Raw genomic sequence first — 57,205 nt, forward strand, 5'->3', positions numbered from 1 at the left:
CGCGTCGGCACGGATTCTCCGACATGTCGAGTTTCAGCCGCGCCTTCCGCGCCGCATACGGACTGTCCCCGCGGGACTGGCGCGGTCACCGCCTGCGTGCCGGCGCTGAGACGGAGTTTTCTTCTGCCACACCGCAGTAAAGGTCCCGCGGGGCACAGCTGCACCACGCCAGCTGCGACGTCGGTCTGCGCGGCAACGGCCTCGCCCCTCCGGGCGGCGTGACTTGGAGCGCTCTACGCGGTGCACCACTGCTGCCCCGGGTTCGGCGCCATCACCCTTCGGCAACGTCCGCCCCGGCCGCCTGCAGCAGAGGCACAACGTCGTGCAGCCCCGGCACACACGGACACGCTTTCGCGCGCAAACATAAGCCATCAGAACCTCTGCGCTGCCGGGCCGCGATGACATGACCGGTGGGCCTGGGGAGGAACCACGGGGACCAGGGTGAGACGTAACTCGAAAGGGCTGGGCACACGCCGGAAATCGCGTGCTGCTCGACGGGCAAAGGCAAAGTTGTTGGCGACTATTCGAGGACGGGAAGCTCTCGCGCGATCGACCTGCCGCCCCCGGATCGGCGCACCCACCGACCGCGTCGAGATCGGCACCTGGGCACCCGCGCTCCCCGGCGCCGGCTCCCGGCGCTGCGCCGCCCCGGCTGAGCATCGGGATATGCCACCACTCACCACTTGCTGGCGGACCGATCGAATCGATCACACTCAAACACATTGCGGCACAGCCAAAGTGACCGGAATCACCTCATGGATCTCACTCTAGACCGAATCGAGCGGAGTTCCCCGCCCTCGGGCCCGCCGCGGCCGGGCGATCGCAGTCGACATCCGGCTGCGCTGACCTCTGCGCATCCGAAGTCACCGCCACTATTCGCGACGCCGGCAACGCATCAACTCCCGAGTCGGCGTGAGGACAGCGTCGCGATCGCGCGCGATGGGAGCGGCATTCAGTGCACCGGTGCTCACCGCTTGGGCAGAGGCCGAAGCCTGCGCACCGTCGCGGTGCTGATGTTCAACGGGGCGTCGATGTTCGAGACATCGGTGCCGATGAGCGTGTTCGGCATGAACCCTGCCGGGGCTCCCACATTCACCGTGCTGCCGGTTGCCGGCGAAACCGGCCGGATGCGCACCAGCGACGGAGTTGGATTCGATCCACCGCATGGGCTCGAGGCCCTAGACCGCGCCGGGATTGTGGTCTTACCCGGCTGGCGCAGTCCTCATGACGCCCCACCTTCTGCGTCACTGGAAGCAGTCCGCACAGCGCACGCCGATGGAGCCTTGATCGTGAGCCTGTGTATGGGCGCGTTCGTCCTCGCAGCCACCGGTCTGCTCGACGGCCGGCGGGCCGCCGCGCACTGGTTCCACGCACCCACGCTGGCAGCGCGGTATCCATCGGTTCACGTTGACCCCTCGGTCCTCTTCATCGACGACGGCGACATTGTCACCAGCGCCGGGACGGCAGCTGGTCTGGACGCCTGCCTTCATGTCGTGCGACGCCACTGGGGCGCCGCCGCGGCCACGGCGATAGCCCGTCATCTCGTCCTGTCGCCCGCACGATGCGGCAGCCAAGCACAGTTTGTCGATCACCACGTCCCCGTCCGGTCCGAAGACGTCGAACTGGGAAGGGTGATGGAGTACGCCATCGCTCATCTGCAGCACGTGGACATTGACGCGCTCGCCGTACGAGCCGGCCTGAGCCGCCGGACCTTCGACCGCCGCTTCCGGGTCCAAACAGGGGTCTCGCCGCTGCAATGGCTACTGCACCAACGGATCCTGCGCGCCCAGAATCTTTTGGAGCGCACCGAGCTGACCGTCGACGCCATTGCGCGACAGGTAGGTCTGGCCACCGCGGTGTCGCTCCGTCCCGCATTCCGGCGCATCGTCGGCGTCAGCCCCCAGGCGTACCGGCAAGCTTTCCGGACCGTCGACGCACATGCCGGTACTGACCGGCAATGCGGGCTGACCAACTAGGTGGCGTCTCGCTGCGACTGCGAGCAGGCACCGCGGACCGCGTTCCTTCCGGCGGCTGACGAGCGTCCCGCCGGGCAAAATGAGTCAGAAGGCGATCGATTCCAGCCAGCCGGCGATCTGACCTCGGGCCAGCTTTTACGATCACTACGGAGAGCCCCGAACCGGCTCCGGGTAAACCCTTTTCGGAGCAGCACCGTCGCGGATCGCGAGGCGCTGGTGCGCCGACAGGAAGGATTGGTTCCGTGCCCTACTCGAGCGAACACGACGGTTTCAAGCTCTACTACGAGCGCTCCGGGCAAGGTGTCCCGGTCGTCCTGATTCACGGCAACCCCGGCGACCACCGGGAGTACTCCAGGGTCATGCCGCAACTGGTGGAGCACGCCGATGTCACCGTGATCGACTTGCGCGGTTACGGCAAGTCGGACAAACACCTGAGTGATCCAACGGCCTACGCACTCAGTCGCCAGGTGGGCAGCGTCATTGCCCTGCTCGAAGAATTGGGTATCAGCAATGCCGTGCTGGGCGGATACGACATCGGCAGCTTCACCGCCCAGACGGTCGCATCGACCCGGCCCGATCTGGTGCGATCGCTGGTAGTCGCACCGCCCACCCTGGGCGTCGGGCGGCGGATTCTCGAAGAGGACGCGGTGAACGCGTTCGTGCACGCCATCTTCTACAAGTCGGAACTCGTCGAAGAAATCATTGACGGCAAGCCCGACGCCGTCCGCGCTGCACTCAAGGAAAACCTGGTGAACTGGTCGGCGCCCGGATCGACCGTCGTCGACGACCTCCTTGACCACCTAACCGAGAACCACTGCGCACCAGGGGCATTCCTGGCCGGCGTCCTGTGGTTCCGCAACCCTGAGGGCAATCCGATCACCTTCTACGCAAACGAGACGACGCCGGCACGGGAAGACAGGTTCGCCAAGCCCATCACCATCTTGTGGCCGGACCAGGACCCCCTGTTCCCACAGGCGTGGAGCGACACCCTGGATGACTTCTACGCAGACTTCACCCTCGAGTACCTTGACAACTGCGGCCATTTCAGCCCACTGGAGTCACCTGACATCTGGTCCAAGCACCTCCTGGAACACATCAGCCGGTGACCATCGGCCACACCGGAGTTCCGGTTTCGCACCTCGCATCACTCACGAAAGGGCCATTGTCATGAGATCGTCGGGTGCACCCGCCGAGCCGCACTGAACATGATCGGCAACGCCCAACCCGGCGACCGCCCAAACCCAAAACAGGCTGTCGCACAGGCGGACTCGCGCTGGTTCCCCGGGTTCGACGCCGGTACCTTCGATATCGACGGAACGGCCATCTACGCCCGGTGGGGCGGCAACCCTGGCGGGCCCGCACTACTGCTCGTGCACGGCTACCCCGAGACCCACCTGATGTGGCGCCACATCGCCGGCCGGCTGCGGGACCGCTACTTCCTGGTCATACCCGACCTCCGCGGCTACGGGGCCTCCGCCAAACCGGCCGGGTTACCCGATCACAGCAATTACAGCAAGCGGACCATGGCCAACGACCTCGTCGCGGTCGTGGATCAGCTCGGCCGAGACTCGTTCTACCTCTGTGGGCACGACCGCGGGGCGCGCGTTGCGGCCCGCCTGGCGCTGGATCACCCACACCGAGTCAGGAAGCTGTCTCTGATCGACATAGCCCCCACCCTCGACATGTATATGGCCACCAACCAAGAGTTCGCGACCGCCTACTTTCACTGGTTCCTGCTCATTCAGGCCGCCCCACTGCCCGAACTTCTCATCGGAGGCAACCCGGCCGCTTACCTGGCCATCGTGCTACGACAACTATCAGGCGGGAACGACGACTACCTTGAACGCGAGGTGATTGCCGAGTACGAACGCGCTTTCTGCACTCCCGAGACGCTGCACAGCACCGCCGAGGACTACCGGGCCAGCGCCGGCATCGACCTCGAACACGATCAACACAGTCGCGATCGCGGACATCGGATCGCCTGCGACACACAGGTTCTGACCGCCGAGAACGGAGCAGTGCATCGCCTGTTCGACGCTCACGCCCTCTGGCAAGCCCAATGTGCTGCAACTGTCACCACGACGACGCTGCCATCGGGGCACTTCATCCCCGAAACGCTGCCCGACGAGACCGCCGCCGCGCTATCGAGCTTCTTTCCCACCTGACGCGGTTCTGCCGCTCCGAATCGGTTGAATCAAAGAAAAGCGAGGTCGTAGTGAGTGCGGTCGCCTTCATCGGTCTCGGAATCATGGGCAGTCCCATGGCGGTCAACCTCGTCCGCGCGGGTCATCAGGTGACCGGATACAACCGATCGCGTCACCGAGTTTCCGACCTCGTCGCCGCGGGCGGTGTTGGCGCCGACTCCATCGCCGGCGCGGTCCAGCACGCCGACATCGTCGCCCTCATGCTGCCCGACTCCCCCGACGTCGAAGCCGTGCTGACCGCCGACGGTGGAGTTTTCGAGACGGCCCAACCGGGTGCGCTGATCATCGACTTCTCCAGCATCCGGCCCGACGTCACACGCACGCTGTCCAGCCGGGCGCGCCAGCGCGGCCTCCGGATGATCGACGCCCCCGTTTCGGGCGGCCAGGTTGGCGCCATCAACGCCGAACTCTCGGTCATGGTGGGCGGCAGCCCTGAGGACTTCGCGGCGGCGCAACCAGTGCTGCAAGCGGTCAGCGCCCACGCCGCATTCGTTGGACCCTGCGGCTCAGGGCAGACGTTGAAAGCCGCCAACCAGCTCATCGTCGCGGGCAACATCCAACTTCTCGCCGAGGCGCTCGTCTTCCTCGAAGCGCATGAAGTGGACACTTACGCGGCGATCAGCGTCCTCAGCGCGGGCCTCGCCGGATCAGCGGTACTTGATCAGAAAGCCCACAACATGCTGAGCCGGTCTTTCACGCCCGGCTTCCGCCTCGACCTGCACCACAAAGACCTCGGCATCTTCGCCGAAGCAGCCCGCAGCGTCGGCGCCATCAGCCCTGTCGGTTCCCTCGTTGCGCAACTCGTGGCCGCCGCCCGGGCCAACGGCGACGGAAGCCTCGACCACTCCGCACTCCTGCGGGGAGTTGAGCGGCTCTCCGGTCGCGAGGTAAGGGATAGCGCCTGAGTTCGCAATCCCCGGGCATCTCGGCAGTCGCCGCCACTCGCCCGGGCCACACCGGGCCTTGCCCATATTGTCTACTGTAAGAATTACAGTACGATCTTACGCAATGGCGTGCCCCGTTCCTGCTGGAGATGCTGGAGTACTACGTGACGACCGACGTTCGCAGCGCTGACGAGACGGTCAGCCTGCGTGACCCCTACCCGTTCTTCGCGCGAAAGCGCCGCGAATCCGGGGTGTTCCGCGGGACCGTGATGGACTATGCCAAGACGCCCGAGTCGCTCATGCCCAAGCGCGAGTACTCCGCGGTGTCCTTCGATGCGGTGAACACGGTGTTCCGGGACGGCCGGGTGTTCAGCTCCGCACCCTACGACAAGACGATCGGCCTCTTCATGGGGCCGACCATCCTGGCGATGGAGGGAAAGAAGCATCGCGACCATCGCAACCTGGTGTCCGCGGCTTTCAAGTCCAAGGCGCTGGCCCGCTGGGAGGACACCATTGTGCGGCCGATCTGCAACGCGCTGATCGACGAGTTCATCGCCAGCGGTGAAGCGGACCTGGTCCGGAACTTCACCTTCGAATTCCCCACCCGCGTCATCGCCCAACTGCTGGGGCTGCCGGCCGACGACTTGCCGATGTTCCGCAAGCGCGCCGTGCAATTGATCAGCTACCACGTCGACTACGAGCGCGCGTTCGAGGCGTCGGCGGCGCTCAAGGATTACTTCGTCGAGCAGATCGAACAGCGCAAATCCCAGCCCACCGAGGACATCATCGGCGACCTGGTCACCGCGGAGATCGACGGCGAAAAGCTAAGCGACGAAGCCATTTACTCCTTCCTGCGGCTGCTGCTGCCGGCCGGGTTGGAGACCACGTACCGGTCATCGGGCAACCTGCTGTACCTGTTGCTCACCCATCCGGACCAGTTCGCCGCGGTGCAGGACAATTTGGAGCTGCTGCCGCGGGCGATCGAGGAAGGGCTGCGTTACGAGACACCGCTCACCACCGTGCAGCGGTTCACCACCGAGGACACCGAGCTGGAAGGTGTCGAGATTCCGGCACGTGCGGTGGTGGGCGTGTGCGTCGGGTCAGCGAACCGCGACGAACGGCGCTGGGATCGTTCGGAAGAGTTCGACATTTTTCGCGAGCACCACCCGCACATCTCCTTCGCCGCCGGTGAACACACGTGCCTGGGGCTGCACCTGGCGCGGCTGGAGACCCGCGTCGCGGTCGAATGCCTGCTGGACCGGCTGACCAACCTCAGGCTGCTCACCGACGACGACCCACACATCCACGGCCAGCCCTTCCGTTCGCCGACGGCGCTTCCCGTGGCGTTCAAGGCGAAGTAGGGTCCGAAAATGGTAAAAGTCATGTCGGGCTTCCGGGTCCTCGAACTTGCGCAATTCACCTTCGTCCCCGCCGCGGGCGCCATCCTGGCGGATTGGGGCGCAGACGTTATCAAGGTCGAACACCCTCTGCGCGGCGATACCCAGCGCGGCTTCATCAACATGGGTGGCATCCAACTCGACCCGGAGCGGCACCCGCTGATGGAGCACCCCAACCGGGGCAAGCGCAGCGTAGGGATCGACGTCTCGAAGCCGGGCGGTCAGGAAGTGATCTACGAACTGGCCAAGACCGCCGATGTGTTCCTCACCAATTACATGCCGGCGCAGCGCCAGCGGCACAAGTTCGACGTGGAGCACATCCGCGCGGTGAACCCGGACATCGTCTATGCGCGCGGTTCGGCGTATGGGGACAAGGGCGCCGAGCGTGACACGGGCGGTTACGACGGGACGGCGTTCTGGACGCGCAGCGGCATCGGGTACGCGCTGACGCCCGAGGAGCTGGGTGGCGCGCTTGGGCAAGGCATTCCAGCGTTCGGCGACTCCATCGGTGGCATGTTCATCGCCGGCGGCATCTCGGCCGCGTTGCTGCATCGCGAGCGCACCGGCGAGGCCCTCGAGCTCGACGTGTCGTTGTTGAGCACGGCCTGGTGGGCGGCGGGAGCGAGCGTGACGCAGGGGATGGAGACCGGACAGGTGATGCGCACTCCCATGCCGGGCTCCGCCACCGCGATGTCGGTGAACCCGTTCATGGGCAACTACGAAACTTCCGACGGCGGCACCATCAACCTGTGCATCATCAGCCCGACCGGTCTGATCCGCGACACGTTCGAGCATCTCGGCATCCCCGAGACTGCGGACGATCCCCGCTTTTCGGATGTGCTTCCGCTGATACAGAATGCCAACGCGGCCGCCGAGCTGATCGCAAAGGCCTTCGCCGCCAAGCCTTTCGACTACTGGCGGCAGCACCTGAAGACGATGAAGGGCCAATGGGCGCCGTTCCAGAGCCTCCTCGACCTGGTCGATGACGAGCAGGCCCGTGCCAACGACATGATCAGCGAGGTCGAGCTCGCCAGCGGCGGGAAGCCTTTCCGCGTCGTGCGCGGCCCCGTGCAGTTCAACCACGAGCCGCTGGTCACCACGCGGGCCCCTCAGGCTTCCGAACACACCGAGATCGTGCTGATGGAACTGGGCATGGATTGGGACCGCATCGAGGAGCTGAAGGAGTCGGGAGCCATTGCGTGATCGCGCCGGCGACGATGCTTTGGGTGACGACCTGAGACTTCGCCGAACGTGCACTCAGGGCGAAGAATTGGCTGATTTCTCGCCCTGAGTGCACGTTCGGCGCGTTATCAACCCACCTTCTTGACCGGGGGTGCGTAAGCCGGCTTGCCCAGACCGAGCATGTACTGGGCGATCATGTTGCGGAACACCTCTAGCGTGCCGCCATAGATTCCCACCAGCGGGGCGAATCGGTAGGCGTATTCGGCGCTGCCGTCGTCGGCGGCCGCTTCGGTTCCGTATGGCAGCGCGGAGGCGGTCCCGAGGATGTCCATCAGTTCCGGGGAGATGTCACGCATTGTTTGCGCGATGGCGACCCGGCCGAAGATGCTCGGCGTGGCCAACGCCGTCTCCAGTCGGGCGACGCAGCGGCCCAGCCGGTATGCCACCGATTTGTCGTCGATGAGCCGGTGCCCGTCGCCGTCGGGCCGCGTCACACTCGCCGCGGCCTTGTCCACCGCCTGCGACAGGAAACCGGCCTGGTGCATCATGATTGAGGTGTCCTGCAGTCCGTCGGGGGCGGCGGCGACGGCGCCGTGCTCGACGTTGAGCGGCTCGCGCAGAACGGTCCAGCCACCGTTCACCTCGCCCAGCCGATACTTGTCGTCTACCCGCACATCGCTGTAGTAGACGATGTTGGTCCGATCACCGTCCACCGTGCGGATGCCCTGGATTTCGATGCCCGGCGAATCCAGCGGCACCAGGAACATGGTCAGGCTCTTGTGCTTCGGCTCGTCCGGGGCGGTGTTGGTGATCAGGAAGACGTACTGACAGTTATGGGCGCCGGTGGTGAACATCTTGGAGCCGTTGATGATCCACCCGTCGCCGTCGCGCACGGCGCGGGTCTTACAAGTGGCGATGTCGGAGCCACCTTCGGGCTCGGTGTAGCCCAGGCACAACCGGACCTCGCCGCTGAAGACTTTCGGTAATACCTCGTCGCGTACTTGCGGTGACCCGAACTTGGCCACCGAACGGGCCACCATCGCCGTCGTCCCCCAGGTCACCCAGGGCACGTGTGCACGCCGCTTCTCCAGCTCCCATATGCGCCGCCGCACCCGGGTGAAACCACCTTCGGATTCCGGTTTCCACTCGGCCTCCAAATAGCCTGCCGCGCCGAACTTCAGGTGCAGACCCTCGTCGAAATTGTCGCCCGTCTCGCGGTCCCGTCGCCTGATCTCCTCGGTCATATGGGTATCCAGGAAACTGCGTGCTTCGTCGCGGAATGCCTTGTCGTCGTCCGACAGTTCGACGCGGGAGAAATCCATGATGTCGCCCCTTCCTAGGCCGGCTGCGCCGCGCCCTCGCGGGCGGTCACTATCTCGGCGACCCGTTGCGCCGTGACACCAGGATCACCACCGGCCAGTGGCCATCCCCGGGCGCGCACCAGATACGCCGTCGCCGCGGCTTCGGACGAAACCCCGAGTCCGCCCTGGATGTGAACCGCCATGGTCGCCGCCTTGGCGGCCTCCTCGGCCATGAAAACGAAAGCAGAGGGCGCCAATTCGGGCCGCTCGTCGGGTTCATTGTCCAGAAACCAGGCGGCGCGTCGAGCCAGGTTCCGCCCACCCTGGACGGTGATAGCCATGTTCGCGAGGGGATGGGAGATCGCTTGCAGGGTGGAGATGGGCACGCCCAGCGTGTAGCGGGTCTTGGCGAACTCGGCCGCGATCGTCATGGTCTCCTCCACCAGCCCGACGAGCGCCGCAGCGACCAGCAACCGCCATTCGTCCAGCGCCAGCCGGTACGCCGCCACCGCTTCGCGTCCTTCGGCGACGACCGTACGGGTGTCGGCCGCGGTTGGGTCTACCCACGCCATCGGCAGCCGGCCGATGTTGTCGACCTTCTCGGGGCGGGTCGAGAAGGTCAGCCGCACGACTTCGTCGCCGTCGCGGACGATGATGTGGTCGGCGATCGACCCAGAGGGAATCAACCGCGGACCGCGTCCGGCGTCAAGGCGCGGGTCAAGCGCGGCCAGCTGTTCCCCCTCGGCCACTCCGGCGACCCCCTCACCCAGCGCGCCGAGGCGCCCCAGCAGGCGAGCGGTGCACACATGGTCGATCCATGGAACGGGTGCCAGGGACCGGCCAAGTTCTTCGGCCACCAACGTGAGATCGACCAAGGTGGCGCCGTCGCCGCCGCACGACTCCGGCAGTGCCATCGTGGTCGCGCCCATCCCGCACAACCTTTCCCAGAGGCTTTTGTCGAAGCCGGATGGCTCTGCGGCCCGTACGGTTTCGATCGAGCAGTGGGTCTTGAAGAACTGCTTGTAGGCCTCTTGCAGGGCCACATGGTCGTCGGACAGGCTGTAGTCCAGTCGGCGGAGTTCGAAGCGGTCCATCGTTACTCGTCCTTCCCGAAGAAGAAGTCTCGCGCGTTGTTGTATAGGTAGTTGTCCAGCACCTCGGCGGGCAGGTCAAGGGCACGGGCCTCGGGTATGACCCGGCGCATAGGCAACACCGGCCAGTCCGAGGCGTAGATCACTTTGTTGGGCCCACGGGTGCGCATGTAGTGCAGCAGGCTCTCTGGCAGCCGCTTGGGCGACCACGCCGACGTCATGAGGCGCAGGTTGGCGTACTTCAACAGCAACCGGACGGCCACGTCCCACCACGGGTCGGCGCCGTGAATCATGCACAGCCGCAGTTCGGGGAATCGCACGCACACGCGGTCCAGGTGCATCGGGTGCTGAACCTCCCCGGGTATCGGCGGTCCCGGGATACCGGTGTTGATGCAGAGCGGAAGGTCCAGTTCCGCGCACTTGGCGTAGAGCGGGTAATAGACGGCGTCGCTGGGCGGGTACTGGCCGTCGCCCCAAAAGCTCGGCCCGACTACGGCATAGGCCACCGGCAACTCGCCCGAGATGGCGGTCAGTTCGCGCAGCGACCGCACCGGCCGCAGCAAGTTGGCCCCGCCCATGGCCAGCGCGAACCGGTCCGGCCTGGCTTCGACGAATTTGCGCGCAGTCGTGGACGGGTTGGCAAGCGAGTCCATCAGGATCGCCTTCTGCACGCCCTGTTCGTCCATCTCGGAAAGTAATTCGGAGAGGTCGACCGGGGCAAACATCGACTCGGGGCCCTTGAAGTAATCGTCCCTGACCTTGAGCATCCACGTCGGCTGAGATTCGGCTTCCCCGAAGTGGACGTTCACCAGGCAGTCAATCGCTTTGGTGTTCATGACTTCTTTCGGGGTCGGACGGGACCAGCGCGATCGCCGGAACATGTTGAGTGGCTTGCTCTCTGGCCCAGCGGTAATTGGGCTTGCCGTTCCCGAGGCGTTCGATCTGCTCGACGAAGATGTAGGCCTTGGGCGCCTTGAAATGCGCCAGCTGCGTCGTGCATGCGCCGTAGAGCGCGTCCTGAGTGAGGCAGGCGTCGGCGTGCGTTGCGACGAGCGCGACGACCTCTTCTCCCCACCGCTCGCTCGGGCGCCCTACGACCAGGGCATCGACGACGCCCGGCTGTGCTCGCAGCACTTCCTCGACTTCTTCGACGAAGACCTTTTCGCCGCCGGTGTTCACGACCAGCGAATCGCGGCCGAGTAGGCGAATGGTGCCATCGGGTTCGAGAGATGCCCGGTCGCCGGGGATCACCACCCGCTGTCCCTCGATCTCCGGAAAGGTCCGCTGCGTGGCCCCGGCATCGCCGAAATACCCGAGCGGAATCCGGCCCGTTCGGGCGGCCCAGCCGACCTCCTGCTCACCGGGCCGTAGGAACCGACTCCGGTCGGCCGACACCACGGTCGCCCCCTCCCTGGGCTGGAAGGTCTCGCTGGCGTTCCCTTCACGGCTGTGTCCGAATGCCATGTTGCCGCTCTCGGAGGATCCGTAGCCCTCGATGATGGTGATGTGCGGCAGGCATTCCATCAGTGCGCGTTTGTGTTTCGCGTTGGTCGCGGCCCCTCCGGTGCCGATCGCGTTCAGCGAGGACAGGTCGTAAGAGCGCGCGCGCAGCTCGGCGATCAGCGGCCCGGCGTAGGCGTCGCCCACCATGGTCATCATGCCCACCTTCTCGCGTTCGGCGGTTTCCCACACCGACCGTACGTCCAGCTTGTTGCGGTCGTCGTAGAGCACCACCGGCAGGCCGGCACAGAGCGCGGCGAAGGCGGTCCACATTCCGGCGGCGTGCATGAGCGGAGAGACGGCGAACCAGGGTTGCCCGCCCCCGGCGACTTTGTCGTGAATCTCGGTGACGCTGGCATGGTCGGCGCCCACCATCGACGACACGTACATGTCGCTCTGTCGCCACAACACACCCTTGGGGCGTCCCGTCGTTCCGCCGGTACACATCATGATGAGGTCATCCGGTGAGCCCGCGTCCTCGCGATCGGGGCCGGCGGCCGCCAGCACATCGTCGAACGAGATCGCCTTCGGCAGTTGGGGAACGGTACTGCCGTCGTCGATGGATATCAGCAACTCCGTGCCGGTCGGGGGCAGGACGTCGGCGAACCGCGCGCCGAGCGAGCGGTGGTAGATGATGCCTCGAGGGCGCACATAGTCGAGCAGGTCGCGGATTTCCCGCGGCGAGTAGTGGTGATTGACGTTGACCGGGACGGTGCGCGCCTTGAGGCATCCGATCACCATGTCGGGGTAGAGGTCGTTGTACATGATGAGCGCGATCCGATCCTGGCCGCACTCCCAGCGCTGCAACTCATCGCGCGGGGCGTAGACACCGAATCCCTTGCCCTCGAGGTAGTTCGCCAACCGGTTGGTGCGGCGCGCGGATTCGGCAAAGGTGCTTTTGCGGTCTCCGCACACCGTCATCAGGCGGTCGGGCACCACGTCGGCAATGGCGTCGAGAACGGCGCCCACGGTCCATTCACTCATCGTGCGGGCGGCTAGACGGCCGACGCGACGGGGACGCCGAGCAAGTCGAGGGCGTTGTCGCGCATCACTTTACGGACATCATCTTCGCTGAAGCCGTTGAGCTCCTCGGCGAACGACACCGGCGTCTCGAGACCCTCGCCGTGCGGCCAGTCGGAACCGAACAAGATCTTGTCGATGCCGATGACATCGGCAAGCTCCACCAGGTCGTCCTCGTAGTAGGGGGCGATCCACACGTTGTTGCGCAACTGCTCCACCGGATCCTCGGGAAACTCGCGGGGCTGGGTGTTGGCCGCCTTCTTCAGCCGCTTGATCAGCCGATGGACGAAGTATGAGCCGTTCTCGATGCTGACCGCTTTCAATTTGGGATGACGGGTGAACACGCCGTGCACGATCATCGATGCCATCGTGTCGTGGATGGCGCGGTCGTCGAGGAGCACGTTATCCAGCGGGTCCTTCGCGCCAAACCCCTCGAACGTCGCCTTACCGCCCCACGCCGCCGCGATGTGCAGATAGCCGCTGTCGCTGAGGTGGAATCCGACCGGGACTCCGGCCTCGGCCAGCCGGGCCCAGACTGGGTCATGGCTGGGATGACCCAACGAGCGCGGTTTGACCAAACCGGGCACCGGCGCAGGGCGCACCAGCACCAGCTTGGCGCCGCGTCCCAGCACGAACTCCACCTCTTCGAGCGCCTTTGCCGGGTCGGCCAGCGAGACGATCGGCGCGGCAATGATGCGGTGGTCGGGCCGGTCGAAGCCCCAGTCCTCGTCGAGCCATAGGTTGAACGCGTGCACCGACGCCATCGTCGCCTCGATGTCGTGTTTGAGCGCCTCCTCGACCCCGCATGCGAAAGTCGGCAGCATGAACACCGTTTCGACGTCCTGTGTGTCCATCACCGCCACCCGCGCGTCGCGGTTCTGGTACTCCGGGTGGTCGGCGAGGCGCTCGACCTTCATCAGTGACGCCGGATCGACGCCTTCGGGAATCTCCCCGCGGAACAAGAGATCCAGGCAGCCGGGCACGATGATCGGGTCGAAGGTGGGATTGGGAACGAAATGGTTGACCCGACCCCCGATCACGGCCAAGGTGCGCTTGCCCTGACTGACCATCTGGACGCCGCGGCTCTTGAACGCCCTGTCGAGGTGCCGGGTGAAGGCGTCCAGGGGCTCGTAGTAGTGGTTGTCGACGTCAATCGCCTTGTAACCCAAATTGGCCATGATCTTCCTTTCCGGCGGTACCGGCGAGCGCTAAGCGTCGGTCGAGTCGAGCGAGGGGAACTGCGGGGGCCGCTTCTCGAGGAAGCTGGTGATGCCTTCGATGACGTCCGGCCGCGGCATCGCTTCGCGCAACAGGATTTCGGCGCGTGAGGTGGCGTCCACGACATCGCGCGTGGCGTCACCGTAGACCTGCCTCTTGATCACTTCCATGGACGCCGGCGAACAATTGCGGGCAATGTCCTCGGCGTATTCCAACGCGCGCTTCATCAGATCTTCGGGCGCGACCACCTCCTTGACGAGGCCGAGCTCGGCGGCCTCTTCGGCGAGGAAGGTGCGCCCGCTCAAAAGCAGATCCAGGGCGACGCCCCACGTGGTGAGGCGCGGCAGGATCCAGGAGATGCCGAACTCCGCGATGAGCCCGCGCCGCGCGAAGACCGCGGCGAACTTGGCGCCGGCGGCCGCGAACCGGACGTCACACATGAGCGCGTGGGTCAGGCCGATGCCGACGCAGGCGCCGTTGATGGCCGCAATGACGGGCTTGCGCAGCGTGGTCACGAAATGCGGTGGGCGTTCGCCGACCAAGTCGGCGAGGCTGGTTTGACTCGCCCTCTCCATCGTGTCGCCATAGGTGGGCGCGGAACTCGGCGTGCCCAGATACGCGCCGGCGCAGAAACCCCTGCCCCGCCCGGTCAGCACGATCACCCGGATGGCCGGGTCCTGTTCGGCGCGGTCGATCGCGGAGTAGAAGCCGGCGGCGATGTCTGGACCCCAGGCGTTGAGACGGTCCGGTCGGTTGAAGGTCAGAATCGCGACGCCGCTGCCGGTGGCCTCGTAGAGCACTGCGTCCTCGGAAGCGCCGTCGCTGCCGGACATCTCCCCCGGTACCTCCTCGTCGTTCGCATACCGGATTGCGCGATATTTTGTACGCATACTGTATACCTATCGGTACCGTTTTCCACAACCGCCGCCATGCCCCTGCGGACCCCGGCCGAACAGCGGATATCTGTCTACTGAAGCGCGCTCCTTAGCCGCGGAATATGGGCCGCCGATCGGCCCGTATCGCCCAGTGTGGCGAGCACCACGCCCACACCAGGTTTTCTTCGACCACCGATTTGGGAAAGCGAAGAAAGATACCCGATACCAGGGAGGGGAAACGCAATGGTTGACATCAAGAGTGGCCCGGTCGAGGCGGTCCAGGGCATCGTCCAGGCGGTCTTCGGCAAGGCCAAGGAGATCATCGGCACGATCATCGGCCGCAACGATCTAGTGAACGAGGGCCAGGCCCAGCAGGACAAGGCCGACGCCCAGCGCAACGCGGCCAAGAAGGAAGCCGCGGCCGAGAAGGCCCGGGCCAAGGCCAAGACGGCGGAGGCGCGCCAAAAGGCCGAACAGCAGTAAGGTACGAGGGGTGGCAAGGGCCCGGTCACCGGCTGGTGGCCGGGTCCTTGCGCGTCAGTCGACTTCTGGCACAGGCCTTTTGCCGAGCCGCTACGCTCCGACGAGCCCGAGGCGGCGATACGCCTCCTCGATCTGTGACTTGGCCTCCGGCGGCAATTCCGCTTGCGGTGGCCGGGAATGCGGATACTCGCCTATCGGCAATCCGAGCAGCGAGGCGGCGTACTTGAACGCGCCAGCCCAATGAGTGAAGTAATCGGCCCGCCCCGGATAACAGGTCCACCAGGATCCGACGTCGAGGTCGAACTGGTCCAGTCCCGACTCACGACCGAAATCCATCGCCTCGATCAGCTTGTCGCTTTGCACCAAATCCCAATAATGGGAGAACAATCGCCGCTGCGGAGTCTCGAACAGGTAGCCCGCGGTGCCCAGCTGGGCCGGACAGACGATCCCGTCGCGCAGCCACCCCGCGCGATAGACCGTCTTGTCGCATTCCCAGAGCACCAGGCCGGGCGCCAGCTGGTGCAACATGCGGCTACTCGCCGGCCGGAAGGCGCCCTCCTTCGTGGCGCACACCGCGGGCACCTCGTCGTAGATCCGTGCGCTCTCGACTGCGGTTAGCACGTACCCGGACGACGGTGAGTTGAACATGCCCAGGGCGATGTCGGTGCGGGCAGCGATGTACTTGAAGAATCGCAACACCCCCTCGCCCCCGTGCGCCTCCATCATCGGCGTCTGGATGTAGGCGATGTCGGCACCGGCCTCTTGGGCGTGCAGCGTCAAGTCCAGACAGTCCTTCGCCGCCATCGCCGCCGTGCAGGCTTGCACCACGACATCGGGGTTGACGGCGCGAGCTTCCTCGATCGCCACCTCCAGCAAGCGTTTTCGCTCGTCGAGGGTCAGCGACCAGAATTCGGCGAGCCCACTGGTGCACCACAACATCGGGTGCCCAAGGTCGCCGACGCAATACCGGACCAGCGTCCGGTAGGCCTCCCAGTCGATGTCGTCACCATCCGGGCCGCAGAACGGGGTGTACAGCGAGTCGCCGATTCCCCGCAAGGCCCCGCGCGCCCAGGCGCGCGCCTCACTTGCCGTCGCCACCGTCGACTCCTTCCCATCAGCCGAACTTTCTTCCATCCCGGCGGTTAGGTGAAGTCCGAACCACCGTCGACGTTGATGTTCGCCCCGGTCATGTACGAGTTGCGCCGCGACGCGAGGAAGGCGACCACCGGCCCGATCTCCTCCGGTAGTCCCGCCCGGGGCATGTGCGCGGGATGGCCAAAGTGCTTGGCAATGGCGTCCATTAGCGCGTAGGGGTCGCCGCCGTCGACTCCTACCGACTGCGCCCAGCCGACCAGCGACTCGGACGCGATGGTGCCTGGCGACACCACGTTGACCAAGATCTCGTCCTTGGCCAACAGCAACGACAGATTCTTGGAGACGCTTGTCAGCATCGCCTTGGCCGCCGTGTAGGCGGGCAGCATGACGCTCTGCCGCTGGGTCGAGTGCGCCGAGAAGTTGACTATCCGCGCCCATTGCGCCTTACGCAGCAGCGGAAGTGCCGCGCGGACGCAGCGCACCATGCCCATCACGCCGTCTTCGACGGCTTGGCGCCACTGCTCGTCGGTCAAATCGTCGAAAGTGCCCGCCGCGCCCGGCCCGACCGTATTGACAAGAACATTGAGTTCGCCGCCCCATCGCCGCGCGAGGTCGGCGAATGTTTCGTCGACCTGCCCCGCGTCACCGATGTCCGCGACGAGACCGACGGCATCCGCGCTTCCGCGTGCGGTCAGATCCGCGACCGCGGAGTCGAGTGCATCACGGCTGCGGCCGACCACCGCCACCCGGGCACCCTCGTCGGCGAGGCATCGTGCCGCCGCCAAACCCATCCCGCGGCTGCCGCCGACCACCACCGTTGCGGCATGCGCCAGACCTAAATCCATGGCAATTCCCGTGGCTCATCGGGGGACTCGATCAATGGCCTGTGCCCGGTCATCTTCGCCCGTCCAGCCTTCGTTACCAAAAAGCCTACGATAGGTATTACAGTAGCAGATGAAAAATTGCAGAGAAGCCGAGTTGACGGTCCTCGTCGAGCGGCAGAAACGCCAGCGTATGCGCAGGTGAGCTCGCACAGCTCTCCGACCGTATGCACAGGATACATCGTGATGGAGGTGCCCGTAGTGGCAAAGCAAGCTACTGCCGATAGGCGGCAACGGCGCGAACGCGGATCCATCAATCCCGATGACATTATCAGTGGCGCATTCGAACTCGCGGAGCAAGTATCGATCGACAACTTGAGCATGCCGCTGCTCGGCAAACATCTGGGCGTCGGGGTGACCAGCATCTACTGGTACTTCCGCAAGAAGGACGACCTGCTCAACGCGATGACCGACCGCGCCTTGAGCAAGTATGTGTTCGCCACCCCCTACGTCGAGGCCAGCGACTGGCGCGAGACGTTGCGCAACCATGCGCGCCTGATGCGTAAGACGTTCATGGGCAACCCAATTCTGTGCGACCTGATTCTGATTCGTGCCGCGCTCAGCCCGAAGGCGGCGCGGTTGGGCGCCGAGGAGATGGAAAGGGCGATCGCCAATTTGGTCGAGGCCGGCCTGTCGCCCGAAGATGCCTTCGACACCTACTCGGCCGTCTCCGTCCATGTCCGCGGCTCGGTGGTGCTGCAGCGGCTGTACGAAAAGAACCAATCCACCGACGAGGGTGCGCGTGCCATCGAGGACGCCGTGGCCATCGATCCCGAGAAAACCCCCCTGCTCGCGCAAGTAAGCCGGATCGGTCACCGCATCGGCGCACCCGACGAAACCAATTTCGAGTACGGGCTCGGTTGCATCCTCGATCACGCCAGCCGGTTGATCGAGGAGGGCAAGGGATCGAAGGCCGGCAAGCCGACGCCGTCACGGCAACGCAAGGCGGCCAAGTCGTCTGGGCCGCGGGCACGTACCAAGGCCCCCGCCGGGCGCTAGCTAACCACGAATCGGGTTATTAGGCTTCGGGTTTGGGCACCTCAAAGTATTCATCGCGGAGCCGGAATGCTTCCTTCGTGCCGTGCTGGGCGCGGGCTTTGACGAAGTTGAACTCGTCCGGCCCGAATTGCAGGTTGGTGCCGAAGGCGTGGAAGAGGTAGCTGGCGACTTCCTCACCCTGGTACGCCTGGCTCTGTTCGACGAGACGGAACGCCTCCTTGGCGATCACCACTCCGTCGGCGGGCATCTTTGCCGCCTTCTCGGCCCAGTACCGCGCACGCGCCCCGACGGCGGCTGAGTCGCAGGTGTCGGTGAAAATTCCAAGGTGCTCGAGCTCGCCGGCCTCGATGACGTCACCGGTGAGCAGTAGACGCCGGGCCAGTACTGGCCCCAGCCGGTGGAAGAACATGTGCAGGCTGCCGAGCGCGGGGCCGAGGAAGCGGGTCGCCGGCATGCCGATCTTCGTGTCACGCGCTATCACGGAGATGTCGGTCATCAGTGCCATCTCGAACCCGCCGCCGAGTGCATACCCGGCGATCTCTCCCACTGTCACCTTGGGAAAGCCCATGAAGTTGTGGTAGAAGCCAAAAGACTTGCGGTCCACGGCGAGTCGTCGGCGCTGGCTGGGGCGGCGTTTGGGCGACGGGTCGTCGCCCGGTTGGCTCTGCTTGCCGTACCAGCCGTACGCGTTGTTCATGTCGGCCCCGGTGGAGAAGACGCCACCAGCCCCGCGCAACAGCACCACCGTGAGGTCGTCGTCGTCGGCCACCCGGTCCAGACAGCGGGCGACGGCCTCGCGCATGGCGGCGTCGTAGGAGTTGTGTTGCGCGGGATTGTTGAGCGTGATCGTCGCGATACGCCGGTCGCGGTCGACCTCGAACAGCACCCGATCGTCCTGGGCGCTCAAGGCAGTCATGTGTCGGACTCCTTTCGCCGCCTGCCGAATTGGAACCCGGCCAGCTTTTCCGGTGGGGACGCCAATGTGCTCACCTCGCCGGTGCAGAGCACCTCGTCGTCGAGCAGCAGCCGCGCTGTCGATACGACGCCGCGCTCGCTCTGCGAGCGAGCGATGTCGAACCGCAGCTCGGTCAGCACGGGCGTCGGACGGCGAAACGCGACCGCCAGCGACCGCGTCTTGCCGGACAGGCCCGTGACGCAGTTGTGGTGCTGGATGACGCAGTCAATGAAGACGGCCAGGAAACCGCCGTGCACCAATCCCGGCGGGCCCTCGTAAACCAGGGGGAAGTTCACCCGCCCGGTCGCCTTGTCGGCATCGAGGTGATCGAACAGATACTCGGGAAAGCACGGGTTGTAGGCGCCGATGTCGGTGGCGTGGTTGAGATAGACGCGCCGGGGATCGTCGGGGATGTCACCGATCCGCGGCGCGTTGTCCTCCGGCGCAACGGCGGACAGCTCACGCTCCCACTGCGCGAACTTCTCCACCATGGTGTCGACCGTCGGATGCGGATGCTCGAGTGCCAACAACAGCGAACTCAGGCGCCGCATGGCGCCGGCGGCAGCCACCGTCTGGGCCAGGGGCCGCTCGCCGAATGTGGCATCGCCGGCGCCCGGCGCCTCTGGTGCGGCCCGCCCCTCCGCTCGCCCTCCCTGCAAGGCCATGCTTGTCTCTTTTCGCTCGGGTTCCGGCCCGGCTATTTCCGGCGGCAGCGTACCCTGCTAACTTATACAGCGTATCAATCGTATTGCCTACTGTATGGGTAACCGTATCGGCAGAAAGGCCGGATTCGACGGTGAGTCAGGAGGCCGACACGGCCGGTGCCGACGGTGCGGTGACGGTGCACCGGGACGGCGCCGTGTTGCGGCTCACGCTGGATCGTCCATCCCGGCGTAACTCGTTGAGCCAAGCAATGATTGGTTCCATGATCGGAACATTGACCGATGCCGCCGCCGACGATTCGTTGCGCGCGGTTCTCATCAGGGGTGGCGACGACTTCTGCGCCGGAGTGGATTGGATAGCCACCAACGGCCGGCAGCGCCCTCGCACCGGCGATCTTGTGCGGCGGATCCCCCATGCCGCGCACCGCCTGATCGAGCTGGTGGCGAGCATCCAGCTGCCAGTGCTCTGTAGCGTGCGGGGATGGGCCGCGGGGTTTGGCTGCAATCTCGCGCTGGCAGCCGACTTCACCGTCGCCGCCACCGACGCGGTGTTCTGGGAGCCCTTCGTGGACCGGGGCTTCAGTCCCGACTCGGGCGCCACCTGGCTGCTGCCCCGGCTGGTCGGCCTGGCCCGGGCCAGGCGAATGTTGTTGCTCGGCGAGAAGGTCGGCGCGAAGGACGCGGCCGACTGGGGATTGATCCACCAAGCGGCAGCTCCCGCCGAGCTCGACGGCGCCGCAGAGGAATTGCTCGAGCGGCTGGCTTTCGGCCCGACCGCGGCGATCGGCTTGACCAAGCAGGCCCTGAGCTTCGGCCAACATGCCACGCTGAGCCAAGCCATGACACAGGAGCTGTTCAATCTCGAACTATCTTGCCGGACAGCGGATTTCAAGGAAGGTCTGGAAGCTTTCCGGCAGCGAAGGGCACCGAAATTTCAGGGCCGATGAGGGAGCAGGATGCCTACTGACTCGTTCGACACCATCAACTACGACGTCGACGGGCATACCGCCACTATCACACTGAACCGGCCGGATGCCCTCAACGCCCTCAGCCCGCACATGATCACCGAGCTGCGGGCCGCCTACGACGAGGCCGAGAACGACGACAAGGTGTGGCTGACCATCGTGACCGGCACGGGTCGCGCGTTCTGCACGGGCGCCGACGTCAAGGCCATTCCCGAAGACGGCAAGGTGATCTACGAACGCCCGTATCTGTCGACCTACGACCAATGGGAGGCACCGCAGGAGGGCACCCCGCCGTTTCGCACGGCCGCCAAGCCCGTGCTCGCCGCGGTCAACGGGCTGTGCTGTGGTGCCGGCATGGACTGGGTCACCACATCGGACATCGTGATCGCCTCGGACCAAGCAACTTTCTTCGATCCGCATGTGAGCATCGGGCTGGTGGCCGGACGCGAGATGGTGCGGCTGTCGCGGGTGCTGCCCCGCTCGATCGCCCTGCGGATGGCGTTGATGGGCAAGCACGAGCGGATGAGCGCACAGCGCGCTTACGAACTCGGTTTGATCAGCGAGATCGTCGAGCACGACCGGCTTCTCGACCGGGCGCGCGAGATCGCCGAGATCGTCAACTCCAATGCGCCGCTGGCGGTTCGGGGCACCCGGTTGGCCATCGTCAAGGGCCTCAACGTTCCGCTGCACGAAGCCGAGATCATGGCCGAGACGTTCCGCGAACGCGTGCTGCGCACCGAGGACGCGGCCGAGGGACCCAAGGCTTTCGCGGAGAAGCGCAAGCCCGATTGGCAATGTCGATGACGTTCGAGACCATCCTGCTCGAGGTGGACGCCACCGATCGGGTCGCGACGATCACGCTGAACCGGCCGGCGCAGCTGAACGCGTTCAACCGCACCATGTGCGAGGAGATGACCCGCGCCTGGCGCATGGTCAAACTCGACGAGTCGGTCAACGCGGTGGTGCTGCGGGCCGCCGGCGACCGCGCGTTCAGCGCCGGGTTGGATATCAAAACGCCCTACGGTCAGCCCGAAAACGTCTGGAACCACGAGGATCCCGGCGAGGCGCTGAGCCCCAAGTGGCAGAAGATGTGGAAGCCGGTCGTCTGCGCCGTCCAGGGCCTGTGCACCGCGGGCGCGTTCTACTTCATCAACGAATCCGACGTGGTCATCTGCTCGCAGGACGCCACCTTCTTCGACTCGCACGTTTCCGCCGGACTGGTCTGCGCATTGGAGCCGATCGGCCTGATGAGGCGCATCGGCCTCGGCGAGACGTTGCGCATCGCGCTGATGGGCAACGACGAGCGGGTCAGCGCGGACACCGCGCTCCGGATCGGGCTGGTGTCGGAAGTGGTCCCCACCGAGCAACTCTGGGACCGCGCGCACGAGATCGCCACGACCATCGCTGCGAAGCCGCCGACCGCGACCCAGGGCACGGTGAAGGCGATTTGGGAGTCGCTCGACAAGCCGTATCGCGCGGCAATGGAGCAGGGCCTGATCTACACCCGGCTCGGTAACCCGCTCGGCGCGGCGGAGCTAGCCGCCCAGCGGAACGCCGGCGACGGCGCCACCCGCACGCCGAAAACCCGCTGATGGCTCCGCACCCGCTCAGTCAGCGCATCGCCGACGTCCTCAACCTGGACCCGGACGCGCACGCGATCGAGTTTGACGGCCAATGGATTTCGTGGTTCAGGGTCCGCGCCATGGCAGAGGCCATCGCCGCGCATACCGCCGGTGGCGAGGTGGGGATGCTGCTGCGCAACCGCCCCGGTCAGGTGGCGGCCTTTCTCGGGGTGCTGCTCGGCGGCGGCACCGTCGTCGTCATCAACCCGTCGCGCGGTGACCAGCGCACACAAGCCGACATCGCCGCGCTGCGGCTGCCGCTGATCATCGGGGAACACGACGACCTGACGGCACTCGTGCGCCCGACGACCGACACGAGCACGGTGGAGATCTCGGGCCGATTAGACGATCCCGAGGAAGCCTGCCTGACAGTTCCGCCGGCGCGAGGGAACGGCCTCCGGCCCGGCGTGGCGGTGCGCATGTTGACCAGCGGTACGACGGGTCCGCCCAAACGAATCGACCTCGGCTACGACATGCTGGCGCGCAGCGTGATGGGCGCTGAGGCCGACCGCCCCCCCGCGCCCACCGAGCTGCGGCGCGGCGTAGCGATCGTCAACTCGCCGCTGGTGCACATCGGCGGCGTGTTCCGCGTGTTGCAATGCATCGCCGAGGCCAGGCCGTTCGCGCTGCTCGAGCGATTCGAGCTGAACGCGTGGGCCGAGGCCGTGCGCAGGCATCGGCCGCGCACGGTCTCGCTGGTACCCGCCGCCCTGCGGACGGTGCTGCACTCCGACGTGCCGAGGGCGGACCTGGAGAGCATCCGCGCCGTCACCTGCGGCACGGCCCCACTGGCGGCCGACGACGCCGATGCCTTCACCGAGAAGTATGGAATCCCAGTGTTAACCTCCTACGCCGCAACCGAGTTCGGCGGCGGCGTGGCCGGCTGGACCCTACCTGATTACCAGCGATATTGGCCCACCAAGCGGGGTAGCGTCGGCCGCGCCAACCCAGGCGCGCAACTCCGGGTGGTCTCCGACGACGGCACGCCGCTCGGCCATGACCGGATCGGTCTGCTCGAAGTCAAGCCGGGACAACTGGGGCCGTCCGCCCAGTGGATGCGGACCACGGACATGGCGCGCATCGACGCGGACGGCTTCGTCTGGATCGTCGGCCGGGCCGACCAGGCGATCATCCGCGGCGGGTTCAAGGTCATGCCCGACGACGTGCGCACGGCCCTGGAGAGCCACCCCGCGGTGGCCGCGGCGGCGGTCGTCGGGCGGCCCGACCCGCGCCTCGGCGCAACGCCGGTCGCCATGGTGGAACCGCGCGAGCCCGCCTCCGTCGAATCCGACGCACTGGTGGACTATCTGCGAACCCAGCTGGCGCGCTATGAGATTCCCACCGAAATCGCGATCGTCGAAGCCATCCCGCGAACAGCGTCGGGAAAAGCCGATCTGGGTGCGGTCCAGAGATTCTTCAGCGCAGCCGCCCACAGCGACCATGCGCGGTGACACCGCGACCGTCGCCGAGGTCCTGACCCACCAGGCCCGCTCGCGTGGTGACCATCCGCTACTTGTCTGCGACCGCGACCGCATCAGTTACCGGGAGGCCGAGGTTCGCTCGGCAGAGCTCGCCCGCGGGCTGATCGCCGTCGGGGCCGGCAAGGGCTCCCATGTGGGCCTGCTCTACCCCAACGGGCCCGAGTTCGTCGTCGCGATGCTGGCGGCGGCGCGGATCGGTGCCGTGGTGGTGCCCTTCTCGACATTCGTCACCGTCCGCGAGATGCGCGAGCAGCTGCGCGACAGCGACGTCGAAATCCTCCTGGGTGCAGCGGCTTTCCGTAGCCACGACTACGTCCAGCGGCTCAAAGAGGTGCTGTCGGACCCTGAGTTCGAACCCGGCCGTCGCCTGTTCTCCCCCGCCGCGCCCCAACTGAGGGAGGTCGGCATCGGCTACCGGCCGGGGGCTGCGGGCCGTATCCGCGACATCGAGCGGTTCTATCGGCTGGCCGGGACGGTGGCCCCCGAGCTGCTCGCGGCAACGCAAGACGACGTCCACGGTTGCGATCCCCTGGCCATCGTGTACACGTCGGGGTCGAGCAGTGCCCCCAAGGGGGTCGTGCATACGCACGCGGCGTTGCTCGGACACCAGCGGAACCTCAACAGGATCCGCGGTTTGACGGCCGAGGACAAGCTGTTCTGCAATTCGCCCTTCTTCTGGATCGGCGGCTTCGCGTTCGGGTTGCTCGCGACGTTGGTCGCCGGGTCGACGCTGGTGTGCTCCAACGCCGCCGATCCCGGCGAGACGCTCGACTTGCTCGAAGCCGAAAAACCCAGCATGACCAATGGTTTCAGCGCCGGCATCGCACACCTGGCCGATCATCCAAGCTTCCCGCGACGGGATTTGTCATCGCTGCGGCGCGGCAACCTGTACCCCATCATGGCGGACGACGTCCGACCGGGCGACCCGGAACTACGGCACAACATGCTGGGCATGACCGAAGCCGGCAGCATCGTGTTGATCAGCGACGACGAAACCGATCAACCCGAGAGCCGGCGCGGATCGTTTGGCAAGCCGGCACCCGGCTTCGACACCAGCATCATCGACACCGAAACCGGACTTCGGGTCGGCGTCGGCGAGGTCGGGGAACTGTGCATCCGCGGACCGTACGTGATGCAGGGCTACTACCGACGCAGTCGCGAGGAGTGCTTCGACGCCGACGGCTGGTTCCACACCGGGGATTCGGTTCGTACCGACGCCGACGGATTCTTCTACTACCTCGGCCGGATCAGCACGATGATCAAAACGGCCGGCGCCAACGTATCGGCGGACGAGGTGGAGCGGGCCATCGGCAGGGTCACCGGCGGGTTGACGGCCCACGTCGTGGGTGTCCCCGATGTCCAACGCGGAGAGCTGGTCGCGGCGGTCGTGGTGGTCCCGGACGGCGCCGCGTTGGATGAGGCGGCGCTGCGCGATGGGCTCAAGGCGGAATTGTCGGCGTACAAAATTCCGCGGCGGTTTATCGCCGTATCGCGCTCCCAACTGCCGTTGCTCTCCAGCGGCAAGGTGGACACCCGCGGACTGAGAGCGCTCTTCGATGCCTGACACCATCGACGGACTCGTGCGGCTCCGCTCCGAGCACGACGGCGACACACCGATGGTCATCGACCCTACGTCGCGGATCAGTTATCGCGAACTCGAACTCACCACACGCGAATTGGCCGCGGTGTTCGTCGAAGCCGGTGTGGGCAAGGGCGCCCGGGTGGGCCTGATCATGCCCAATTGCACTCGTTGGGTGCAGGTGGCTGCCGCGCTGACCCGCATCGGTGCCGTGCTGGTACCGCTGAGCACCCTGCTGCAGGCCGGTGAGCTCGCCGCGCAGCTGCGTGTCGCGGCCGTGCAATTCCTGGTCAGCGTCGACGAATTCCGCGGTCATCACTATCTCGATGAGCTCGAGCAGCTGCGACCCGAACTTCCTGCCTTGCGTCAGGTCTGGACGACCGACCGGCTCGCCGACGCCACCGCCGGCGAGCCGGTGCGCCGGATCGTCGATGCCATGACTGAGACGGTCACGGCCGCCGACCCTTTGGTCATCATGTTCACCTCCGGCAGCAGTGGGGCCCCCAAGGGCGTCCTCCACTCTCACGGCAGTGCACTGGGGGCCGTACGGTCGGGCCTGGCCGCGCGCTGCATCACCGCCGACACCCGGCTCTACCTGCCCATGCCGTTCTTCTGGGTGGGCGGCTTCGGCAGCGGAATCCTGTCCACGCTGTTGGCCGGTGCCACCCTGGTGACGGAGGAGATCCCGCGTCCGGAGACCACGCTGCGCCTGCTGGAAGCCGAGCAAGTGACGCTGTTTCGCGGCTGGCCGGACCAAGCGGAGGCGTTGGCCAGGCACGCCGCGACGGTCGGCGCCGATCTGTCGGCCCTGCGGCCGGGAAGCCTGCAGGCACTGCTCCCGCCCGAGCAGCGGGCCCGGCCCGGCGCTCGGGCCACGTTGTTCGGCATGACCGAGGCATTCGGTCCATACTGCGGCTATCCCGCCGACACCGATATGCCCGAGACTGCTTGGGGCAGCTGCGGAAAGCCGTTCGGCGGCATGGAGGTTCGCATCGTGGATCCCGACAGCGGCGAGCCCGTGCCGGAAGGCGCCGTCGGCATGATCCAGATTCGCGGACCTCATACGCTGCGCGGCATCTGCGGTCGCAGCCGAGAAGAACTGTTCACCGTCGACGGGTTCTACCCGACCGGCGACCTGGGCCACCTCGACGGCGAGGGATTCCTGTTCTACCGCGGACGTTCCGACGACATGTTCAAGGTCAGCGGCGCCACCGTCTATCCCAGCGAGGTGGAACGCGCGCTGCGGACCATCGACGGGGTCCATAGCGCCTATGTCACCAGTGTGCCCGGAACGGCGGGCGAACGGGTGGGCGCGGTTGTGGTGTGCGACGGCTCGGCAACCGCTGACCGACTGACTCGGGACGCGCGAAAGCTGCTGAGCGCCTTCAAGGTACCGACGGTCTGGCTACTGCTGGAATCCGACGACGACATCCCGCGCGGCGGCACAGGCAAAGTCGACACCGGGAGGCTGCGAGAGATGTTGACCGACGCGAATCAGCGTTAGGAAACCCGGGTCCAGGGTTGACAGTTCTGCGACTCGAAGGCCTTGACCGACGTGTTGATATTGGCGTACATAGGGCCGATCGAGGTATTCGTCTGAAGTACGTGGTCCTTGTTCGCATCGGGCGTGCTGTAGGTGAACCACGAGCACATCGAGTCCTGGGTTGGCACGTTGTTGATCCAGACGCCGAAGGCCGAACCCGAGCCACCCGTGTGGTAAAGGCCCGGTGCGATGTCGGGGCCCACGACAAACACGCCGTTGCCGGGGATCGGGTCCAGTGGGTCGCCGACGGCCGGGGGTGCGAGAGCTATCGCGACCACGGCTACACCGAAGATGGCCGACGTGCGGATCGTTCGGGGCACTTTTCCTCGCTTATGTCGTTGCCCCCTCCCAGGCAGAATATGCCGAAGCGCATCCGGGAAACAACAGTTAGCCCGAGGCCGGACGGCTCACGTCCATGACCACCCCGCGCGCGGTGAGGTGATCGATCAGCGGGACCGCGCCGGCGGCCAGATGTTGTGACATCGCCGCGCGGGCAAGCTGGTCGTCACGTTTTTTCAGTGCGGACAGAATGCGCCGATGGTCCCTCATCGACTGTTCGGGCCAACCTTCGATGGCCGGAAACACCGATTCCGGTGCGTAGCGGGTGATCTGCGACATCAACTGGGCGAGCTTCGGCGAGTCCGCGGCAACATTGATGGCGCGGTGGAATTGGTGATTGAGACGCACCGTCCGCTCGTCGTCATCGCCGGCGTAGGCGTCTTCGAGTTCCGCCTGAATCTGTTTGAGTTCGCGCAGTTGGTCGTCGGTGATGTTGATCGCGGCCCGCGCCGCGAGTTCACCTCCGACGTGAGCCTGCAAGTTCGCGACGTCGGTGACGTCGCGACCCGTCACCGGCAGCACCATGAAACCCCGTCGGGGCTGTTGGTCGATCAGGCCTTCGGCGCGCAGGGCGAAGAGCGCCTCCCGCACCGGTGTGACGCTGATTCCCAACTCGGCGGCCAGTTGATCCAGGCGGACGTAGGACCCCGCGACGTAGGTGCCATCGAAGATTCGTCGACGGATGAAACGTGCGACATCATCCGAAAGTTGCGGTCGCGCAGCGAAACCCGGGATCGTCATCGCTCGGCCTGGTATTCGGCGAGCAGTCGCTTGCTGATGATGTTCTTCTGGATTTCGCTGGTTCCTTCGCCGATCAGCAGGAACGGAGCGTCACGCATCAGCCGCTCGATCTCGTATTCCTTGGAATAGCCGTAGCCGCCGTGGATCCGGAAACTCTGCTGGGTCACCTCGGTGCAATACTCGCTGCACAGGTATTTGGCCATCCCGGCCGCCACATCGTTGCGCTCCCCCGAGTCTTTCAGTCGGGCCGCATTGACCATCATCAGATGTGCCGCTTCGATCTTGGTGGCCATCTCGGCCAGCTGGAATGCGATGGCCTGGTGCTCGGCGATGGGCTTGCCGAAGGTGTGGCGCTGCTGGGCGTAGCGGACCGCGAGCTCGAAGGCGCGGATGCCGACACCGCACGCTCGGGCAGACACGTTCACCCTGCCGACTTCGATGCCGTCCATCATCTGGAAGAAGCCCCGTCCGGGGCTACCGCCCAGAACGTCGTCGGCGCTCGCCTGGTAGCCGTCGAAGATGAGTTCGGTGGTGTCGATCCCCTTGTACCCCAGCTTGTCGAGCTTGCCCGGTATGACCAGGCCGGGCACGACTTCACCGAAACCCGTTGGCTTCTCGACCAAGAATGTGGTCAGGTTCCGGTGCGGCTTGTCGGCCCCTTCGTCGGTGCGAACCAGCACCGCGATCAGCGTCGAGCTCCCGCCATTGGTCAGCCACATCTTTTGGCCGTTGATGGTGTAGTCACCGTCCGGATTGCGTACCGCCCGTGTCCGGATCGCGGCGACATCGGAGCCCAGCTCCGGCTCCGACATCGAGAAGGATCCCCGCGTCTCGCCGGTCGCCATGCGCGGCAGGAACCGTTGCTTCTGCGCATCAGTGCCGTGCTGGCGCAGCATGTATGCCACGATGAAGTGCGTGTTGAGCACTCCGGACACGCTCATCCAACCGCGGGCCAGCTCTTCTACGCACAGCGCGTACGTCAGCAGCGACTCCCCTAAGCCGCCGTACTCGTCCGGAATCATCAGCCCGAACAGGCCCATGTCGCGCATCCGGTCGACAATGTCCTGGGGGTAGGTGTCCCCACGGTCGAGTTCCGCGGCGTTGGGGATGACTTCCTTGTCTACGAATTGCCTTACGGTGGCGATGATTTCGGTCTGGAATTCGGTCAACCCGAGGGTCTGGGCGAGTTTGGTCATGCGCTGTCTTTCCGTATCGGCTTGCTCAGCAAGCGATTGTCCTGGCCTTTGTCAGGCGTTCAATGTCAGTGCTCGTCAATCCCAAACGGCGCTGAAGGACGTCGGCGGTGTCTTGGCCCAAGGCCGGGGCGGGCGTGCCGGCGGGGTGGGCGGAGTCGAACGCGACCGGCATTCCTGGGGCAAAGTAGTCGCCCAGGCCGTCCTGATGCAAGAGGGAAAACATTGGGTTGGCAGTCACTTTCGGGCTCGCCGCGACCTCCGCGAAGGTGCGGTACCGCTCGTAGAGCACCGTGGTGCCCGACAGCGCGTCGGTGATCTCCTCGGCGGTGTGGTCGGCGAACCAGGTGCCCAGGAGGCCGGACAGCACGTCGCGGTATCGGTAGCGGTCACCCTCGGAGCCGAAGTCGACCCCCAGCGCCTCAGCGAGCGCCGCTACCGCGTTGCCGGTGCCCGTCACGTCGACGAGGTCGCGAAAGTGCCGGCGGGTCAGGGTGACAACCATGAACCGGGCGCCGTCGCGGCTGGTGAAGTCCTGTCCGTACTGCCCGTAAATGGCGTTGCCGAGGCGCTGTCGTTGCGTGCCGGTGACTTGGGGCTCGGTCAGCAGACCCAGGTTTCCGGCGGTGGCCAGCGCGACGTCCTCGAGCGCCACGCTGATCCGCGCGCCCGCACCGCTTTCGTCGCGGCGGCGGACGGCGGTGACGACAGCCAGCGCGGCGTACAGGCCGCAGCACACGTCCCACGCCGGCAGCACGTGGTTGATCGGGCCGGCGTGATCGGCAGGCCCGGTGACGAGCGGGAATCCGATGCCGGCGTTGACGGTGTAATCCACTCCGGTGGAACCATCACCACGTCCGAGCAGCTGTACGTGGATGACATCGGGCCGTCTGTTCGTCAATACGTCGTGGTTGAGCCAGGACAGGCCGGCGGCGTTGGTCACGACCACGCCGTCCCCCTCGACGATGAGACGCTGGACCAGCTCTTGCCCGTCGGGAGACCGCAAATCGATGGTGGCCGAGCGCTTTCCCTTGTTCAGCCCGGTCCAGTAGATTGATGTGCCGTCCGCCGCCAGCGGCCACCGGTGAACGTCGGACGCACCGCCGATCGGGTCGATGCGGATCACCTCCGCGCCGAGCTGACCCAGCGTCATGCCGCACAGCGGGGCGGCGACAAAGCTGGACACCTCCACGACGGTGAGACCGCTCAGGGGCCCGGTCACGTCGGGGCGACCCGCTCGAAAACCGCGGCCAGTCCCTGGCCGCCGCCGATGCACATGGTCTCCAGCCCGTAGCGCGCCCGGCGGCGGTCGAGCTCGCGCGCCAGGCTGGCCAGCATTCGCCCTCCCGTCGCACCGACCGGGTGGCCCAGGGAGATGCCGGAACCGTGCACGTTGGTGCGCTCGTGGTCGGCGGCACCGAAATTCCATTCCCGCATGACAGCGAGCGCTTGCGCGGCGAATGCTTCGTTGAGTTCGATGAGGTCGATGTCGGACAGCCGCAGTCCGGCCTTGGCCAGCGCCACCTCGGTTGCCGGCACCGGCCCGATCCCCATGATGTTGGGCGCGACCCCCGCCACCGCCCAGGACACCAGGCGCACCAGCGGCTTCAGACCGTGCTCAGCGGCCTTCTCGGGCGTGGTCACCACGCACATCGACGCCGCGTCGTTCTGCCCGCTGGCATTGCCGGCGGTGACGGTGGCCTCCGAATCCTGGCTCAGCAGCACGGGTTTCAGCTTGCTCAGCGACTCGACCGACGTGTCGGCGCGCGGATGTTCGTCGGTGTCGATCAGTTCCTCGCCGTGGCGGCTGGGCACCGCAACGGGAATGATCTCCTCGGAGAGGATGCCGTCCTTCTGTGCGGCCACCGCGCGCTGATGCGACCGCACCGCCAACTCGTCCTGCTCCTGGCGGGAGATGTCGTACTGGCGGCGCAGATTCTCGGCAGTTTCCAGCATCCCGCCGGGCACCGGATAGTGCCGGCCACCGGCGGTGGTGCGCCCACGGGCCAGCCCGTCATGCACCCGGACGCCGCCGCGGGCGCCGCCCCAGCGCATGTCTGTGGAGTAGAACGCGACGTTGCTCATGCTTTCGCAGCCGCCGGCGATGACGAGATCGTTGTTGCCGCTAGCCACTTGCAGGCACGCCTGGATGACCGCCTGCAGACCCGAGCCGCAACGCCGGTCCACCTGCATGCCGGGAACCGTCACCGGCAGCCCCGAGTCCAGCGCGACGACGCGCCCGATCGCAGGCGCCTCGCTGCTGGGATAGCAATGGCCCAGGATGACGTCTTGCACCGCCTCCGGCGCCAGCCCGGTCCGCTCCAGTAATCCTTTCAGCGCGGCGACGCCGAGGTCGACGGCGGTCAGCGCTTTGAACATTCCGCCGTAGCGCCCGATCGGCGTCCTGACGGGTTCACAGATAACGGCTTCGCGGAGGTCGCTCATAGGTGTCGGCCACCCGTGATTTCCATGACGGTGCCGGTCATGTACGACGAAAGGTCGGACGCCAGGAACAGCGCAACGCTGGCGACCTCGCTGGGCTCACCGGCCCGGCCCATCGGTACCTCGGCAACTTTTGAATCCCAAATGCGCTGCGGCATAGCCTCTGTCATGGCGGAGCGGATCAAACCGGGGGCGATTGCGTTGACCCGGACGCCCAGGTAAGCCAGCTCTTTGGCCGCGGCTTTGGTCATGCCGACGATGCCCGCCTTGGCCGCCGAATAATTGGTCTGCCCGATCATGCCGACCTTGCCCGAGATCGAGGACATGTTGATGATCACGCCCCGCTTGTTCTCTCGCATGACCGCCGCCGCCAACCGGGTGCCGTTCCAGGTGCCCTTCAAATGCACGGCGATCACCTGATCGAACTGCTCTTCGGTCATCTTGCGCATCGTCGCATCGCGGGTGATGCCGGCGTTGTTGACCATGATGTCGAGCGTGCCGAAGCGCTCAACCGCGGTTTGGATCAGGCTCTCGACGTCGGAGGCCTGCGTGACGTCGCACCGGACCGCGACCGCGACGTCATCACCGCCCAATTGCTTGGCAACGACCTGGGTTTCCTCGAGATTGACGTCGCCGAGCACGACCCGGGCGCCCTCGGCGACGAAGCGCTCCGCAATGGCAAGCCCCAGTCCTTGCGCTCCGCCCGTGATTACCGCGGCCTGACCTGCCAACAACGACACGTGTTCACATCCTTCACTGTTGCCTCCGCCATCGGACACCCTCAGAGCGAATATCATATTTGATATAGGATCCCTCCCTGAACCGGGGTGCCCCAGCCAGGAGAGGAGTGTGGAGTCGATGGCCACCGCCGAATCCGCCGAGGTCTCGGACGACGATTTCCGAGAGATCCTGGCTCAGACAAGGCAATTCGTTCGCAGCGCCGTCGTCCCCCGCGAGCAGGAAATCCTCGAGCAGGATCGCGTTCCGGACGACCTCCGCGACGAGGCCAAGAAGATGGGTCTGTTCGGCTACGCGATTCCGCAGGAGTGGGGCGGCCTGGGCCTCAACCTCATGCAAGACGTCGAGCTGGCGATGGAGTTGGGCTACACGTCCCTGGCACTGCGCTCGATGTTCGGCACCAACAACGGCATCGCCGGACAAGTTCTGGTCGGCTTCGGCACCGATGAACAGAAATCCCGCTGGTTGGAATCGATTGCGACAGGCGACGTCGTCGCCTCCTTCGCGCTGACCGAACCCGGCGCCGGATCAAACCCGGCCGGCCTGCGCACCAAAGCCATTCGCAACGACGGCGATTGGGTGATCTCCGGACAGAAGCGCTTCATTACGAACGCGCCCGTCGCCAATCTCTTCGTCGTATTCGCGCGCACCCGACCGGCCGACGACCAGGGCCCGGGAATCGCCGTCTTCCTGGTGCCCGCTGACGCCGCGGGCGTCGAGGTGGGGGCCAAGGACGCCAAGATGGGTCAGGAAGGTGCCTGGACGGCCGACGTCAGCTTCGACGACGTCCGCGTCGGCCCCGACGCGCTGATCGGCGGCAGCGAAGACATCGGATATCGAGCGGCGATGACCTCGCTGGCCCGGGGACGGGTGCACATCGCCGCCCTGGCGGTGGGCGCCGCTCAACGCGCGCTCGACGAATCGGTCTCTTACGCCGCCACCGCGACCCAGGGCGGAACGCCGATCGGAAACTTCCAGTTGGTACAGGCGATGCTCGCCGATCAGCAGACCGCGGTGATGGCAGGCCGGGCGCTGGTGCGCGATGCCGCTCGGCAGTGGGTCGCGGGCCAGGATCGCAGGATCGCCCCGTCGGCGGCCAAACTCTTCTGCACCGAAATGGCCGGCAACGTGGCGGATCTCGCGGTCCAAATCCACGGCGGTAGCGGTTATATGCGCGGCGTCGCCGTCGAACGCATCTACCGCGACGTGCGCCTGCTGCGGCTGTACGAGGGCACCAGCGAGATTCAGCGTTTGATCATCGGATCGAACCTCGTCAAGGCGGCTCAGCGATAAGAGCGGCCGGACCACTAGGGGAGCAAACAATGAGCGGGAAACTCGCGGGCAGAGTGGCATTCATCACCGGAGCGGCGCGCGGCCAGGGCCGAGCACACGCCGTTCGTCTGGCACGTGAGGGCGCCGACATCATCGCCGTCGACATCGCCGGCAAGCTGCCGTCCTGCGTCCCCTACGACCCGGCGACTCCCGACGATCTGAGCGAGACGGTTCGCCTGGTTGAGGAAACGGGCCGCCGGATCATCGCCTCGGTGGTGGATACCCGCGACTTCGAGGGGCTTCGCAAGGCCGTCGACGCCGGCGTCACCGCCCTCGGGCGGCTCGACATCATTGTCGCCAACGCCGGGGTCGCGGCTCCGCAGGCCTGGAACGACATCACGCCGGAAAACTTCCGCGACGTCATGGACATCAACGTGACCGGGACCTGGAACACCGTGATGGCGGGCGCCGACAAAATCATCGAGGGCGGTCGCGGCGGCTCCATCATTCTGATCAGTTCCGCGGCCGGCATGAAGATGCAGCCGTTCATGATTCACTACACCGCAAGCAAGCACGCCGTCACCGGGATGGCGCGGGCTTTCGCCGCGGAGCTGGGCAAGCATTCGATCCGCGTGAACAGCGTTCATCCCGGGCCGGTGAACACTCCGATGGGAACGGGTGACATGGTCGCGGCGGTGGGCAAGGCCATGGAGACCAACCCGCAGCTGTCCAACGTCCTCACCCCATTCCTGCCCGACTGGGTCGCCGAGCCGGAGGAGATCGCCGACACGGTGTGCTGGCTGGCCAGCGACGAGTCCCGCAAGGTCACCGCCGCGCGCATCCCCGTCGATCAGGGCTCGACGCAGTACTGACCAGTCGCCGACCCCCGGGGAATATATTCGCCGGCATCGGCACTTGCAGGGCACATGAGAGCCTTCACCGAGAGCGAACGTCAGGAGTTTCTGGCCGGCAAGCACGTGGCCGTGTTGTCCGTCGACGCCGCCGACGGCCGGCCGCCGGCCAGCGTCCCGATCTGGTATGCCTACACCCCAGGTGGCGACGTCCGGATCATGACCGGGGCATCCAGCCGCAAGGCGCGGCTCATCGAGCGAGCGGGCAAGGTGACGCTGGTGGTTCAGCGCGAGGAGCCGCCCTACCAGTACGTGGTGGTCGAGGGCACAGTCGTCGACACCACCAAGCCGGTCCCGGCCGAAGTAGCGTTGGCCACCGCCATTCGTTACCTCGGCGAAGAGGGCGGCCGCGCCTTCGTCAAAAGCATGGAGGGCGTGGAAGAGGTGCTGTTCACCATTCGCCCCGACCGTTGGCTCAGCGCGGATTTCACCGGCGACCTCTGAGGTCTCAGGGTGATCGCCGCCCGTCGCCGATAGCGCTGCCGGCGGAAATCTACGCGCATGCGCCGATGTTTTACCGCATGCGATTACGCATGCTGGCTAACATGAGCGAAATCGATCCACGGGCGGAAACGCCGCCCTTGGACTGGAGCGACGCGGCCATGAACGAGCCCTTGCCGACCGGCATCGTCACCCTGCTGCTGGCCGACGTCCAAGGGTCGACGCAATTGTGGGACTCTCAGCCCTCGGAGATGATGGCCGCGATCGCCAACCTCGACCAAACGCTGGCCGAGTTGGTGAACATTCATCACGGCGTCCGCCCAGTCGAACAGGGCGAGGGTGACAGCTTCGTCATCGCGTTCTCCCGAGCGTCGGACGCCGTGGCATGCGCGCTCGCGATACAACGTGCGCCCCTGGCGCCGCTGCGGCTGCGCATCGGGTTGCACACCGGCGAGGTGCAGCTGCGAGACGAGAACAACTACGTCGGCCCCGCGATCAATCGGACGGCACGACTTCGCGAGCTCGCGCATGGCGGCCAGACCGTGCTGTCGGGCACCACCAGCGATTTGGTGGCCGACGCGCTTCCCGATGACGTGTGGTTGAGCGATCTCGGCACCCATGCGCTACGGGACCTCCCCCGTCCCGAGCGGGTGGTGCAACTGTGCCATCGCGACCTCTGCAACGAATTTCCTCCGCTTCGCAAGCGGGAAACCCTTGCCACCCAACATCTTCCAGCCGAGTTGACCAGTTTCGTCGGTCGCGACGCGGAAATCGGCGCGGTGCGAGACATTCTCGCGCGCGACAGGCTGGTGACGCTGACCGGCGCCGGCGGGGTCGGCAAGACCCGGCTGGCCGTGCGGGTTGCGGCCACCGCCGGCGGCGCTTATACCGACGGAATCTGCTATGTGGACCTGGCTCCCCTCACCGACCCCGACCTGGTGCCCATTGCCACCGCCCGCGCCTTGGGTCTGCCGGACCAGCCGGGGCGTGCCCCGGAGAAGAACCTGCTGCAGTTCATCGGGGACCGAGAGATGTTGATGGTGCTGGACAACTGCGAGCATCTGCTGGATGCCTGCGCGGCGCTGGCCGAGGCCCTGCTGGCGGCCTGCCCACGATTGACGATGCTGACGACGAGTCGCGAGCCGATCGGCATGAACGGCGAGGTGACTTGGCGAGTCCCGTCTTTGTCGCTGGAGGACGAAGCCGTACGACTGTTCAACGACCGTGCCGGCCATGCGCAACCGAGCTTCCGGGCCAACGATGACGATGCTCGCGCGATTGACAAGATCTGCCGCCGCCTGGACGGCATGCCGCTGGCGATCGAGCTGGCGGCGGCCCGGATTCGCGCGCTGTCACCCGCGGAGATTCTCGCCGGACTGCAAGACCGGTTCCGATTGCTGACCGGCGGATCGCGAACTGCGGTGCGCCGCCAGCAGACGTTGCGCGCATCGGTGGACTGGTCGCACGCGCTGTTGACCGCGCCGGAGCGAATTCTGTTCCGCAGGCTCGGCGTATTCATGGGCGGGTTCGGCCTCGAAGCCTGCGTAAATGTGGTGTGCGACAACGACCTGGCCTCACACCAGGTGATGGATGTGCTGGCACTGCTTGTCGATAAATCGCTGGTGATCGCCGAATCCACCGGCGGTCCAACGCGATACCGACTGCTCGAAACGATCCGCCAGTATGCGCAGGAGAAGCTCGGCGAGTCGGCGGAGGCCGTCGATGTCCGGGATCGCCACCGTGACCATTTCACCGCGATGGCGGCCGAACTCGACGCTCCGGGCGAGACAAGCCGGGAGGTTTTGCTCGACCGGGCCGAGGCCGACATCGACAATCTGCGGGCCGCCTTCGGGTGGAGCCGCGAGAAATGCGACACCGATCGGGCATTGGAACTGGTTACTTCACTGCAGCCGTATTGGCTCACCCGGGGCCGCCTCAAGGAGGGGTCCGACTGGCTCGATCTCGCCCTGGCCGACGCCGAGGCGGGCACCGAGGTGACGCCACGCGCGCTGGCGCGAGCCCTGGCGGACAAGGCGTTCCTGGACAACATGCGCGACCCCGATAGCTTCGCGCGCGCCCAGCGCGCACTGGCCATCGCGCGTGGGGTGGACGACCCAGCGCTGTTGGCGCGCACTCTCACGACTTGCGGGCGGCTTGCCGCCTGGAATTCCGAACTGGCCCAACCTTATCTATCCGAAGCGGAAAGCCTGGCCCGAGAACAGGGCGACCCGTGGAGGCTGGGCCAGCTCCTCTACAGCAAGGCGCTCACCGCGATAATCGGCTCGGGAGACGCGGAGGCCGCGGTCGCCGCCGCGACGGAGGGCCGCGACCTCGCGGACGACGTCTTCGACCACGGCTACTCACGGGGATGCCGTTGGTGTCTGGCCGGAGCGCAGTTGGTGTTCGGGGACGTCTCCGGCGCGGCGGAGCAACTTCGCGAATTGATGATAGAAGCGGACGCGGCTCACGCTCTGATCTGGCAGGTGTGCGCACGCGACCGCTTGTGTTACGTCTTAGCCCACCACGGAGAGGCAGACGGAGGTCGCACTCTCGCCATAGAGGCGCTCGAAGGCGCGGCCGAGATCGGCCGGTACATGGAAGGCGTGGTGTACGCATCGATGGCGTTTGCGGCGCTTGCCAGCGACGATGTGAACGCCGCCGTTGAGGCCAGCGAGGCGGCTCGCGAGCGGTTCGGCGACTGGCCGGTAACGACCATTAACGCCAACCCCTCTGGCGAGGTTGCGCTGGCGCGTGGGGATCTCACGTCCGCGCGTCGCTTGGCCGACGAAGGCGTTGCCGGCGCGCGAGGCTGGTTCGCAGTGCAGGCCCTGGTCCTCCGGTCACGTGTGGCGTTAGCGGAAGACGAGCCCGGTCAGGCCGAACGCGATGCCCACGACGCATTGGCCCGTGCGGCCGAACAGCGAGCGCACCTGTTCGTTCCGGACCTCTTGGAGTGCCTTGCCCATCTGGCTCACCTCGCCGGGAACCACATGGAAGCGGCACGGCTCTTCGGGGCCGCCGACTCGATCCGCAAGCGCACCGGCATCGTCCGCTTCCGCGTGTATGACGCCGACTACGAGACATCGGTGGAAACGACTCGTAAAGCCCTGAGCGACGAGGAATTCAGCACTGCGTGGGAAGCGGGCGCCGCCCTGTCCACCGACGAGGCGATCGCATACGCGCGGCGCGGCCGCGGCGAACGCAAACGTCCGCCCAGCGGCTGGGACTCGCTCACCCCGACCGAACGCGACGTCGTCCGGCTCGTCAGCGAGGGATTGGGCAACAAGGACATCGGCGACCGGCTGTTCATCTCCCCGCGCACGGTGCAGACCCACCTGACCCATGTGTACGCGAAGCTAGGGATCACGTCGCGGATGCAGCTGGCGCACAAAGCAACGCGCCGATCAGTGCTCGATTAGCTCCAGCGTTCCGAGCTCACGGATCGCCTGGCAGCCGCGGCCGAGCATGGCCAGCACCATGTCGTCGCCACGTTCGGTGGCGGCCGCGAACGCGAATCCCAGTGCGGAGATCAGCGGTGCCTGCAACACCCCGAGCCGGTAATCACGCCAACACGTCTCGCGGTCATAGCCGGTGACACCGCACGCCACCAAGGCGCGGTGATAGTCGGCGACGAGCCCCTCTTCGATGCTCGCGCGCAGTTGCGAATTGAGGCTGGTTGCGGTGAAGTAGGCGAGATCCCTGGCCGGCAAACCGACGCCGAGCGTCTGCCAGTCCACCACGCTGACCCGGGTCCGGTCCGGATCGAAGAGCAGGTTGTCCAGGCGATAGTCGCCGTGCAGCAGGGCGAACCGATCGTACTCGGAGAGCAGCCACGGCGTGACGAGACTCATTGTCGTACTGAAGGTCTCGCGGTCCTCGGCGCTCATCCGGGCGCCCAACTTGCCCAGCGTGATATCGGCGCTCATCTTCGCGACTTCGCCCATGCCGCCGGCGCCGGCCTCGTCCGGCCTGGCGAACGCGATGCCCGGGAAGTCGAGCCAGGCGGGATCACACCAGCTGGGCGCGTGCAGCCCGGCCAGAGCGGTAACCGCAAGACGCGCTTCGGTCTCCCCGCACCCGGCGAGCTGATCGCCCTGCACCGCAGGCGCCTGGTCGGCGAGCAGCAACACGAAATCCATTGCGTCCTCGGTGATCTCGGAGTAAAAGCACTGGGGCGTCGGCACCTGCACCCGGTCCGCCACGGATGAGTAGAACGCGCATTCGCTGCGATATCCGATGACGACCCGGTCGCGCACGGTGTCGTCCTGGGCCGGCAGCTTGATGACGAAGGTCTGCGGCAGGTCACCGGGGTCCGTCGCGTACCGGGCGCAAACCCGGTAGGTGGCGCCGGTCTGCCCGGTGCCGATCGCGACCACGTCGACGTCGGCGACCTCGACAGGGGCGCCACGCCCACTCAGCGCGGCCGACAGCCATTGCGGGGTCACGTCGCCGGGATACCGGGGGATCGACACCACAGCACTCATGAACAGCACGCCTCCTGTACCCGGACAGCTCCGTCCGCCTGACAAACTGTAAGGCATACCGCAAGTGCTGCGGTGAACTACGGTGAGCTAGTCGGCGAGAATCCGCCAGTCGGCGGCCTCATGCTGCTGGCGCCAGAACTCGTTGAAACGCCCACCCGCCGCGAGCATTTCGTCGACCGCTCCGTCCTCGATCACTCGGCCGTCATCGAGGAACAGGACGCGGTCGGCGTGACTGATGCTGGCCAACCGGTGCGCGACGATCACTTGGGTGCGTGAGCGGGGATCGAGGGTGAGCGCGTCGACCACGGCGGCCTCGTTCTCGGTGTCCAGGGCGCTGGTCGCCTCGTCGACCAGCAGTATCGGCGCCGGCTTGAGCAGTGCGCGCGCGATGCTGACCCGTTGGCGTTCACCACCGGACAGCGCGGAACCGGCCTCGCCGACGATCGTGTCGGCGCCGTCGGGCAGGCGTCCGATGAGTTCGTCTACGCGGGCGAGGGCTACAGCCCGGTTGAAGTGGCCATCGTCGGCGCCGGGATCCCCGGCGAGCACATTGTCGCGGATCGAGCCGTGGAACAGATACGGATGTTGGAATACCACGCTGCTCACCGCCCGGCGGGCTTCGACGTCCAGAGTCGCCGCGTCGACGCCGTCGATCAGCACCCGGCCGCCGGTCGGTTCATGCAGCCCCGCGATCAGCGCCAGGATGGTGCTCTTGCCCGATCCGGACGGTCCGACGATCGCCGTGGTGCTCCCCGGCGCCAAGGTGAAGCTCACTCCGTCCAGCACTGGCACGGTTGCTCCGTCATACCGGAAGGTGACGTCGTCGAATTCGATGCGGGGTGCCGCGGCGACGGTCAACGCGGCGGCTCCGGAGCTCACCAAGGGCGCCGTGAGGACCGCGCGAATGCGCTCGAGCGTGGCGCGGGTGCTCTCCAACGCCGGTGCCAGCTCGCTGATCGTGGTGAACGGCTCGAGATAGCGAACGATCACGACGATCAGCGCGATGGCCTCCGGGATCGTGACCGTCCGGTTTACCGTCAGCGCCGCGGTCGCCCCCGCCAGCAGGATCAGGGAGAGCTGGCTGGCAAGGCTGAACAGCAGCTGGCCCGGGATCTGCATGGACAGCAACCGCATGGTCGCGCCGTGCTGCGCGGCCAGCGCATCGCCGACCAGGCTACGAGCGGGCTCAACCCGCCGCGCGGCCCGCAACGCCTGCTGGGTGCGGGCGAACTCGATGATCCGTTCGGTGAGGGCACCATTGGCTTCGTCGGCGGCGGCGTCAGCACGCCGCGTCAACCGCGCCGACGCCCACAGCGCCCCCAGCAGCATGGGCACGCCGCCCAGCGCGGCCACGCCGAGCTGCCATGAGATGGGCAGTAAGGCCAGCCCGATGGCCGCGGGCAGCAGGATGGCGGTGATCAGCGGGGTGAGCAGGTTGACGACGAGGCCGACCAGTTCTGGCCCGGTGGCGGCGATGGCCTGCCGTGCCGTCGCGGTGTGCTCGCCGGTGAACCAGTCCAGCCGCACGCCGGGCAATCGGTCCGCTACATCGTGCTGGCTGTGGTCGAGCACGGCAAAGCCGAGCCCGAAGCCGATGCGCGCGGTCGCGGTGTCGACCACCCAGCCGATCACGGTGGCGGCGGAGAGCCAGCCCAGCCACATCAGCGCGCGGTGCGGGGCGTCGCCGAACAGGGCGCCCACCAGGGGCACCAGCAGGACGGTGGCCACCGCCCGCACCACCACGGAGAGCACGGCGAGCGCGGCGTACACCATCACGCTGGGTCGGCGATCCGCGGGCACCAGGCGCAACCACGTGCGGATCATCGCGCCCCCTCCTGAGCCGCGCTGGCCGCGACCGGGTCTCGACGGCCACGCTCCCACAGCCGTCGATACCGACCGTCGGCGGCAAGAAGCTCCTCGTGGGTGCCGCGTTCGGCGATCCGGCCGTGGTCGAGCACGACGATCTGGTCGGCTCCGGTGATGGTGTGCAATCGATGGGCGATCACCAGAACGGTGCGATCCTGGGTCAACCGGTTAAGCGCCTGCTGCACAAGGTATTCCGACTCCGGGTCGGCGAATGCGGTGGCCTCGTCGAGGATCAGCACCGGGGTATCCGCCAGGAGTGCCCGGGCGATGCTCAGGCGCTGTCGTTCGCCGCCGGAAAGAGCGGTTCCCGCGCCGAGTACTGTGTCGTAGCCGTCAGGCAATCGCATGACCCGGTCGTGAATCTGCGCCTGACGCGCCGCCTCCTGGATCTGCGCCGCGGTGGCATCGGGGACCGCCAGCGCGACGTTCTCCGCAATAGTGCCGTGCACCAGCTGCGTCTCCTGCAGGACGAACCCTACCTTTGCGTAGAGTTCGTCGGCCGTCATCGCCCGGATGTCCTGTCCGCCAATGCGTATCGCGCCCTGGCCGACATCGTGAAAGCGGGCCAGCAGGGCGGCCAGCGTCGACTTGCCGGACCCGGACGGACCCACGAGGGCGGTGACCGTGCCAGGCCGCAGCGTCAGCGAAACGCCCCGGATCACTGGAACATCCGGCCGATAGCCGAAACTGACGTCGTCGAACACCACTGTCGCCGAGGAATCTCCGGACTGCTCCTGCTCTCGCACGTCGAGCTCGGGCTCGTCGAGCGTGTTCTGCAGGCGCCGGGCGGCGATCATGCCGGCGCTGATACCGCCGACCCCGTAAGCAATCCCGAGCAGTCGCGCACCGAAGGTGGTGCCCAGCAACAGGAATGGCAAGAGGTTCACCGGATCCATCCGCCCGGTGACGGTGAGCAGTGTGCCCGTGAGTGCGATCAGCCACAGGAATGTCGATGGGCGGGTGACCAGGTCCATCAGCGTTTTCTTGCCGGCCAGCGGGCGCTGCCAGGAGACCAGGAATTCGACGTACTCGTCCAAGCGGCGGCGGAAGCTGGACGCGGCCGCGCCGCCGAAGACGCGGATCACCGGCTGGCCTTCCAGGTAGGCGCCGGCCTCGCCGCTCATCTTCTCGGCCCAGCGCTGTGATTGGGGGATGCGCGGGCCCGACTGAATGGTGAGCGATGACGTCAACACCAGGTACACCAGGACGGGCAGGAATAGCACGAGCGCTACGCGCCAATCAACGACGAACAGGTAGACCAGCACCGCGACTGGTGCGATGATCGCCGCGACCGCGTCGGGGACGGCGTGGGTGACCAGATAGTGCAGCGATAGCGTGTCGTCCTGCAACAGCTGTTTGATCGAGCCCGATCCGCGCGCGGTAAACCAGCCCAGCGGTAACCGAGATAGCTTGCGCAACAACCGCGAACGCAGGTCGGCGGCGAACCGCGCGTCGACGACGTGCAGCCACAGCGTCAGGCCGGCACCGAGCACGGTTCCCGTTCCCAGCAGCGCGACCGCGGCAATCCCGACGTCCCAGAGTCGCGACGCGGGCGCCCCGGCGACCAGCAGCCGGGACAGCTCGACCAACAGCACGAACGGCGCCAGCTGCACCACCGTGATGACGGCCTGCAACACACCGGAGAGGATCAGCGCCAAGCGCAGCGGCGCGAGCAACCGGCCGCCACCCTGGGCGCGCCAACTTCCGCGGGCCGCGGAGGCGGGCGCGTTGTCGGGCGGGTTCCGTCGGGGAACATCCTCGGGGACAACGCTATTCGTCGGCTCCGGCTCGTCGCCGCGGCGGGTTCCCATCGCACGCCCGGCACTCCAGTACGCCTGGGCATGTATTACCGACTTGGGGAAGCCGAATTCGTCGCGCAGCCGCGTCCGCACATGCTTGAGCACCGTCGCTTCAGGCGTGGCCCACGCGTACCAGTTGGACCAGTCCCGGTTATCAATCGCCGCGGCAAGTGATTTCTCGTCGCGTCGGACCACCCAGTGCACTTGCAGGCGAGGGTGCTGGGTGATCGGGATCAGGACGTCGTTGTCGTCGTGCTGCTCGAGATACATCTCGATCGGGACGTCGTCGGGGACGACCCCGATGATTCCGTTCATGCCCGGGATCGACGCCGAGTCGCCGATCAGCAGATAGCCGGCCGGTTGTTCGTCCGGCACGTCGAATCGCGACGAGCCCATCAACGCCATGACGGCGATCGTGGCGCCGGGCTGCACTGTGCGCGCCCACTTCGACGCGGGTCCGGCGGGCTCGTGCAGCACGATGTCGACCGCGAAACGGCCACCGGAAACGTCCGCCTCGGAAATCGTGTAGGCGCGCTGGAACTCGGTGCTGGATCCGTCCGGGTCTGGAAACCAGAAGCGCAGCCACGCGGCGGGCTCGGCGTCCACGTCTTCGAACAACGTCGGTGACGTCATGCGCACCCGCACGAAATGCGGTGCAATCTGGACGGTTTCGATCACCGTTGCGGCGTGGTCACGTGCACCGAAGCTTCGCAACATCACACCGGAGAACCCGCGCGCCATCAGCGGTCCTTTCCTGCGGCGCTCAACTCCGCGACGACTTCACCGAACGGGGCCCGGCGGACCCTCCACTCGATAAGTTACCGCACAAACTAAGGGTTGCCTTACCAAAGGTCAACTCGTGGCCCGTGTGGCTGTTGGGCCAGTAGCCTGGAAAGCGTGAGCAGCGAAACGGTGCCGCCCGTGTTGCTGTACGACGGGGTCTGCGGCGTATGCAACGCGGCGGTACGCACGATACTTCGGTTCGATCACCATGGCACCCTGCGCTTTGCGGCGCTGGACAGCGACTTCGCCCAAGCAGTGTTTGCCCGGCACCCGTCCATCAAAGACGTGGACTCCGTGGTGTTCGTTGACGAGCCCGACCAGCCGGGAGAACGCGTCGCAGTGCGGTCCGCAGCCGCGTTGCGGGTCGTGGATTACCTTGGCGGGCCGTGGAAGCTGCTCGAGGTTGCCCGCGTCGTCCCCACCCCCCTACGTGACTGGCTCTACGACAGGGTCGCAGACGTCCGCTACCGCATCTTCGGCAAGTACGACACGTGTCCGCTGCCGCCGCCGGAGGTTCGCGCGCGCTTTCTGGACGCCTAGTCGATAGCCAGGTCGGCCTCGGACTCTTTGCGCTTCAGCTCGGCCAATTTGCGGTCTTCGGCGGCGAATTCACGATGGTGAGCCGCCGACTCGCGGTGCACGCCTACGTGCGACACGCCTTGTTCGACGGCGCTGTCTTGCACCCGCGCAACTTGTTCGTGTTTGCGGGCCGATTCCTCGAAGCTACGGGCCGCCGAGAGCCCGGCGTGTGCAGCGCGTTCGCGAGCGGCCGCGGCTCTGCGTTCGGCGCGCTCTATGTCTCGTGCGGTGACGGCTTCATCGCGTTGTTGGTCTCCGGTAGCCATGGCGTCTCCTCGTATCCGTGCAGTCCATGTACCCCGCACGGAGGGTTTGACGCTTCGCGATCGCGAAATAAGGGTGCGGGCGGAGGGACTCGAACCCTCACGCTCTTTCGAGCACCGGCACCTAAAGCCGGCGCGTATGCCATTTCGCCACGCCCGCAGCGTGCCGATCGTACCGCTCAGGTCGCGAACGGACCCGGCGGTCGCACGCCGCGACGAATTCGTCGGACCCAAACCGTGAGCGGTACCTTCGAGGGGTGTCCACCACCCATCGTCGCAGGCCCGCGCTGATCGCCTTGGTGATCGTCGCGGCGTGCGGTTGCCTGGCGCTGGGCTGGTGGCAGTGGACCAGGTTCCAGTCCGTCTCGGGCAGCTTCCAGAACCTCGGCTACGCACTGCAGTGGCCGCTGTTCGCCTGGTTCTGCGTGTACGCGTACCGCAAATACGTCCGCTACGAAGACATGCCGCCGGAGCCTCGGCAGGACGTTGCCGACACAGAGATACCCGCCGGCTTGCTGCCCGAGCGCCCCAAACCGAAGCAACAGCCGTCCGATGACCCCGCGCTGGCGGAGTACAACGCGTACCTGGCCGAACTTGCCAAACAAGACACCGAAAAACAGAACAGGACCACCGCATGACCACACCGGAAAGACCCGCGTCGGCATTCCCCGTGGAGAAGATCCGCACCGCGTTGCTCGGCTACCGGATCATGGCGTGGGCGACGGGTCTCTGGCTGATCGCGCTGTGCTACGAGATCGTCTCGCATCTCGTCTTGCACCACGAGATCCGCTGGATCGAGGTGGTCCACGGCTGGGTGTACTTCATCTATGTCCTGACCGCGTTCAATCTGGCGGTCAAGGTGCGGTGGCCGATTCCCAAGACGATCGGTGTCCTCCTTGCCGGCACCATCCCGCTCCTGGGCATCATCGTCGAGCAAGTCCAGACCAGGGACGTGAAGGCCCGTTTCGGCCTGTAGAGCTCGAGTGCGCGGCTGGCTTCACACTCGAGGCCGAGTGTGCGGCTGGCTTCACACTGGGCAGGTACTAGGGCAGGTCGCGCAGCGCCGGCACTAGCAACGCGAGGGCGCGGCCGCGATGGGAGACCGCGTCCTTCTCCTCGGGGCTGAGCTCGGCCGCGGTGCGGGCGGAACCCGCGGGAATGAAGACCGGGTCGTACCCGAAGCCGCCGTCCCCCCGCGGTTCCCGGGCGATGCTGCCGGGCCACTCCCCGCGGACGACGACCTCGCCGGACGGTCCGGCCAGGGCGCATGCCGACACGAACGCCGCGCCGCGCCGTTCGTCGGGCACGTCGCGCAACTGCGCCAACAGCAGCGCGGTGTTGGCGGCGTCGTCGCCGTGATCACCCGACCAGCGCGCCGACAGCACGCCGGGCATGCCGTTCAAAGCGGCCACCTCCAGGCCGGAATCGTCGGCGACCGCAGCCAGGCCCGTCGCGGCGAATGCATCCCGCGCCTTGGCCAACGCGTTGTCCTCAAAGGTCGCGCCCGTTTCGGGCGCCTCATCGAAGGGCGGCACATCATGCAAAGAGACCAGCCTCAAGCCGGTCAGGCCGGCCGCGTCGAGCACCCGGCGTAATTCGGCCAGTTTCTTCCGGTTGCGGCTGGCGACCAGAAGCTTGGTCACCGGTCAATCCGGAACATGGCCATTACCTCCGCACAGCGACCTATGCATACGGCAACAAACTAGCCGGAGTGCTACGCGGAGCTCATCTGCGGCTCATCCAGCCGATCAAACCGACTCACTTCAGCAGGGTTGACAGCGCCGCCGCACGCGGCGCACTGTGATACGTGTCATATGACCACTGGTCATACCGGGCAGAGAGGCGGCAACTCATGACCACGAGGGACAAGTACACCGAGGTGCCAGACCCCTACTCGTGGGAGGTTCCCAGCGCCGGCGACGCGCGCTTCACCTGGGAGTACGACGACGGCCGCGCCCGACTCCTTTCCCTGTACCAGAAGGGAAAGGACAAGCAGTGGGACGCCCAGTCGCGCATCGACTGGGCGCAAGACGTCGACCCGACGAACCCACTCGCGCTGCCCGACGAATTTCATCCGCTGTTCGGCAGCCCGATGTGGGATGCCGCAGGTGACGCGGGTCGCGCCGAGTTGCGCCAGCACTTCCAGGCCTGGCAACTCTCGCAGTTCCTGCACGGGGAGCAGGGAGCGATGGTGTGCGCGGCCAAGATCGTCGAGGTCGTCCCGGACCTGGACGCGAAGTTCTACGCCGCCACCCAGACCATGGACGAGGCCCGCCACGTCGAGGCATTCGGGCGGTTCCTGCAGGACAAGGCCGACCTGGTCTACCCGATCAACAAGCATCTGACCGCCCTGCTCGACGACACCCTGCGCGATTCGCGATGGGACATGCCCTACCTCGGCATGCAGGTACTCATCGAAGGGCTCGCACTGGCCGCCTTCGGGGTGATGCGAGACATGGCGGCGCCGGACTCGCTGGCCAAGCAGTTGCTGGCCTACGTCATGCAGGACGAGGCCCGCCACGTCGCCTTCGGCCGAATCTCGCTGAAGGATTATTACTCCGGGCTGACCGAGTCCGAGCGGGGCGAGCGTGAAGAGTTCGTCGTGGACGCCTGCTATCTGATGCGCGACCGGTTCCGCGGCGAAGAGGTTTTCGCGACCCTCGGCATGGACGTTCAAGAGTGTGCCGATTGGGTCGACACCTCTCCGCTGATGATTCAGTTCCGCTCGCACCTGTTCAGCCGCATCGTGCCGATCGTCAAGGACATCGGGCTGTGGGGCGAAAAGGTACAGAAGGCGTTCAGGGAGATGGGTGTCCACGACCTGGCCGACTCCAACATCGAGGCGTTGATGAAGGCCGACGAGGATCAGGCCGAGGCGCTGGACAAGGCACACGCCGAGATGGCTGCCCGGGCCGTCGAGGTGGACGAGGTGATCGCGGCGGGCGCAAGCTAACCCAAGTCTGGTTTGGCGCTGGCGGGTAGAAGCTTGGTCAGCTGCCGAACGCCTTCGGCGGTGCCGAGCCCTCGGGCAGCTCACCGGGATACGGCAGCGCCAATGCCTCGCGCTGGGCGGCGAACAACTTGTCGCAAGCGGCCAGCGCCACGTCGAGCAATTTGTCCAGCGTCGAACGCGGGAACGTCGCGCCCTCGCCGGTGCCCTGGACTTCCACGAGTGTCCCGGTGTCGGTGGCGACGACGTTCATGTCGACCTCGGCCCGCGCGTCTTCCTCGTAGGGCAGGTCCACCCGGATCCTGCCGTCGACCACCCCGACGCTGACCGCCGCGATGGCACACGACAACGGGCGCGGGTCGGACAGCTTGCCCGCCGCGGCCAGGTAGGTCACGGCGTCGGCCAGGGCCACGAACGCGCCCGTGATGGCGGCGGTGCGGGTGCCGCCGTCGGCCTGCAGGACGTCGCAGTCGACGGCAATGGTGTTCTCCCCCAACGCCGCAAGATCGATGCAGGCCCGCAGCGACCGGCCGATCAGCCGGCTGATCTCCTGGGTGCGCCCGGACAGCCGTCCCTTCACGGATTCGCGATCGGAGCGCGTATGGGTTGCCGACGGCAGCATCGCGTACTCGGCGGTCAGCCATCCCAGCCCCGACCCCTTGCGCCAGCGCGGCACCCCATCGGTGACGCTGGCGGTGCACATCACCTTGGTGTGGCCGAATTCGATGAGTACCGACCCCGCCGGGTGGTCGGTGAATCCGCGGGTGATGACTACGGGGCGAAGCTCGTCGTCAAGGCGGCCGTCTTCTCGTCTGGTCACCCGGTAACCCTAAGCCAACTCACGCGCGGCTTGCTCAGACCCTTTCAGAGCGGCGGATATCGAAAGATTCGCCGCACACCACCGCATGCACGGGGCCGTCGAACTCGGCCTTGGCCTCGCTGATCACGTCCTCGCGGGACGTCCACGGCGGGATGTGGGTCAGCAGCAGCTCGCGAACGCCGGCCTGCGCCGCGATCCGGCCGGCCTCGGTGCCCGACAAATGCAGAGCGGGCGGGCGGTCCGGCGAGTGGGTCCAGGAGGCCTCGCAGAGGAAGACATCGGCGTCCCGCGCCAGCTCGACGAGTTGGTCGCAGACGCCGGTGTCACCGCTGTAGACGAACGAGGCGCCGGTCGAATCGGTGATCCGCAGGCCGTACGACTCGGTCGGGTGGGCGACCACCCGCGGCGTCACCGTGAGCGAGCCGAGCGTGACCGGTTCGCCGTCGACCCAGTGCCGAACGTCGAAAATGTCTGAGCAGTCGTCGATTTCACCGCCGTACGGTGATGACGCCGCGCCCAGCCGGGACCAGGTGTCGCCGGGCCCGTACAACAACGCCTTGCCGTCCGGCCGCGAGGGGTGGTAGCGCCGCCACACGAACAGGCCGGGCAAATCGAGGCAGTGGTCGGCGTGCAGATGGGACAAGAGCACGTGCACGGAGGCGGGATCGGCATAGCGCTGGAGCGCGCCCAGCACGCCGCCGCCGAAGTCGATGACCATCGGCGGTGTATCCGGTGCCCGAAGCAGATATCCCGACGCGGGCGAATCCGGCCCTACCACGCTGCCCGAGCAGCCGAGCACGGTTATTCGCACGGACACTACTGTGCCATGCCCGATAGGACCGTGACGAAAACATCGCCGCATTGGTGTGATGAGAATCTCGCCATCGGCACATGGCGATCGCCGGCGCGGCGAAGCCGGGCGAGACGGGTCGCCATGATCCTCACTAGTCGATCCGCACGTGGTGAACGGGTTGCACGCCGGTGACGGCAGGACCGAGAAATCGCGCGGCCAACTTGGTGAACGCCTCGGGGTCGCCGGTGGCTTCGAAGACTCGGGAAGGCGGGGCGGCGTCGGGATCGTCCGGGTGCGGACGCAGCAAATCGCGCTCGGTGAGTACGCGCAGTACCTCCTTGGCGGTTTCCTCGGCGCTCGACACCAGCGTCACCTGCTCGCCCATCGCCAGCTGGATCAATCCCGACAGAAGTGGGTAATGCGTGCACCCAAGCACCAGGGTGTCGACCTGGGCGCGTTGCAGCGGCTCGAGGTAGCCCTCGGCCAGCCCGAGCACCTGGCGCCCACTGGTCACGCCACGCTCCACGAAGTCGACGAAGCGCGGGCAGGCCACGGCGGTGATCTCGGTGTCGCGGGCGGCGGCGAACGCGTCCTGGTACGCGTGCGAGTTGATGGTCGCGCGGGTGCCGATGACACCGATGCGCCCGTTGCGCGTCGTGGCGACGGCACGACGCACCGCCGGCAGGATCACCTCGACGACCGGTACGTCATACCGCTCGCGGGCGTCCCGCAGGCAAGCCGCGGACGCGGTGTTGCACGCGATCACCAACGCCTTCACCCCGCGCCCGACAAGGTCGTCCCCGATGGCCAAGGCGTGCGCGCGGACCTCTGGGATGGTGAGCGGACCGTATGGCCCGTGGCCCGTGTCGCCCACGTAGACGATGTCCTCGTCGGGCAATTGGTCGATGATGGCCCGCGCCACGGTCAGCCCGCCGACGCCGGAGTCGAAGATCCCGACGGGCGCCAACGGCGACGTCATGTCTTGGGACGCGGCGTGGCGGCGCCGGCTTTTCTCTTCGCCCGGGCTTTGCGTTCGGGCGCGGACAACCAATAAGCGGCGACGACGCCGGCGATCGCACCGCACAGGTGCCCCTGCCACGAGACGCCACCGCATCTGCCGAGCACCGGCATGGCGCCCAGCAGCACTCCGCCGTAGGCCAACAGGACCACCAGCCCGATCGCGATGTCCGCGAACCTGCGCACGAAGATCCCGAACACGAGCAGGAAGGCCAGCCAGCCGAAGATCAGGCCGGAAGCCCCGATGTGATCGGTCGGTCCGCATGAGCTGCCCACGTCCCCGATCAGCCAAGTACCGAAGCCGCCGAGGATCCACACGATCGCGGTGGCCCAGACGAACCGGCTCAGGCCGGCGAGCGTCATGAGGAATCCCAGCACCAACAGCGGCACCGTGTTGGCCATTAGATGTTGCCAACTCGCGTGCAAGACCGGGGAGAAGACGATCCCCCATAGCCCGTCGGCCTCCAGCGGTCTGATGCCGTTCTCGTCCAGGGAGTGCCGCGTCAGCTGGTCGATGAGCTCGATGAGGTAGAGCAGCGCGACGAAGGTGAGGATCGTGGCCGCGCCGACCACCCACGCGGGACGCTTCGCAGACGTCGCCGGTGGGCCGGGGCGCCCGGTGGTCTTACCCATAGCTGCAGGTTACCGGCGCGAACTGAGGAGAACTTCTCATCGGGCAAACGCCCCGGGCAACACGTCGCGATAGGTCGGTATCCCGGCCACCGAATCCGCGGCGAACACGCCGACCAGCACCGCGCGCGCCAGACAATCGGCCGCCGCGGCACCGACCTCCGCCGCCAGCCGCATCTCCGGCGAAAACGAGGCGGGCGCGTCCGGCGGGGGCGGCACCTCTACCGCCCCGGTGGCCAGCGCGAACACGGTGTCGCCGTCGTACGGGGTGTGCGCCGGCCGGACCGTACGGGCCAGGCCGTCCTGCGCGGCGACGGCGACGCGCCGGCACGCGGCCGCGCTCAGCGCTGCGTCGGTCGCCACGACGCCGATGACGGTGTTGAGCGGGGTCTCCAGCGGGGTCGCCGCGGTCGGCAACTGCGCGAAGGCGTCGATCTCCTCCGCCGGCGGTGGCCGCAACGCGAATTCCTCGATCAGGTCCGCCATCCACGGCAGGCCGGTGGTCCGGTCGGCGACGTCGCCGGCCGAGTTCACCACGACCACCGCGCCAACGGTCGCCCCGCACGGCAGCGTCGTAGCAGCCGTCCCGACCCCGCCCTTGAATACCCCGGCCCGCGCCCCGACGCCGGCGCCGACGTTCCCGACGGCCGGCGCACCCCCGCTCGCGGCGGCTTCGCAGGCCAGGTAGCCGAACTCCGCCGTCGGGCGGCGATCCCAGCCACCGACCGGCAGATCGAAGATCACGGCGCCGGGCACGATGGGCACCACCCCGCCATCCATCGCCACGCCGCGTTCGCGTTCTTCCAGCCAGCGCATCACGCCGTCGGCGGCGGCCAGACCGTAGGCGCTGCCGCCGGCGAGCAACACCGCGTCGACGTAGCGGACGGTGTTGGCGGGATCCAGCAGGTCGGTCTCCCGGGTACCGGGCGCGCCGCCGCGGCAGTCGACGGCCCCGACGGTCCCGGGCGGCGTCAGCACGACGGTGACGCCGCGCGCCCATCCGGCGCCCATGGACGCGTCGGGGTCGAGTCGATGATGGTGACCGACGCGGATGCCTCCGACGTCGGTGATGGCGTTCGCCCGGCCGCCGTCGATGCTCATCGGGACCCCATGAGCACCAGGACGAGGTATTCCTGCAAGACGGTCAACCACTGGTACACGTCGAAGTGTACGGCCAGCGGGTGGTCGGCGGGCAGCCGCTCCGGCCCCTCCGGCCCGACCTCGAGCATCACCCCCAGCGTCAGCCGAATGTCGTTGACCGCCGCCACCCAGGCGTTGGCATCCTCCTCGGTCAGATCGAATCGGCCGCCGTCTTGCGGAACGGTGTCCAACATCCGCTGCGCCGCAAGACGTTTGGCGCCGATGATCTCGGGCTCGTGCAGGCTGCGCAGCGCGGCGTTGAGGCTATCGGCGGCGTCGGAAGCCGACGGGTCATCGTCGTCGGGATGGAAAAAGTCGGGCAACAGCCGGCGCAGGGTCGGGTCCTTCGGCGGATCGCTGTTTCCGGTCTTTATGCCGGTGATCTGCTCGAGTTCGTCTGCGGGCGAGGATGATTCACGCTCGTCGAGCAACCCGAGCATGGCGGTTGCCAGGTTCTTCAGCAGGGCGGCCTCGTGCGACGCCAGGGCGGACCGAAAACGGGGACCGTCCGCGGTCTCGACGCGCTTCCATTTGCGCACAGGTAATCGCCGCAGCCCCGAGTGTCAGCGGTCCTGCTGCAGCGTCGCCCACAGCCCGGCGGCATGCAGCTTGGACACGTCGACTTCCATGGACTCCCGGCTGCCGGCCGACACCACCGCCCTGCCTTCGTTGTGCACCTGCAGCATCAGCTTGGTGGCGTGCGGCTCGCTGTAGCCGAACAACTTCTGGAACACATACGTCACGTAGGTCATCAGGTTGACGGGGTCATCCCATACGATCGTGACCCACGGACTCGCCGTGACGTCTACCGGAGCGGACTCGCGTTGTCCTGTAGTGCCCGGCTTAGTGGGCGCTGACATAACAACCATGGCCCCCAGGATACCGAGGGACCGGTGAGGTTTCCGAGCCCCCGACGCCAGCCGATACCGTTATGGAATGAACGACCCGGTCGTAACTGGGCTGCTTACCGACAAGTACGAGTTGACGATGCTGGCGGCGGCGCTGCGAGATGGTACCGCCGATCGCCCGACGACCTTCGAATTGTTCGCGCGCCGACTCCCGGAGGGGCGTCGCTACGGCGTGGTGTGCGGGACCGGGCGCCTGCTCGAAGCGTTGCCGCAGTTCAGCTTCGACGATGAGGCGTGTCAGTTGCTGGCGCAATTCCTGGATCCAGATGCCTTGCGCTACTTGCGCGATTTCCGGTTCCGCGGCGATATCGACGGCTACGCCGAAGGTGAGCTGTACTTCCCCGGCTCTCCTGTGTTGTCGGTGACCGGCACGTTCGCCGAGTGTGTCGTGCTGGAGACGCTGGCGTTGTCGATCTTCAATCACGACACGGCGGTCGCGTCGGCAGCGGCGCGAATGGTGAGCGCGGCCAGGGATCGTCCGCTGATCGAGATGGGGTCGCGGCGAACGCATGAGCACGCCGCGGTCGCCGCGGCGCGTGCGGCCTATATCGCCGGCTTCGCCGCGTCCTCCAATCTCGAGGCTCAGCGCCGGTACGGAATTCCCGCGCAGGGCACGTCGGCGCACGCGTTCACCATGCTGCACGCGACCGAAGAGCCCGCCGAAGTGACCGAACTGGCCGCCTTCCGCGCGCAGGTCGACGCGCTGGGCGTCGACACCACGCTGCTGGTGGACACCTACGACGTGACGACCGGCGTGGCCAACGCCGTGGCCGCCGCCGGGGAGTCGCTCGGCGCAGTCCGCATCGACTCCGGGGAATTGGGCGTGCTGGCCCGCCAGGTCCGCGAGCAGCTCGACGGCCTGGGAGCCACCGGGACCCGCATCGTGGTGTCCGGCGACCTCGACGAATTCTCGATTGCCGCACTGGGCGCCGAACCGGTGGACAGTTACGGCGTCGGCACGTCGCTCGTGACGGGTTCGGGCGCGCCGACAGCGAACATGGTCTACAAACTGGTCGAGGTCGACGGAATGCCGGTGCAAAAGCGCAGCAGCCACAAGGAATCCCGCGGCGGCCGCAAGGAGGCGCTGCGCCTGACGCGCACATCCGGGACCGCCACCGAGGAGCTGGTGTATCCGGCTGGCCGCCGGCCCCCGGTCACCGAGCCGTCCCGGGTGTTGACCGTCCCCCTGGTCCGCGGTGGCGACGTGGTGTCCAAACCGAATGTGGCCGCGGCGCGTGAACTGGTAGCTTCCGGGCTGCGCAGTCTGCCCTGGGAAGGGCTGAACCTCTCCCACGGAGAACCCGCGATCCCGACCACGCTGATCCCCGCCGGCCGCCGGTAGCAGAGCAAAAGGGGCTGACCACGTCCGAAGTGTCCGTGCCCGAGTCGCTGGCCGTCGCCGTGGCCGCGCTCGGCGGCAGTGAGCGTAGCGGCCAGCTCCAGATGGCCGACGCCGTCGCGCGGGCGTTCGCCACCGGCGAGCATCTCGTCGTGCAGGCCGGTACCGGCACCGGAAAGTCGCTGGCGTACCTGGTGCCCGCAATCGTCCGCGCCATCGACGACGACTCGCCCGTCGTCGTGTCCACGGCCACCATCGCGCTGCAGCGACAGCTCGTCGATCGGGACTTGCCCAGGCTGATCGATTCGATCGCCGACGCCCTTCCGCGCCGCCCGCAGTTCGCGCTGCTCAAGGGGCGCCGAAACTATCTGTGCCTGAACAAGATTCACAATGGCGGCGCCGAGGCCGAGGAAGACCCCGGTGACCGGCCGCAGGAGGAGCTTTTCGATCCCATCGCGGCCACCGCCCTGGGGCGTGACGTCCAGCGGCTCACCACCTGGGCGTCGACGACCGAGTCTGGCGACCGCGACGACCTGAAACCCGGTGTGCCCGATCGATCCTGGTCCCAGGTCAGCGTTTCGGCACGGGAATGCCTGGGTGTGGCCCGTTGTCCGTTTGGCTCCGAATGCTTCTCCGAACGGGCGCGCGGCCGGGCCGGCGCCGCCGACATCGTGGTCACCAACCATGCGCTGCTCGCCATCGACGCCGTCGCCGAATCCGCGGTACTGCCCGAACACGCGCTGCTGGTTGTCGACGAGGCCCACGAGTTGGTCGACCGGGTGACGTCGGTGGCGACCGCGGAGCTGACGCCGGCCGCCCTCGGCGTCGCGGCGCGACGGATCGCCCGGTTGGTGAACCCCGAGCTGACGCAGCGGCTGGAGGCGGCGACCGCCAACTTCGCCGCGGCGATCCACGACGGCACGCCGGGTCGCATCGACCGCCTCGACGAGGAGCTGGCGACGTACGTGACCGCCCTGCGCGACGCGGCCGGCGCGGCACGCTCGGCGATCGACACCACGAGCGACGCGAAGGCGGCCGCCGCGCGCGCCGAAGCGATAGCCGCCCTGAGCGAGATATCCGATACCGCCTCGCGGGTCCTGTCGTCGTTCGCCCCCGCCATTCCGGATCGCACCGAGGTGGTGTGGCTGGATCACGAGGACAACAGGGGGGCGTTGCGCCCGGTGTTGCGGGTGGCACCCCTGTCGGTCGCGGGCCTGCTGCGCGACCGGGTGTTCTCCCGTTCCACTACCGTGTTGACCTCGGCGACCCTGACAATCGGCGGGTCGTTCGACGCGATGGCCGCGGCGTGGGGGCTGACCGGCGCCGATGCCGAGGTGCCCTGGCGGGGCGTCGACGTCGGCTCACCGTTCGAGCACGCCAAGGCAGGAATCCTCTACGTCGCCGCCCACCTGCCGCCTCCTGGCCGGGACGGCACCGGGTCGGCCGAGCAGCTCACCGAAATCGAAGAGCTCATCACCGCGGCCGGCGGGCGGACCCTGGGGTTGTTCTCATCGATGCGCGCCGCGCGGGCCGCCGCCGAGGCCATGCGCCAACGGTTATCGACGCCGGTGCTGTGTCAGGGTGACGACAGCACCTCCGCGCTGGTGGAACAGTTCAGCGCCGACGAACGGACCTCGTTGTTCGGCACGCTGTCGCTGTGGCAGGGCGTCGACGTTCCGGGGCCGTCCCTGTCCCTGGTGCTCATCGATCGCATCCCGTTTCCGCGGCCGGACGACCCGCTGCTGGGCGCCCGCCAGCGAGCGGTGGCCGCGCGTGGCGGCAATGGCTTCATGGCGGTCGCCGCCAGCCACGCCGCGTTGCTGCTGGCGCAAGGCTCGGGTCGGCTGTTGCGCCGCATCACCGACCGCGGTGTGGTCGCGTTGCTGGACTCGCGGATGGTCACCGCCGGCTACGGCGGTTACCTGAGTGCCTCGCTGCCGCCGTTCTGGCAGACCACCAATCCGGCGCAGGTCCGCGCCGCGCTCGAGCGGCTGCGCACCGCGTCGGAGGGCCTTCCCGCGTGATGTCAGCGGGCCAGAGTGACCAGACCCAGCTCGGTGCTGGAGGAAAGCATCGGGTGGCGGGGCAGCACGCGAACGGTGTACCCGACCGCCCCGGCCAGCGGTAACGACAGCGTCGTCGAGAACACCTGATTGCCGCCCTCGGCGGTCCCGGTATACGACATCTCAACGGTGACCGGATCCAGCAGCGCGTCGCTGCCGTCGACCCTACCCACCACCGCTTGGACCGTGACTTCGTCCGGCGCGAGCCCGTCCAACGCCACGGTGGCGGTCAGGGTCAGCTTGGAGCCGAGCACCGGCGTATCCGGCAGCCCGGTGCTGTCCACATCGGTGATGATGATCTTGGGCCAGGCCTCCTCGGCGCGCCGACGGTAGTCGGCCACCTCGCGTGCCGCGCCGAACTCAGCGCCGTCCGCACCGTCCTCGGCGGGCCCGACGGTCCTGCGCAGCGACTGCGCGGCGTGCGTGTAGTACTGCTCGACGTAGTCGCGCACCATGCGCGAGGCCAGCACCTTCGGGCCGAGTGTCTGCAGTGTGTGCCGCACCATCTCGATCCAGCGTGGCGGCACCCCGTGTTCGTCACGCTCGTAGAACTTGGGCGCCACGGCCTGCTCCAGCAGGTCGTAGAGCGCGCTGGCCTCCAGGTCGTCCCGGCGAGCCTCGTCGGCCACACCGTCGGCAGACGGTATCTCCCAACCGTTTTCGCCGTCGTACCACTCGTCCCACCAACCATCGCGGATGGACAGGTTCAGCCCACCGTTGAGCGCGCTCTTCATCCCGGAGGTGCCGCAGGCCTCCAGCGGCCGCAGGGGGTTGTTCAGCC

At 66.8% G+C, this 57,205-nt stretch carries 53 protein-coding genes and 1 tRNA gene (1 of these 54 cut by a window edge); 24 read left to right on the forward strand and 30 right to left on the reverse strand.

Translation table 11 applies throughout. From position 1 onward, the window contains the following. The first annotated feature begins 1,007 nt into the window (after nt 1–1,007). From A5711_RS23945 to A5711_RS23970, 6 genes are all read left to right on the forward strand, one after another. On the forward strand, nt 1,008–1,976 hold the full coding sequence (locus tag A5711_RS23945; RefSeq protein ID WP_197520855.1) for a GlxA family transcriptional regulator: 969 nt from the start codon (nt 1,008–1,010) through the stop codon (nt 1,974–1,976). A 242-nt stretch (nt 1,977–2,218) separates the two neighbouring features. Then, entirely contained in the window at nt 2,219–3,082 is an 864-nt protein-coding gene (locus A5711_RS23950; protein WP_082975834.1) for an alpha/beta fold hydrolase, read from the forward strand. Between the two features lie 99 nt (nt 3,083–3,181). Continuing rightward, on the forward strand, nt 3,182–4,141 hold the full coding sequence (locus A5711_RS23955; RefSeq protein ID WP_082975835.1) for an alpha/beta fold hydrolase: 960 nt from the start codon (nt 3,182–3,184) through the stop codon (nt 4,139–4,141). Next, nucleotides 4,036–5,085 (forward strand): 2-hydroxy-3-oxopropionate reductase, encoded by a 1,050-nt coding sequence (locus A5711_RS23960; protein ID WP_082975836.1) that lies wholly within the window; start codon nt 4,036–4,038, stop codon nt 5,083–5,085. Before A5711_RS23955 ends, A5711_RS23960 begins: the two co-directional genes overlap by 106 nt. Nucleotides 5,086–5,228: 143 nt before the next feature. After that, nucleotides 5,229–6,425 carry a cytochrome P450 gene (locus A5711_RS23965; RefSeq protein WP_369829961.1) on the forward strand — a complete coding sequence of 399 codons (1,197 nt, stop codon included), beginning with the start codon at nt 5,229–5,231 and terminating at the stop codon, nt 6,423–6,425. Between the two features lie 21 nt (nt 6,426–6,446). Next, entirely contained in the window at nt 6,447–7,664 is a 1,218-nt protein-coding gene (locus A5711_RS23970) for a CaiB/BaiF CoA-transferase family protein (protein ID WP_067950944.1), read from the forward strand. Nucleotides 7,665–7,771: 107 nt separating this feature from the next. Here the strand turns inward: A5711_RS23970 and A5711_RS23975 are convergent, their stop codons facing one another. The 6 genes from A5711_RS23975 to A5711_RS24000 are packed head-to-tail and all read right to left on the reverse strand — an operon-like array spanning nt 7,772 to nt 14,606. Next, nucleotides 7,772–8,965: an acyl-CoA dehydrogenase family protein gene (locus A5711_RS23975; protein ID WP_067950945.1), complete on the reverse strand. Its 1,194-nt coding sequence runs from the start codon at nt 8,963–8,965 to the stop codon at nt 7,772–7,774. A 14-nt stretch (nt 8,966–8,979) separates the two neighbouring features. Next, nucleotides 8,980–10,038, reverse strand: a complete 1,059-nt coding sequence (locus A5711_RS23980; RefSeq protein ID WP_067950946.1) for an acyl-CoA dehydrogenase family protein — start codon at nt 10,036–10,038, stop codon at nt 8,980–8,982. Between the two features lie 2 nt (nt 10,039–10,040). Then, entirely contained in the window at nt 10,041–10,871 is an 831-nt protein-coding gene (locus tag A5711_RS23985; RefSeq protein ID WP_067950947.1) for an amidohydrolase family protein, read from the reverse strand. Beyond that, nucleotides 10,852–12,519 carry an acyl-CoA synthetase gene (locus A5711_RS23990; RefSeq protein WP_067950948.1) on the reverse strand — a complete coding sequence of 556 codons (1,668 nt, stop codon included), beginning with the start codon at nt 12,517–12,519 and terminating at the stop codon, nt 10,852–10,854. The genes A5711_RS23985 and A5711_RS23990 overlap by 20 nt, the downstream gene beginning before the upstream one ends. Before the next feature lie 11 nt (nt 12,520–12,530). Further along, nucleotides 12,531–13,733 carry an amidohydrolase family protein gene (locus tag A5711_RS23995; RefSeq protein WP_067950949.1) on the reverse strand — a complete coding sequence of 401 codons (1,203 nt, stop codon included), beginning with the start codon at nt 13,731–13,733 and terminating at the stop codon, nt 12,531–12,533. Between the two features lie 30 nt (nt 13,734–13,763). After that, entirely contained in the window at nt 13,764–14,606 is an 843-nt protein-coding gene (locus A5711_RS24000) for an enoyl-CoA hydratase (protein ID WP_067950950.1), read from the reverse strand. Between the two features lie 285 nt (nt 14,607–14,891). Between A5711_RS24000 and A5711_RS24005 the strand changes: the two genes are divergently transcribed. Next, nucleotides 14,892–15,131, forward strand: coding sequence for a general stress protein CsbD (locus A5711_RS24005; RefSeq protein WP_067950951.1), 240 nt, complete (start codon nt 14,892–14,894; stop codon nt 15,129–15,131). A gap of 90 nt (nt 15,132–15,221) precedes the next feature. On the opposite strand, the gene A5711_RS24010 is transcribed toward A5711_RS24005, so the two are convergent. Both A5711_RS24010 and A5711_RS24015 read right to left on the reverse strand, forming a co-directional pair. Next, complete coding sequence (locus A5711_RS24010; protein ID WP_067951085.1) at nt 15,222–16,229, reverse strand: dihydrodipicolinate synthase family protein; 1,008 nt, start codon at nt 16,227–16,229, stop codon at nt 15,222–15,224. A gap of 44 nt (nt 16,230–16,273) precedes the next feature. Then, nucleotides 16,274–17,071 (reverse strand): SDR family NAD(P)-dependent oxidoreductase, encoded by a 798-nt coding sequence (locus A5711_RS24015; RefSeq protein WP_067950952.1) that lies wholly within the window; start codon nt 17,069–17,071, stop codon nt 16,274–16,276. Nucleotides 17,072–17,293: 222 nt separating this feature from the next. On the opposite strand from A5711_RS24015, the gene A5711_RS24020 reads away from it, so the two are divergent. Beyond that, nucleotides 17,294–18,106, forward strand: coding sequence for a TetR/AcrR family transcriptional regulator (locus A5711_RS24020; RefSeq protein WP_067950953.1), 813 nt, complete (start codon nt 17,294–17,296; stop codon nt 18,104–18,106). 19 nt (nt 18,107–18,125) lie between these two features. On the opposite strand, the gene A5711_RS24025 is transcribed toward A5711_RS24020, so the two are convergent. After that, nucleotides 18,126–19,022: an enoyl-CoA hydratase/isomerase family protein gene (locus A5711_RS24025; protein ID WP_067950954.1), complete on the reverse strand. Its 897-nt coding sequence runs from the start codon at nt 19,020–19,022 to the stop codon at nt 18,126–18,128. After that, entirely contained in the window at nt 19,019–19,726 is a 708-nt protein-coding gene (locus A5711_RS24030) for a hypothetical protein (RefSeq protein WP_067950955.1), read from the reverse strand. The genes A5711_RS24025 and A5711_RS24030 overlap by 4 nt, the downstream gene beginning before the upstream one ends. A gap of 131 nt (nt 19,727–19,857) precedes the next feature. Here A5711_RS24030 and A5711_RS24035 point away from each other — a divergent pair, with 131 nt between their 5' ends. Genes A5711_RS24035 through A5711_RS24060 form a run of 6 tightly spaced genes read left to right on the forward strand, consistent with a single transcriptional unit; the run spans nt 19,858 to nt 26,874 of the window. Continuing rightward, the gene (locus A5711_RS24035) at nt 19,858–20,670 is read left to right on the forward strand and encodes an enoyl-CoA hydratase/isomerase family protein (RefSeq protein WP_067950956.1); all 813 of its coding nucleotides are present in this window, start codon (nt 19,858–19,860) and stop codon (nt 20,668–20,670) included. 9 nt (nt 20,671–20,679) lie between these two features. Then, entirely contained in the window at nt 20,680–21,492 is an 813-nt protein-coding gene (locus A5711_RS24040) for an enoyl-CoA hydratase/isomerase family protein (RefSeq protein ID WP_067950957.1), read from the forward strand. After that, nucleotides 21,483–22,280: an enoyl-CoA hydratase/isomerase family protein gene (locus A5711_RS24045; protein ID WP_067950958.1), complete on the forward strand. Its 798-nt coding sequence runs from the start codon at nt 21,483–21,485 to the stop codon at nt 22,278–22,280. The genes A5711_RS24040 and A5711_RS24045 overlap by 10 nt, the downstream gene beginning before the upstream one ends. Further along, nucleotides 22,280–23,761, forward strand: a complete 1,482-nt coding sequence (locus tag A5711_RS24050; protein ID WP_067950959.1) for an AMP-binding protein — start codon at nt 22,280–22,282, stop codon at nt 23,759–23,761. The genes A5711_RS24045 and A5711_RS24050 overlap by 1 nt, the downstream gene beginning before the upstream one ends. Next, nucleotides 23,751–25,355, forward strand: coding sequence for a class I adenylate-forming enzyme family protein (locus tag A5711_RS24055; RefSeq protein ID WP_067950960.1), 1,605 nt, complete (start codon nt 23,751–23,753; stop codon nt 25,353–25,355). The genes A5711_RS24050 and A5711_RS24055 overlap by 11 nt, the downstream gene beginning before the upstream one ends. After that, a complete protein-coding gene (locus tag A5711_RS24060) occupies nt 25,348–26,874 on the forward strand; it encodes a class I adenylate-forming enzyme family protein (RefSeq protein WP_067950961.1) in 1,527 nt (508 codons plus the stop codon). Before A5711_RS24055 ends, A5711_RS24060 begins: the two co-directional genes overlap by 8 nt. Here the strand turns inward: A5711_RS24060 and A5711_RS24065 are convergent. The 6 genes from A5711_RS24065 to fabG form a co-directional block, all read right to left on the reverse strand. Beyond that, on the reverse strand, nt 26,871–27,233 hold the full coding sequence (locus A5711_RS24065) for a hypothetical protein (RefSeq protein WP_067950962.1): 363 nt from the start codon (nt 27,231–27,233) through the stop codon (nt 26,871–26,873). The two genes, A5711_RS24060 and A5711_RS24065, sit on opposite strands and share 4 nt — an antisense overlap. A 67-nt stretch (nt 27,234–27,300) precedes the next feature. Beyond that, the gene (locus A5711_RS24070; protein ID WP_067950963.1) at nt 27,301–27,993 is read right to left on the reverse strand and encodes a GntR family transcriptional regulator; all 693 of its coding nucleotides are present in this window, start codon (nt 27,991–27,993) and stop codon (nt 27,301–27,303) included. Further along, nucleotides 27,990–29,189, reverse strand: coding sequence for an acyl-CoA dehydrogenase family protein (locus A5711_RS24075; RefSeq protein ID WP_067950964.1), 1,200 nt, complete (start codon nt 29,187–29,189; stop codon nt 27,990–27,992). The genes A5711_RS24070 and A5711_RS24075 overlap by 4 nt, the downstream gene beginning before the upstream one ends. A gap of 25 nt (nt 29,190–29,214) precedes the next feature. Next, nucleotides 29,215–30,339, reverse strand: a complete 1,125-nt coding sequence (locus A5711_RS24080; protein WP_231986938.1) for a CoA transferase — start codon at nt 30,337–30,339, stop codon at nt 29,215–29,217. 65 nt (nt 30,340–30,404) lie between these two features. Next, nucleotides 30,405–31,631 (reverse strand): acetyl-CoA C-acetyltransferase, encoded by a 1,227-nt coding sequence (locus A5711_RS24085; protein WP_067950966.1) that lies wholly within the window; start codon nt 31,629–31,631, stop codon nt 30,405–30,407. After that, the gene (fabG, locus tag A5711_RS24090; RefSeq protein WP_067950967.1) at nt 31,628–32,425 is read right to left on the reverse strand and encodes a 3-oxoacyl-ACP reductase FabG; all 798 of its coding nucleotides are present in this window, start codon (nt 32,423–32,425) and stop codon (nt 31,628–31,630) included. The genes A5711_RS24085 and fabG overlap by 4 nt, the downstream gene beginning before the upstream one ends. Nucleotides 32,426–32,486: 61 nt before the next feature. On the opposite strand from fabG, the gene A5711_RS24095 reads away from it, so the two are divergent. The 4 genes from A5711_RS24095 to A5711_RS24110 all read left to right on the forward strand — a co-directional run bounded on the left by A5711_RS24095 (nt 32,487) and on the right by A5711_RS24110 (nt 38,409). Beyond that, a complete protein-coding gene (locus A5711_RS24095; protein WP_067951087.1) occupies nt 32,487–33,659 on the forward strand; it encodes an acyl-CoA dehydrogenase family protein in 1,173 nt (390 codons plus the stop codon). 29 nt (nt 33,660–33,688) lie between these two features. Continuing rightward, a complete protein-coding gene (locus A5711_RS24100) occupies nt 33,689–34,510 on the forward strand; it encodes a mycofactocin-coupled SDR family oxidoreductase (protein ID WP_067950968.1) in 822 nt (273 codons plus the stop codon). Nucleotides 34,511–34,564: 54 nt separating this feature from the next. Beyond that, the gene (locus A5711_RS24105; protein WP_067950969.1) at nt 34,565–34,993 is read left to right on the forward strand and encodes a pyridoxamine 5'-phosphate oxidase family protein; all 429 of its coding nucleotides are present in this window, start codon (nt 34,565–34,567) and stop codon (nt 34,991–34,993) included. 101 nt (nt 34,994–35,094) lie between these two features. After that, nucleotides 35,095–38,409: a LuxR C-terminal-related transcriptional regulator gene (locus A5711_RS24110; protein ID WP_231987542.1), complete on the forward strand. Its 3,315-nt coding sequence runs from the start codon at nt 35,095–35,097 to the stop codon at nt 38,407–38,409. Here A5711_RS24110 and A5711_RS24115 read toward each other — a convergent pair. From A5711_RS24115 to A5711_RS24125, 3 genes are all read right to left on the reverse strand, one after another. Further along, nucleotides 38,395–39,474, reverse strand: coding sequence for a phosphotransferase family protein (locus A5711_RS24115; RefSeq protein WP_067951088.1), 1,080 nt, complete (start codon nt 39,472–39,474; stop codon nt 38,395–38,397). The two genes, A5711_RS24110 and A5711_RS24115, sit on opposite strands and share 15 nt — an antisense overlap. Nucleotides 39,475–39,561: 87 nt before the next feature. Next, on the reverse strand, nt 39,562–41,298 hold the full coding sequence (locus A5711_RS24120; protein ID WP_067950970.1) for an ABC transporter ATP-binding protein: 1,737 nt from the start codon (nt 41,296–41,298) through the stop codon (nt 39,562–39,564). After that, a complete protein-coding gene (locus tag A5711_RS24125) occupies nt 41,295–43,880 on the reverse strand; it encodes an ABC transporter ATP-binding protein/permease (protein WP_067950971.1) in 2,586 nt (861 codons plus the stop codon). The genes A5711_RS24120 and A5711_RS24125 overlap by 4 nt, the downstream gene beginning before the upstream one ends. Nucleotides 43,881–44,036: 156 nt before the next feature. Here A5711_RS24125 and A5711_RS24130 point away from each other — a divergent pair, with 156 nt between their 5' ends. After that, nucleotides 44,037–44,462, forward strand: coding sequence for a thiol-disulfide oxidoreductase DCC family protein (locus tag A5711_RS24130; RefSeq protein ID WP_067950972.1), 426 nt, complete (start codon nt 44,037–44,039; stop codon nt 44,460–44,462). Here the strand turns inward: A5711_RS24130 and A5711_RS24135 are convergent. Continuing rightward, complete coding sequence (locus tag A5711_RS24135; RefSeq protein WP_067950973.1) at nt 44,459–44,767, reverse strand: hypothetical protein; 309 nt, start codon at nt 44,765–44,767, stop codon at nt 44,459–44,461. The two genes, A5711_RS24130 and A5711_RS24135, sit on opposite strands and share 4 nt — an antisense overlap. Before the next feature lie 74 nt (nt 44,768–44,841). After that, a tRNA-Leu gene (locus A5711_RS24140) sits at nt 44,842–44,924 on the reverse strand. A 97-nt stretch (nt 44,925–45,021) separates the two neighbouring features. On the opposite strand from A5711_RS24140, the gene A5711_RS24145 reads away from it, so the two are divergent. Continuing rightward, nucleotides 45,022–45,402 carry a hypothetical protein gene (locus A5711_RS24145; protein ID WP_067950974.1) on the forward strand — a complete coding sequence of 127 codons (381 nt, stop codon included), beginning with the start codon at nt 45,022–45,024 and terminating at the stop codon, nt 45,400–45,402. Beyond that, entirely contained in the window at nt 45,399–45,740 is a 342-nt protein-coding gene (locus tag A5711_RS24150) for a DUF3817 domain-containing protein (RefSeq protein ID WP_067950975.1), read from the forward strand. The genes A5711_RS24145 and A5711_RS24150 overlap by 4 nt, the downstream gene beginning before the upstream one ends. Before the next feature lie 67 nt (nt 45,741–45,807). On the opposite strand, the gene rdgB is transcribed toward A5711_RS24150, so the two are convergent. Then, the gene (gene rdgB, locus A5711_RS24155) at nt 45,808–46,407 is read right to left on the reverse strand and encodes an RdgB/HAM1 family non-canonical purine NTP pyrophosphatase (protein ID WP_067950976.1); all 600 of its coding nucleotides are present in this window, start codon (nt 46,405–46,407) and stop codon (nt 45,808–45,810) included. A 209-nt stretch (nt 46,408–46,616) separates the two neighbouring features. On the opposite strand from rdgB, the gene A5711_RS24160 reads away from it, so the two are divergent. Continuing rightward, nucleotides 46,617–47,717 (forward strand): ferritin-like domain-containing protein, encoded by a 1,101-nt coding sequence (locus A5711_RS24160; RefSeq protein WP_067950977.1) that lies wholly within the window; start codon nt 46,617–46,619, stop codon nt 47,715–47,717. 37 nt (nt 47,718–47,754) lie between these two features. Here A5711_RS24160 and rph read toward each other — a convergent pair whose 3' ends face one another. The 7 genes from rph to clpS all read right to left on the reverse strand — a co-directional run bounded on the left by rph (nt 47,755) and on the right by clpS (nt 52,983). Continuing rightward, nucleotides 47,755–48,534: a ribonuclease PH gene (gene rph, locus A5711_RS24165; RefSeq protein ID WP_067950978.1), complete on the reverse strand. Its 780-nt coding sequence runs from the start codon at nt 48,532–48,534 to the stop codon at nt 47,755–47,757. A 34-nt stretch (nt 48,535–48,568) separates the two neighbouring features. Continuing rightward, entirely contained in the window at nt 48,569–49,351 is a 783-nt protein-coding gene (locus A5711_RS24170; protein ID WP_067950979.1) for a cyclic nucleotide-degrading phosphodiesterase, read from the reverse strand. A gap of 127 nt (nt 49,352–49,478) precedes the next feature. Beyond that, nucleotides 49,479–50,306, reverse strand: a complete 828-nt coding sequence (gene murI, locus A5711_RS24175) for a glutamate racemase (protein ID WP_067950980.1) — start codon at nt 50,304–50,306, stop codon at nt 49,479–49,481. Then, nucleotides 50,303–50,977, reverse strand: coding sequence for a rhomboid family intramembrane serine protease (locus A5711_RS24180; protein ID WP_067950981.1), 675 nt, complete (start codon nt 50,975–50,977; stop codon nt 50,303–50,305). Before A5711_RS24180 ends, murI begins: the two co-directional genes overlap by 4 nt. A 36-nt stretch (nt 50,978–51,013) precedes the next feature. Further along, nucleotides 51,014–52,075: a P1 family peptidase gene (locus A5711_RS24185; RefSeq protein WP_067950982.1), complete on the reverse strand. Its 1,062-nt coding sequence runs from the start codon at nt 52,073–52,075 to the stop codon at nt 51,014–51,016. After that, complete coding sequence (locus A5711_RS24190; RefSeq protein ID WP_067950983.1) at nt 52,072–52,653, reverse strand: DUF2017 domain-containing protein; 582 nt, start codon at nt 52,651–52,653, stop codon at nt 52,072–52,074. The genes A5711_RS24185 and A5711_RS24190 overlap by 4 nt, the downstream gene beginning before the upstream one ends. Nucleotides 52,654–52,677: 24 nt before the next feature. Then, nucleotides 52,678–52,983 (reverse strand): ATP-dependent Clp protease adapter ClpS, encoded by a 306-nt coding sequence (gene clpS / locus A5711_RS24195; protein ID WP_067950984.1) that lies wholly within the window; start codon nt 52,981–52,983, stop codon nt 52,678–52,680. A gap of 67 nt (nt 52,984–53,050) precedes the next feature. On the opposite strand from clpS, the gene A5711_RS24200 reads away from it, so the two are divergent. Both A5711_RS24200 and A5711_RS24205 read left to right on the forward strand, forming a co-directional pair. After that, the gene (locus A5711_RS24200; protein ID WP_067950985.1) at nt 53,051–54,364 is read left to right on the forward strand and encodes a nicotinate phosphoribosyltransferase; all 1,314 of its coding nucleotides are present in this window, start codon (nt 53,051–53,053) and stop codon (nt 54,362–54,364) included. 14 nt (nt 54,365–54,378) lie between these two features. After that, nucleotides 54,379–56,385: an ATP-dependent DNA helicase gene (locus A5711_RS24205; RefSeq protein ID WP_067950986.1), complete on the forward strand. Its 2,007-nt coding sequence runs from the start codon at nt 54,379–54,381 to the stop codon at nt 56,383–56,385. A 2-nt stretch (nt 56,386–56,387) separates the two neighbouring features. On the opposite strand, the gene glgP is transcribed toward A5711_RS24205, so the two are convergent. After that, a protein-coding gene (glgP, locus tag A5711_RS24210) for an alpha-glucan family phosphorylase (RefSeq protein ID WP_067950987.1) crosses the window boundary here: on the reverse strand, nt 56,388–57,205 show its final stretch. The gene runs 1,822 nt beyond the window's last position; 818 of the gene's 2,640 nt are visible here — the last part of the coding sequence; its start codon lies off the right edge, out of view; it ends in the stop codon at nt 56,388–56,390.

This window comes from Mycobacterium sp. E2238 (genome assembly GCF_001672665.1).
Classification (GTDB): Bacteria; Actinomycetota; Actinomycetes; order Mycobacteriales; family Mycobacteriaceae; genus Mycobacterium.

Excerpts from the sequence above, each read along its gene's own strand:
- A5711_RS23955 (WP_082975835.1), top strand. The coding sequence starts at position 3,182 with ATGATCGGCAACGCCCAACCCGGCGACCGCCCAAACCCAAAACAGGCT.
- A5711_RS23960 (WP_082975836.1), top strand. The coding sequence starts at position 4,036 with ATGTGCTGCAACTGTCACCACGACGACGCTGCCATCGGGGCACTTCAT.
- A5711_RS23970 (WP_067950944.1), top strand. The coding sequence starts at position 6,447 with ATGTCGGGCTTCCGGGTCCTCGAACTTGCGCAATTCACCTTCGTCCCC.
- A5711_RS23975 (WP_067950945.1), bottom strand. The coding sequence starts at position 8,965 with ATGGATTTCTCCCGCGTCGAACTGTCGGACGACGACAAGGCATTCCGC.
- A5711_RS23980 (WP_067950946.1), bottom strand. The coding sequence starts at position 10,038 with ATGGACCGCTTCGAACTCCGCCGACTGGACTACAGCCTGTCCGACGAC.
- A5711_RS23985 (WP_067950947.1), bottom strand. The coding sequence starts at position 10,871 with ATGAACACCAAAGCGATTGACTGCCTGGTGAACGTCCACTTCGGGGAA.
- A5711_RS23990 (WP_067950948.1), bottom strand. The coding sequence starts at position 12,519 with ATGAGTGAATGGACCGTGGGCGCCGTTCTCGACGCCATTGCCGACGTG.
- A5711_RS23995 (WP_067950949.1), bottom strand. The coding sequence starts at position 13,733 with ATGGCCAATTTGGGTTACAAGGCGATTGACGTCGACAACCACTACTAC.
- A5711_RS24000 (WP_067950950.1), bottom strand. The coding sequence starts at position 14,606 with ATGTCCGGCAGCGACGGCGCTTCCGAGGACGCAGTGCTCTACGAGGCC.
- A5711_RS24005 (WP_067950951.1), top strand. The coding sequence starts at position 14,892 with ATGGTTGACATCAAGAGTGGCCCGGTCGAGGCGGTCCAGGGCATCGTC.
- A5711_RS24015 (WP_067950952.1), bottom strand. The coding sequence starts at position 17,071 with ATGGATTTAGGTCTGGCGCATGCCGCAACGGTGGTGGTCGGCGGCAGC.
- A5711_RS24020 (WP_067950953.1), top strand. The coding sequence starts at position 17,294 with ATGGAGGTGCCCGTAGTGGCAAAGCAAGCTACTGCCGATAGGCGGCAA.
- A5711_RS24025 (WP_067950954.1), bottom strand. The coding sequence starts at position 19,022 with ATGACTGCCTTGAGCGCCCAGGACGATCGGGTGCTGTTCGAGGTCGAC.
- A5711_RS24030 (WP_067950955.1), bottom strand. The coding sequence starts at position 19,726 with ATGGCCTTGCAGGGAGGGCGAGCGGAGGGGCGGGCCGCACCAGAGGCG.
- A5711_RS24040 (WP_067950957.1), top strand. The coding sequence starts at position 20,680 with ATGCCTACTGACTCGTTCGACACCATCAACTACGACGTCGACGGGCAT.
- A5711_RS24045 (WP_067950958.1), top strand. The coding sequence starts at position 21,483 with ATGTCGATGACGTTCGAGACCATCCTGCTCGAGGTGGACGCCACCGAT.
- A5711_RS24050 (WP_067950959.1), top strand. The coding sequence starts at position 22,280 with ATGGCTCCGCACCCGCTCAGTCAGCGCATCGCCGACGTCCTCAACCTG.
- A5711_RS24055 (WP_067950960.1), top strand. The coding sequence starts at position 23,751 with ATGCGCGGTGACACCGCGACCGTCGCCGAGGTCCTGACCCACCAGGCC.
- A5711_RS24060 (WP_067950961.1), top strand. The coding sequence starts at position 25,348 with ATGCCTGACACCATCGACGGACTCGTGCGGCTCCGCTCCGAGCACGAC.
- A5711_RS24070 (WP_067950963.1), bottom strand. The coding sequence starts at position 27,993 with ATGACGATCCCGGGTTTCGCTGCGCGACCGCAACTTTCGGATGATGTC.
- A5711_RS24075 (WP_067950964.1), bottom strand. The coding sequence starts at position 29,189 with ATGACCAAACTCGCCCAGACCCTCGGGTTGACCGAATTCCAGACCGAA.
- A5711_RS24080 (WP_231986938.1), bottom strand. The coding sequence starts at position 30,339 with ATGACGCTGGGTCAGCTCGGCGCGGAGGTGATCCGCATCGACCCGATC.
- A5711_RS24085 (WP_067950966.1), bottom strand. The coding sequence starts at position 31,631 with ATGAGCGACCTCCGCGAAGCCGTTATCTGTGAACCCGTCAGGACGCCG.
- fabG (WP_067950967.1), bottom strand. The coding sequence starts at position 32,425 with ATGATATTCGCTCTGAGGGTGTCCGATGGCGGAGGCAACAGTGAAGGA.
- A5711_RS24095 (WP_067951087.1), top strand. The coding sequence starts at position 32,487 with ATGGCCACCGCCGAATCCGCCGAGGTCTCGGACGACGATTTCCGAGAG.
- A5711_RS24100 (WP_067950968.1), top strand. The coding sequence starts at position 33,689 with ATGAGCGGGAAACTCGCGGGCAGAGTGGCATTCATCACCGGAGCGGCG.
- A5711_RS24105 (WP_067950969.1), top strand. The coding sequence starts at position 34,565 with ATGAGAGCCTTCACCGAGAGCGAACGTCAGGAGTTTCTGGCCGGCAAG.
- A5711_RS24110 (WP_231987542.1), top strand. The coding sequence starts at position 35,095 with ATGAGCGAAATCGATCCACGGGCGGAAACGCCGCCCTTGGACTGGAGC.
- A5711_RS24115 (WP_067951088.1), bottom strand. The coding sequence starts at position 39,474 with ATGAGTGCTGTGGTGTCGATCCCCCGGTATCCCGGCGACGTGACCCCG.
- A5711_RS24120 (WP_067950970.1), bottom strand. The coding sequence starts at position 41,298 with ATGATCCGCACGTGGTTGCGCCTGGTGCCCGCGGATCGCCGACCCAGC.
- A5711_RS24125 (WP_067950971.1), bottom strand. The coding sequence starts at position 43,880 with ATGGCGCGCGGGTTCTCCGGTGTGATGTTGCGAAGCTTCGGTGCACGT.
- A5711_RS24135 (WP_067950973.1), bottom strand. The coding sequence starts at position 44,767 with ATGGCTACCGGAGACCAACAACGCGATGAAGCCGTCACCGCACGAGAC.
- A5711_RS24150 (WP_067950975.1), top strand. The coding sequence starts at position 45,399 with ATGACCACACCGGAAAGACCCGCGTCGGCATTCCCCGTGGAGAAGATC.
- A5711_RS24160 (WP_067950977.1), top strand. The coding sequence starts at position 46,617 with ATGACCACGAGGGACAAGTACACCGAGGTGCCAGACCCCTACTCGTGG.
- murI (WP_067950980.1), bottom strand. The coding sequence starts at position 50,306 with ATGACGTCGCCGTTGGCGCCCGTCGGGATCTTCGACTCCGGCGTCGGC.
- A5711_RS24180 (WP_067950981.1), bottom strand. The coding sequence starts at position 50,977 with ATGGGTAAGACCACCGGGCGCCCCGGCCCACCGGCGACGTCTGCGAAG.
- A5711_RS24185 (WP_067950982.1), bottom strand. The coding sequence starts at position 52,075 with ATGAGCATCGACGGCGGCCGGGCGAACGCCATCACCGACGTCGGAGGC.
- clpS (WP_067950984.1), bottom strand. The coding sequence starts at position 52,983 with ATGGTTGTTATGTCAGCGCCCACTAAGCCGGGCACTACAGGACAACGC.
- A5711_RS24200 (WP_067950985.1), top strand. The coding sequence starts at position 53,051 with ATGAACGACCCGGTCGTAACTGGGCTGCTTACCGACAAGTACGAGTTG.